The sequence below is a fragment of the Streptomyces sp. NPDC053750 genome (assembly GCF_044544295.1).
Classification (GTDB): Bacteria; Actinomycetota; Actinomycetes; order Streptomycetales; family Streptomycetaceae; genus Streptomyces.
Genome location: NZ_JBITXB010000006.1, coordinates 112,117 through 167,768 on the forward strand (window position 1 = coordinate 112,117; position 55,652 = coordinate 167,768).

Sequence of the window (55,652 nt, forward strand, 5' to 3'; positions counted from 1 at the left end):
CTGGGACCCCGACCAGCGGGCCATGCTCCTCACGAGCGACGAGATGCTGCGCACGGACGACGCCGGCACGCACCCGAAGCGCCCGTCGGCGTCCCCCTCGGCGACCGTGCAGCCCTCGGCACCCGTGTCCTCTCCGGCGTCCGTGTCTCCTTCGGCGACCACCCGATGAGGCTGGCCCTCCCCCGGTGGGCCGGCCCGCTCGCGGTGCGGGCGGCCGTCTTCATCACCGTGATGTGCTGCGCGCTCGCCGCGCTGCTCGGCGTCCTGGTGCACGTCTCGGTGACCAACCAGACCGTGGGTCAGGCCCGCGAGGTCGCTCTGACCCGGCTGCGGGACGCGACGGCGTCGTACGAGGCCGGGGACCCGCTGCGGCGCGGCGCCGGGATCGATCCCCCGGGCCTGCCCCGGGCGCTGCGGGAGCTTGCCGTCTCGGGGCGGCGCGGCACGATGGTCGCCGAGCACGACGGGCACCCCACGATGTGGGCGGCGGGCCCCGCCGACGGTGGCCGGGCGCTGGCGGTGCAGGTCGACCACTCCCAGGGCGAGCGCACCATCGACGGCCTCGACAGCGCGATCGTGTGGTCCTCGGCCCTGGCGATCGGGGCGACGCTGCTGGTGGGCGCGTTCGCCGTGACGCGGGTGACGCGCCGGCTGCACACCACGGCGCGCGTGGCGCGGCGGATCAGCGCGGGCGACCTGGACGCGCGGGTCGACGATCCCCGGGCGCAGGACCCGACGCGCCCGCAGGACGAGGTGGCCTCGGTGGCCGCCGCGCTGGACTCCATGGCGGCGTCGCTGCAGGGCAAGCTGCTCGCCGAGCAGCGGTTCACCGCGGACGTGGCGCACGAGCTGCGCACTCCGCTGACCGGTCTGCACGCGGCGGCGGAGCTGCTGCCGCCGGGCCGCCCGACCGAGCTGGTGCGGGACCGGGTGGCCGCCCTGCGCACGCTCACCGAGGACCTGCTGGAGATCTCCCGGCTGGACAGCGGGCGGGAGCGGCTGGAGACGGAGCCGGAGGCGCTGGGCGCGGTGGCCGCGCGGGTGGTGCGGGGTTCCGGCGCCGACACGCGGGTGGAGGTCGTACGGGACGCGCGGGTGGAGACCGACCGGCGGCGGCTGGAGCGGGTGCTCGGCAACCTGGTCGCGAACGCGCACCGGCACGGGCGGGCGCCGGTGGTACTGACCGTGGACGGCCCGGTGATCACCGTACGGGACCACGGGGACGGCTATCCGGAGTACCTCCTCGTGCACGGGCCGCAGCGCTTTCGCACCGAGGGGGGAGCGAAGGGGCACGGCCTCGGGCTGACGATCGCACTGGGGCAGGCGGAGGTGCTCGGCGCGCGGCTGGAGTTCGCGAACCCGCCGGACGGCGGGGCACTGGCGACGCTGACGCTGCCTCAGCAGCCCTGAGCCGCACCGGCCCCGAACCCGGGATTGATCCGGGTCACGGCCCCTTCCCCGATGGCGCAGTGCGACGGGCGGCCCCCATCCGCCGCTCCTAATGTGGCGGTTAGTCATGTTCGACCACATCCACGCCTGTTCCTCACAGGAGGTCTCCCATGTCTCTGCTGAAGCCGCGCTCCCCGTTGGCCCGCCGCGTCGCCATAACCGCCGCCGCAGGCGCGCTCGTCACCTCCGTCGCCGTGCCCGCCGTCGCGTTCGGCGAGTGGGACGGTGGGGGCACCGGCCTCGGCGCCCCCGGCAGCCCCTGGGGCGGAGACGTGGGCGCGAACACCGACCTCGGCGCTCCCGACAACCGCCTGGGCGCAGACGTCGGCGCGAACAACAACTTCGGCGCCCCCGACAACCGCCTGGGCGCAGACGTCGGCACGAACAACAACTTCGGCGCCCCCGACAACCACTGGGGCGGAGACATCGGCGCGAACAACAACTTCGGCGCCCCCGACAACCGCCGGGGCGCAGACGTCGGCGCGAACAACAACTTCGGCGGCCCCGACAACCACTGGGGCGGCGACATCGGCGCGAACAACAACTTCGGCGCCCCCGACAACCACTGGGGCGGAGACATCGGCGCGGACGCCGACTTCGGCGGCCCCGGCAACCGCCTGGGCGGAGAGGGCGGCAGGGACGGAGGAGGTGAGCGCGGCGATCCGAACGGGCCGGACGGCCGGCGGGACCAGGGCCGCTACCGGGGCGTCGTCACGGCCGACCGGCTCGCCCTGCTCTCCTCGCCGCGCCGCGACGGGGACGTCATCCGGTACGTCCGCCGGGGCGAGGTCGTCCAGATCCACTGCCAGACCCGCGGCACCGGCGTGAGGGGCGACTCACTGTGGTACCTCCTCACAGGCCACCGCACCTGGGCCTGGGGCCCGGCCCGGTACATCGACGCCATCGGCCGTACTCCGCGCTGGTGCTGATGCCGACACCTCGCACACCGCACCATTTGGGTAAGTTCCGGACATGACCAAGGGCGGAACCGGAACCGGAATCACCGTGGCAGAGGCGGACGCGCCCGCTCCCGTCGCGCGCCTTCCCCGGCGCCGCGGCGTCGAACTCGCGCTCATCGTCATGGCCGTACTGCTGTCGGTGTCCGGCTACTGCAACGTCGGTCTGGCCCAGCACGGTACGCTCCCGCCCGACGCCGCCGGTTACGGCGCCGGGCTCGGAGTGCTCGCGCTCCTCGCCCATCTGGCGGTACGGCTGCGCGCCCCCTGCGCGGATCCGCTCCTGCTGCCGATCGGCGTGCTGCTCAACGGCCTCGGACTGGTGCTGATCTACCGGCTCGACCTGGAGACGCCGGGCGACCGGGCGGCCCCCACCCAGCTGGTGTGGTCGACGCTGGGCGTGGCCCTGTTCATCGTGGTGGTCCTGCTGCTGCGCGACCACCGGGTGCTGCAGCGCTACGCCTACGTCTGCGTCGCCGCCGCGCTCGTCCTGCTCACGGTGCCGATCCTGTTCCCGGCCGTGAACGGCGCCCGCATCTGGATCCGGATCGAGGGCTTCTCCATCCAGCCCGGCGAGTTCGCGAAGGTGCTCCTCGCCGTGTTCTTCGCCGCCTACCTGGCCGCCAACCGCAGCGCGCTGGCGTACGCGGGCCGCCGGGTGTGGCGGCTCCAGCTGCCGACCGGGCGCGTCCTCGGTCCGATCGTGGCCGTGTGGCTGGTCAGCGTCGGCGTCCTGGTCCTGGAGCGCGATCTCGGGACCTCGCTGCTGTTCTTCGGTCTGTTCGTGGTCCTGCTCTACGTCGCCACCGGCCGCACCGGCTGGATCGCGGTCGGCCTGCTGCTGGCCTCGCTGGGCGCGGTCGCCGTGGGCTGGCTGGAGCCGCACGTGCACAGCAGGGTGGAGGACTGGCTGCACCCCTTCGCGTCGATCGAGGCCGGGCAGGGGCCCAACCAGCTGGCCCAGTCGCTGTTCGCCTTCGCGGCGGGCGGGGTGACCGGGACGGGGCTGGGCCTCGGGCACTCGGTGCTCATCGGGTTCGCCGTCAAGTCCGACTTCATCCTCGCGACGGCCGGGGAGGAGCTGGGCTTCCTCGGCCTGACCGCGCTCTTCCTGCTGTACGCGCTGCTGGTGGAGCGCGGCTTCCGGGCCGGGCTCGCCGCGCGCGACCCCTTCGGCCGGCTGCTCGCGGTCGGCCTCTCCTCGATCGTGGCGCTCCAGGTGTTCGTCATCGCGGGCGGGGTGACCGGGCTGATCCCGCTGACCGGCATGGCGATGCCGTTCCTGGCCCAGGGCGGCTCCTCGGTCGTCACCAACTGGGCGATCGTCGCCCTGCTGATCCGGGTCAGCCACGCCGCCCGCAGCCGGGCCGACGGGCGGGCGGCGCCGTGAGAGCCGGACAGCTCCGGTGACCCGGCACATCCGGCACGCCGCCGCCTTCTGCGCCCTGCTGCTGGTCGCGCTGCTGGTGAACGCCGCCCGCGTGCAGATCGTCCAGGCCCCCGCGTACGACGACAACCCGGCCAACCGCCGCCCGGACATCGCCCGGTACCAGCAGCCGCGCGGCGACATCGTGGTCGGCGGCGAGCCCGTCACCGGCTCCCGGGACACCGGCGAGCACCTGCGTTACGAACGTACGTACGCCGACGGGCCGCTGTACGCGCCGGTCACCGGCTTCGCCTCGCAGGCGTACGGCACGACCCTGCTGGAGCACGCCGAGGACGGCCTGCTGTCCGGCGCCGACCCGCTGCTCGCGCCGCTCCCGCTCTGGAACGACGTGACGGGCACCCACAACGCGGGCGGCAACGTGGTGACGACGATCAACGGGGCCGCGCAGCGGGCGGCGTTCGAGGGGCTCGGCCGGCGCACGGGGGCGGTGGCCGCGATCGAGCCGTCCACCGGCCGGATCCTGGCGCTGGTGTCCACCCCGTCGTACGACCCCCAGTCGCTGTCGGGGAACGACACGGGGGCCGCCCGGACCTGGCAGCGGCTCAACGGCGACCCGGACAGGCCGATGCTCAACCGGGCCGTGCGCCGGACCTATCCGCCGGGTTCCACCTTCAAGGTGGTCACCGCGGCGGCGGCCCTGGACGCGGGCCTGGTCCGGGATCTCGACGCGCCGACCCGCTCCCCCGAGCCGTACACCCTGCCCGGCACCCGGACCCGGCTCGCGAACGAGGCCGACGGCTGCCGGAACGCCTCGCTGCGGGAGGCGTTCGAGCGGTCCTGCAACACGGTGTTCGCCAAGCTCGGCGTGGACGTGGGCGTGAGCGGCATGGCGGCCACGGCGGAGGCCTTCGGCTTCAACGACGACGGGCTGCGGATCCCCTTCTCCGTCGCGCGGAGCACCTTCGACACCTCGGTGGACCGGGCGCAGCTGGGGCTGTCGTCGATCGGGCAGTACAACACGCGGGCGACGCCGCTGCAGATGGCGATGGTGGCGGCGGCCGTGGCGGGCGGCGGTCAGGTGCGCGCGCCGTACCTGGTGGAGCGGACCGTGCGGGCGGGCGGCAGCCTCGTGGCGACGGCCGGGTCACGGCCCTCGCGGGAGGCGATGCGGCCCTCGACGGCGGCGCGGCTGAAGGAGCTGATGACGGGCGTGGTGGAGAACGGCACCGGCGCGAACGCCGCGATCCGCGGCGCCACCGTCGGCGGCAAGACCGGCACCGCCCAGCACGGCGTCGGCAATTCGGGCACGCCGTACGCCTGGTTCGTCTCCTGGGCGCAGGGCGACCAGGACGTGGAGCCCAAGGTCGCGGTCGCGGTGGTCGTGGAGGGTTCGGCGGCGGACCGCGAGCGCATCAGCGGGAGCGGGCTGGCGGCGCCGATCGCGCGGGCGGTGATGGAGGCGGTGCTCGCCGGGTGAGCCGCCCGCTTGGTGAGACGGGGTCTACCGCGCTCCGGGACACCGACCTACCGTTCGGTCCATGACTGACGCCGCGTACGAACTCGCCCAGGTCAACATCGCCCGCCTCAAGGCCCCGCTGGACTCACCGCAGTTGAAGGACTTCGTGGACGGGCTCGACCCGGTGAACGCGGCGGCCGACGCCGCCGACGGGTTCGTCTGGCGGTTGCAGAGCGAGTCCGGCAACGCGACGGACGTACCGTTCTTCGGCGACGACTGGCTCATCGTCAACCTGACGATGTGGCGGGACATGGACGCCCTGAAGGCGTTCATGTACCAGGGCCGGCACCGGGAGATGATGGCCCGGCGCCGTGAGTGGTTCGAGCGGCTCGCGGAGGCGGTCACGACGCTGTGGTGGGTGCCGGCGGGGCACCGGCCCACGGTCGCGGAGGCGGAGTCGCGGCTGCTGCACCTGCGGACCCACGGCCCGACGCCGTACGCGTTCACCCTGCGCACGTCGTTCCCCGCGGGGGCGTCGGAACCGGTGGCGGAACCTGCCGCATCCTGAGTCGCGGTCGACAAGTCCCGCACGGGGGATTGACGAGCTTGCTGACGCGCAGTCTCATAAGACGAGCGAGTGACCGCGGGTAACACAGCGAGGTGGGACACCCATGACGACCCTGACGGAAGCCGACGCGCTCGATGGCCTGCGCGACGCGCTCGGCCTGCTCAAGGACCGCGAGCAGGTGGCCGAACGGCTGCTCGCCTCCTCCGCCAAGCACTCCTTCGACCCGGACAAGGAGCTCGACTGGGACGCGCCCTTCGAGGAGGGCAAGTGGTTCTGGCCGCCGGAGCTGGTCTCGCTGTACGACACCCCGATGTGGAAGCGGATGAGCGAGGAGCAGCGGATCCTGCTCTCCCAGCACGAGGCCGCGGCGCTCGCCTCGCTCGGCATCTGGTTCGAGCTGATCCTCATGCAGCTGCTGGTCCGGCACATCTACGACAAGTCCGCGACCAGCGCCCACGTGCGCTACGCGCTCACCGAGATCGAGGACGAGTGCCGGCACTCGAAGATGTTCGCCCGGCTGATATCCCGCGGGGAGACCCCCTGGTACCCGGTGAGCCCGGTCCACCAGCACCTGGGGCGCCTGTTCAAGACGATCTCCACCACGCCCGGCTCCTTCACCGCCACCCTGCTCGGAGAGGAGGTCCTGGACTGGATGCAGCGGCTGACCTTCCCCGACGAGCGGATCCAGCCGCTGATCCGGGGCGTCACGCGCATCCACGTCGTGGAGGAGGCCCGCCACGTGCGCTACGCCCGTGAGGAGCTGCGCCGCCAGATGGTGACGGCTCCGAAGTGGTCGCAGGAGTTCACCCGGATCACCTCCGGCGAGTTCGCCCGCGTCTTCTCGGTCGCCTTCGTCAACCCCGAGGTGTACACGAACGTCGGCCTGGACAGGCGCGAGGCGATGGCCCAGGTCAAGGCCAGCGCCCACCGCCGCGACATCATGCAGACCGGCGCGAGGCGCCTCACCGACTTCCTGGACGACATCGGCGTCCTGCGGGGCGTCGGCCGCCGCCTGTGGAGGTCCTCGGGACTGCTGGCGTAGTCGAACCGGTCCGGTCGGCCGGCACAGGTGGTCGCGGGGGTGTGCGGGTTACGCTGCGGTTCATGACCCCGCAGGCCCCCACCCCCGCCTACCGCCGCCTCAGCGTCGAGGAGCGCCGCGTCCAACTCCTCGGCGCCGCACTCGCCCTCTTCGCCCACCGGCCGCCGGAGGAGGTCTCCCTCGACGACGTGGCGGAGCGGGCCGGGGTCTCGCGCCCACTCGTGTACCGGTACTTCCCCGGCGGGAAACAGCAGCTCTACGAGGCCGCGCTCAGATCCGCCGCCGACGAGCTGCGCCTGTGCTTCGACGAGCCCCACGAGGGCCCGCTGCTGACCCGGCTGTCCCGGGCCCTGGACCGCTACCTCGCCTTCGTCGACCAGCACGACACCGGCTTCAGCGCCCTGCTGCAGGGCGGCAGCGTCGTCGAGACCTCACGGACCTCGTCCATCGTGGACGGCGTGCGCCGGGCCGCCGCCGAGCACATCATGAGCCACTTGGAGGTCACCGAGCCCGGCCCGCGGCTGCGGATGACCGTCCGGATGTGGATCACGGCGGTGGAGGCGTCCTCCCTGATCTGGCTGGACGAGGGCAAGCAGCCGCCCGTGGACGAGCTGCGGGACTGGCTCGTGGAGCAGTTCCTGGCCGTGCTGTCGGTGACCGCCCGCCGCGACCCGCAGACCGCGGCGCTGGTCGAGGCCCTGGCGGCGGACGCCTGAGACCGGTGCGCGGATCACCGACACTGGTGCCGTGAAGAGCGAAGACACCCCCTTCGAGGGCGGCCCCATGGACGGGCGCGTGCTGCCCGTGCTGGTCGGGATGACCGGACACCCGCCGAAGACGTACCGCATCCCCGTGCCGGACCCGGCCGGCGGACCCCCGGCCGTGCTCGTCTACCGCCGCGTCCCCCGTGAAGGGGGCAGCCGGGTCGGGTTCGCCCGCTGGAAGTACGCGTACGACCCCACGGGCGGGAAGGGTTCCGGCCGGAAGTGGCCCTGGTCGAGACCGGGCACCGGGCCCGACACCGATCCAGACGCCACGCCGGGTGGCAAGCCGGACGACGCCCACGGGTGATTCCGTTGCGCCGAACCGCGGACACGCTGCGCGACAAGCCGGAAATCACACCACATGCTCACGGTGCGGAGCGGACGAGCCGTCTCGCATCGGAGGTGATGACGTGTCAGGAAGGCTCCTGCGTCTGGTGTGCACGGCGGCGGTGGCGGCCGGGATCGTGCTGGCGCCCGGGCCCGCGGCGGCCGAACCGGAGCCCGGCGGGGCCGGCGGCGCCGGCGGCGACCGGTCCGTGGCCGGGCTGCTGACGGACCTTCAGCGGCTCTACCAGGAGGCGGAGAAGGCCACCGAGACCTACAACGGCACCGAGGAGCGGCTGAAGAAGCAGCGCGCCGAGGTGCTGCGGCTGGACGCCGAGCTGGCCCGGACCAGGCTGTCCCTGCACGACAGCCGCGGCGCGGCCGGCCGGCTCGCCCGGCAGCAGTACCGCAACAGCGGCGACCTCTCCCCGTATCTGCGACTGCTGCTCGCCCGTGACCCGCAGCACGCGCTCGACCAGGGGCATGTGATGGGGCGGCTGGCCCGGCAGCGGGCCGAGACGGTGGGCCGCCTGACCGGCGACGAGAAGAGGGCCGACGAGCTGGCCCGGCGGGCGCGCACCGCCCTGGACCGGCAACTCGCCCTGGCCCGGCGCCAGGAGAAGGACCGCGACGCCGTGCGCGACCGGCTGCACGCCGTTGAGGAACTGCTCGCCTCGCTCACCCCCGAGGAACTGGCCGCCCTGGCGGAGCTCGAGAAGAACGGGATCGTCGAGGCGCAGGAACGTTTCCTGGCGTCCGGCGCGCTCGGTGCCGACGCCAAGCCGTCCGCGGAGGGCGAGCGGGCGGTGCGCTTCGCGGTGGAGCAGCTCGGAAAGCCGTACGAGTGGGGCGCGGAGGGCCCGACGGCGTACGACTGCTCGGGCCTGACCTCCGTGGCCTGGCAGCGGGCCGGGACGCCGATCCCGCGGACCAGCCAGGAGCAGTGGGCGCGCCTCGCGCACGTCCCGCTCGACGAGCTGCGCCCCGGTGACCTGGTCGTCTACTTCCCCGAGGCCACCCATGTGGCGATGTACCTCGGCGACGGCATGGTCGTCCAGGCGCCGCGACCCGGCGCCGAGGTCAAGGTGTCGCCGATCGCGGCCAACCCGGTGCTGGGCGCCGTACGGCCCGACCCCGGCGGGGAGCCGCTGCGGCACTACACGCCACCGAGGCTCCCCGAGGGGGCGACGGACGGGTCCGACGAGGGGTACGCGGCCGCCTACGCGCCGGCCGCGCCCGAGACCTCGGCCAGGTAGCCCTCGGTCTTCGCCGGGTCGTAGAAGAAGTTCTCGAAGTCGGCCGGGTCGTTGAAGCCGTTGGCGAAGCGGTCGGCGACGGGCTGGAGCTGACCGGCGGCGCCGATCAGGTTGAGGACGTGCTCCGGCGGCGGGGCGAGCATGGCGTTGGTCCACTTGGTGACGTGCTGGGCCGTCTGCCAGTAGCGGTCGAAGGTCTGCTGCATCCAGGCCTCGTCGAACTCCTTCTCCCCCTGCTCCAGGATGGAGGCGAGGTAGGAGGCGGCGCACTTGGACGCGGAGTTGGAGCCCTGTCCGGTGATCGGGTCGTTGGCGACGACGACGTCGGCCACGCCGAGCACCAGGCCGCCGCCGGGGAGCCGGCCGATCGGGTTGCGGACGGTGGGGGCGTAGCGGCCGGCGAGGGTGCCGCCGGCGTCGGTCAGCTCGACCTTGGTGGCCCGCGCGTACTCCCAGGGGAGAAACTTCTCCATGAGTTCCAGGGTCAGGGAGAGGTGCTCCGCCGGGTCCTTGACGTCCTTGAAGGCGTCCAGCGGGCCGCCGGGTATGCCCTCCCAGAACAGGATGTCGGCGCGGCCGGACGTGGTGTAGGTCGGCATGATGAACATCTCGCCGACGCCCGGGACGAGGTTGCAGCGGACGGCCTCGGTGTCCGGGTGCTCCGGGCGCGGGCCCATGCCGTGGACGTAGGCCACCGCCAGCGCGCGCTGCGGCTCGCTGTACGGGGAGCGCGAGGCGTCCCGGCCGAACATCTGCACCAGCTCGCCCTTGCCGGCCGAGACCAGGACGAGGTCGTAGGCGCGGGAGAAGTAGTCCAGGTCGCCGACGGCCGCGCCGTGGATGACCAGCTGGCCGCCGCGCTGGGCGAAGGTCTCCATCCAGCCGGCCATCTTCACCCGCTGGTCGACCGACTGCGCGAAGCCGTCGAGCCGGCCCAGCCAGTCGATCGCCCGCTGCGACGGACCCGGGTCGAAGGAGCCGGGGGCCGCCACCGAGACGCCGAGTCCCTCGATCTTCGGGGCCTGGGACTCCCAGAAGTTCAGCTGGAGATCGCGCTCGTGCTGGAGTGCCGTGTGGAACATGCACTGCGTCGACATGACCCGGCCGGTGCGGATCTCGTCCGCGGTCCGGTTGGACATCAGGGTGACCTCGTAGCCGTGCGACTGGAGGCCGAGGGCGAGCTGGAGACCGGACTGGCCGGCTCCGACGACGAGTATCTTCCGCATGCGGGGTTCCGTCTCCTACTCGGGGGTTTCGTCGAGCGCGTGGCCCACGAGGGACAAGAGGGTCTCGATGGCCGAGATCCGGCGGCGCGCGTCCATGATCATGACAGGTATGTGCGCGGGGATCGTCAGCGCCTCCCGCACGTCCTCCGCCTCGAACCGCTGGCTGCCGTCGAAGTGGTTCACCGCGACGACGTACGGCAGTCCGCAGCTCTCGAAGTAGTCGAGGGCCGGGAAGCAGTCCTTCAGGCGGCGGGTGTCGGCCATCACGACCGCGCCGATCGCGCCGCGCACCAGGTCGTCCCACATGAACCAGAACCGCTGCTGGCCCGGCGTGCCGAACAGGTAGAGCACCAGGTCGTCGTCGAGCGTGATGCGGCCGAAGTCCATGGCCACGGTGGTGGTCAGCTTGTCCGGCGTGGCGGTGAGGTCGTCGGTCTCCTCGCTCGCCTCGGTCATCAGCGCCTCGGTCTGCAGGGGCGTGATCTCCGAGACGGCGGTGACCAGCGTGGTCTTGCCGACGCCGAAACCGCCCGCCACCACGATCTTCGTGGCTATGGGCGCGCGGGTGCGGTCCGTCTGCCAGGGCTGCACGGGCCCGTCGGTGTCGACGAGCGGGGGGACGCCGAACGCGGCGGCGTCAGAGACGACGGAGTCCACTGAGCACCCTTTCGAGCAGTGCGCGGTCCGGGCGGCCCGTGCCGTGGCCGGTCCCGGTGCCGTACACACGGATCTTTCCCTGGTCCGCGAGGTCGCTGAGGAGCACGCGGACCACGCCGAGCGGCATCTTCAGCAGCGCGGCGATCTCGGCCACCGTACGCATGCGGCGGCACAGTTCGACGATGGCCCGCATCTCCGGCATCACGCGGGAGGTGAGGCTGCCGTTCGTCAGTTCCTTGCGCTCCTCGGCGGCTTCCAGCGCGGCGGTGCCGGCCGTGGCGCCGACGAACGTCTCCACGAGCAGGACGTGGCCGAAGCGGGTCCGGCCGCCGGTGAGCGAGTAGGGGCGCACGCGGGCGGGCTTGCGGTCGGCGCCGCGCACGGGGAGGTTCTTCGGGGATTTCCTGGGGGTGTTGCTCATCGGGTACTCCCCGTCGAGGTCGACTCGGTCTCCAGGGATTTCCGCAGCTCACTGCGGAGTTCGGGGGTCAGGACGTGGCCGGCGCGGCCCACGAAGAGCGCCATGTGGTACGCGATGACGCTCATGTCGCAGTCCGCGGCACCGTGCACGCCGAGCAGCGAGCCGTCGCTGATCGACATCACGAACAGACTGCCCTCGTCCATGGCGACCATCGTGTGCTTCACGCCGCCGAAGTCCATCAGCCGGGCGGCGCCCACGGTGAGGCTGCCGACGCCGGAGACGACGGTGGCGAGGTCGGCTGCGGAGCCGCGCGGGCCGGTGCGGCGCACGGTCTGTGCCGCGCGGGCCGCGTCGTTCCGCTCCTGGTCGGAGGAGAGGAGCAGCAGGCCGTCGGAGGAGACCACCGCGACCGATTCGATGCCGGGAACCTCCTCGACGAGGTTGGTCAGCAGCCAGTGGAGATTACGGGCTTCGATGCTCAGTCCGAAGGTACTGGGAGCGGTCAACTGCTTGCCTCCTCGACAGTGCCCCCCGTGGCTTCTTCGGTTGTCCCTGCTGGGTCGGACGGTGCCTGGTGCCGCTCCGTCCGGTCGGCGATCTCCGCCTCGACGTCGCGGCGGCCGGCCTCCGCCCCCCGGCGGAACCCTCCCAGGCGGCGGCGGAGCGCCTCGGCGTCGACGGAACCCGCCGTGCGCGGCCGTGGGACCGCGGCGGCGGGAGTGGTGAGCTTCGGGGTCCGCTTGGGCAGACCCTTGTCGGTGACGGGTTCGGCCGGCTCGCTCGCCCCGCCGCGCGCCGCGCCCTCGTCCGGCGTGCGGTCGTGGGCGTCCGGTCCGATGGTGTAGGCGTCGGTCTCCGGCGTGCGGTCGTCCGGTCCGGGTCCCGGTGCGGGCGCGGGTGCCGGTGCGGGTGCCGGTGGCTGGGGCGGCAGCAGGAGGGCCATCGTGGTGTCGTCGGGGAGATCGCGACCGGAGGCGTTCCCGGCCTCGGGGGCCTGCGTCTCCTGGGCGGACTCCTGGGCAGGGGCCGGCGCCGAGGAGGGCTCCTGGGCCGGCTCCGGGCCGGCGTCCCGGTCCGTTTCCTGCGGCTGCTCCGTCTCCGGCTCGGAGTGCGGCTCCGTCTCCGGGGCCGGGGCCTGCGCCGATTCCGCGGCCCCCACTGCGTCGGCCGCATCCGCCGCGTCGGCCTCCGCCCGCCGTACGGCCTCCTCCGCCGAGGCCACCAGCGGGTCGGCGTCCCGCTGCCGGCCCTTCTCCGCGCGGCCGGGCAGGACGTTGGAGTTGGCCTCCGCGTCGGCGCCCGGCAGGGTGAAGGAGCCCGTGCCCTCGGACACCGGCACGGTCGGCGCGAGGGCGGCCGGCGGGGCCGCCGCGAGCAGCGTGCCCGGGAGGACCACGACGGCCGCGACCCCGCCCTGCTTCTGCTCCCGCAGCCGTACCCGCGCCCCGTGCCGGTGGGCGAGCCGGGCGACGACGTAGAGGCCGAGCCCGAGACCGTCCTCGCCCTCCTGGTCGTACGGCGCCTCCGGGTCGAAGTCGGTGAGACGGGCGTTGAGCCGCTGGAGCCGCTCGGTGGCCATGCCGATGCCCTCGTCCTGGACGGAGAGCATCACCTCGCCGTTCTCCAGCAGCCAGCCGGAGACCTCGACGGGCAGGTCCGGCGGCGAGAAGGAGGTGGCGTTCTCCATCAGCTCGGCCAGCAGGTGGGAGAGGTCGTCGGCGGCGAACCCGGCGACGTGCGCGTGCGGCGGCAGCGCGGCGATGCGCACCCGCTCGTACCGCTCGATCTCGCTGACCGCGGCCCGGACCACGTCGACCAGCGGCACCGGACCGGCGCTGTGCTGGACGTGCTCGGTGCCGGCGAGGACGAGCAGGTTCTCGCTGTGCCGGCGCATGACGGTGGCGAAGTGGTCGAGCTTGAACAGGGTGGCGAGGCGGTCCGGGTCCTGCTCGCGCTCCTCCAGGCTCTCGATGACGGCGAGTTGCCGCTCGACCAGGCCGAGGGTGCGCAGGGCGAGGTTGACGAACGTGCCACCGATGCTCTTGCGCACCACGTCCAGCTGGGCGGCGGACGCGGCGAGTTCGGCGCGCAGTTCCTCGCGGGCGTCGGCCATCTTCTGCCGCTGGCCGACGAGATGCTTGCGGTCGGCCTCCAGCGTGGCGACCCGCTCGGCGAGCGTGGCGGCGTGCGCGTGCAGGGCGTTGACGGAGCGGACGACCTGGGCGAACTCGTCGTTGCGGCCGGTGAAGGCCACCGGCTCCTCGGCCGTGGGGTCGTCCGCGCCGGCCAGCCGGGCCGAGCCGCGGCGCAGCACCGAGAGCGGGCGGGTGAGCGTGCGGGCCATGGCGGTGGCGATGCCGACGGCGAGCAGGAGCAGGGCGCCGAGGACGGCGATCCGGATCTCCAGCTCGGTGACGTCGTCGTCGCGCAGCTGCTCCAGGGCCTTGACGCGCTTCTCGTACAGGGCCGACTCCGCGCCGCGCATGGCGTCCACACGGGCGGAGAGGGCCGCGTCCAGCCGCTTGGTGCTGGTGCGCAGGTCGCGGTCGGAGAGCGTCGGCTCGTCCGTGAGGCCGGCGAGGTACTTCTCGGCGGAGTTGACCTCGGGGCCCGCGACCGTGGAGTCGAAGCTGTCCCGCGCCTCCTTGGGCGCACCCTCGCGGAAGTCGGCGAGGGCGGCGTCGGAGCGCACCCTGGCCTGCTGGGCGGCGGCGGCGAGCGCGTCGCGCTGCTCGGCGTCGGCGTCCGAGGAGGTGCTGGACTCGGTCGGCAGGCCCGTGACCGGGTCGATGACGGTCTCGGTGCTGCTCGGCACGCCGAGGGCCGCGAGCAGCAGGCCACGGGTGGCGGCGGCCTGCTGGACGGCGGTGTCCAGTTCGGCGAGGGCGTACGCGCCGGCGCCCGCCCGGGGTGGCATCCGCTCGGCCAGCTCCTCGGCCAGGGCGTGGAGTTCGGTGATCGCCTCCGAGTACGCCTGGTGCGCCTGGAGCGCGGTGCTCTTGCCGGTGAGGGCGGCGCGGCGCAGCGCTGCTACGGCGTCGAGGTCCTCGCGCAGGGAGGCGGGCGTGTCGGGGTCGGCGAGCAGCTCCTCCACCTGCCGGTCGACGCGGGCGCTGCGCTGCTCGGAGGGCGCCTTGGACTGGGGGCGGCCGGCGGCGATGTACGGGGTGACCTCGTCCCGCTCGTCGGCGAGGGAGTGGGCGAGGGTCAGCGCACCCTGGGTCTGCTCGGCGAGCGTCACCAGTTCCTGGGAGTCGTGCAGTTGCCCGGAGGCGGCCATGATCGAGGGCGCTCCCGCTCCGGCGATGGCGGCGGCCACGACCGCCACGGCAACGATCAGGCGGTTGCGTACGTGGGTGGGGCGGCCCTTGCCGACGGGAGGCGCCGACGGCACCGGGGTGGAGGTGTCGGGGGTCCGCGCCGCGTTCCCCGCGGGGGCCGTCTGCTTGCCTGTGCGACGAGGCCGCGTCTTCTGCACCGGTGCTCGCATTCCTGACTCGTGTACCCGTGGGCCCGGGTGGCGCTCCGTCAACTGGCCGGTCGGGGCATGCACCCTCCGCCACGCTCTGGGCTGCTCCCCGGCCGCCGACCGCGCATCGGGCGGGGAGGCCGCGTGAGCAGGGCAGGCCCCCGACCGGTTCCCGACCCTCCCAGTGCCGGTGGGCGGTGGGCACGCATCATCTGACCCGCCACCCGAAGGAGTGAACCCCGGACGGGAGTTGGTGGGCAAGTTCCGCGCGCTCGTGCGACACGCCTGCGCGGCGCGCCGGTTGGACGTCTGCGACGGGCGGTGGCACTATGTGCCGCCACGCGTTGCCGGAGTGCCGAATTCCACCCCAAATCCGGCGCCTGACCTGCACCGCCGCATCGATTCCGGGGGCGATGGGGGCCTTTTGCGGACGCCGTGAAGGGGTCGTGCAGACTGGCTGGATGCGCACGGAACTGGTCTCGGAACCCGGCCTCGCCGACCACCCCAACGAGGACTTCGCGAGCGTCGGACTACCGGCCTCGGGACAGGGTGGTTCGCTCGTCGTGCTGGACGGCGTGACGCCGCCCCGGAACGGGACGGGCTGTCTGCATTCGGTGCCCTGGTTCACGGCGCGCCTGGGCGGAGCCCTGACCGAACTGACCGTTTCACTCCCGGATGTTCCCCTCGTCGAAGCCCTGTCCCGCGCCATCGCGCGTACCGCGGCGGCACACGCGGAAACCTGTGACCTTTCTCACCCGCGTACACCTCAGGCAACCGTGGTCCTGGCGCGGTGGTCCCCCGCGACCGTCGAGTACCTGGTCCTGTCCGACTCCGCCCTGCTGGTCCAGGTCCCGGACGGCACGGTCTCGGCGGTCCTGGACGACCGGCTGGCGCGGCTGCCCCGCTCGGCCCTCGCCACGGACGCGCTGGTCGACGCCAACCTCCGCAACAAGGAGGGCGGTTTCTTCACGGCCGCGGCGGACCCGGCGGTGGCGGCGCGGGCGGTGACGGGGACGCTGCCGCGCGGCGAGGTGCGGACGCTGGCGGCGCTGACGGACGGGGCCGCGCGGTGGGTGGAGAAGTTCCGGGAGGGCGACTGGGCGGACTGCCTCGCCCTGGTGCGGAAGCAGGGCGCGCAGGCTCTGGTGGACCGGGTGCGGGAGCTGGAGCGCGCGGACGCGGCCGGGGCCCGGGAGTTCCTGGGCCGCAGCAAGACTCACGACGACGCGACGGTGGCCTACGCGGAGCTCTGAGCGCGGCGGGCTCCGGACCGCCCTACTTCTCCATCCCCCGGTTCAGCTCGTGCAGCAGCCGGGCGAGTTCGGTCACCTCACGCGGGTCCCAGTCGGCCAGCCGGCGGGCGTACCGGGCACGGCGGGCCTCCCGCACCCTGCCCACGCGTTGCTGGCCCTCCGGGGTCAGGGTGACCAGCCAGGCACGGCCGTCGGCGGGGTCGGGCTCGCGGGCGACGAGGCCGAGTTGCTCCAGGGCGCGCAGCTGGCGGGACATCGTCGCCTTGCCGACGCCGATGTAGGCGGCGAGCTCCGTGGCCCGCTGGCCGCCGCACTCGCCGAGCCGCACGAGAAGGCCGTACGCGGACGACTCGAGGTCGGGGTGGACCTCCCGGGCCATCTCGCCCTGGTTGGCGCGGGCCCGCCGGAGCAGAACCGTCAACTCCCGCTCCAGTGCCAGGAACTCCGGTTGGTTCACACCACCGCGGGACAGATCGGATTCAGCTCCGTGACCGCCGCCGTTCCCCTCTTCGTGCACGTCAGCCCCTGCCTTGATTCTGCCGTTCCTGAAAGTTTCCGCCACGGATCGCCATCACCGCAGCTCGGCAAGTATTTCGCAGGCTTAGACCAACGGAAGATTCCAGGCCCTCTTCCACCCGCCGTTCTACGTGCGTAGCGTCTTGCCCGGGCACGCCGGATGGCATGCCCACGCCACCACCGCAAGGCTCCCCACTCGCGCATCCCCCACCGAGCACCACCGAGCCATCGGAGGCACGTCATGCCCGTGCACAGATCCGGATCGGCCCGCGGACGGCGCTTCGCCGTCACCGGGATCCTGCTCGCCGCGTTCTCCCTCGTCCTCACCCTCCCCGCGGACGCGTCGTCGTCCGCCGACACCCCTCCCCGCGGCTCCGCCCACATGGGCATGGGCGTCGCGGAACACGACGGTGAACACGGCACCCCCGTCCCGGGCCGTGCCGTCCAGACCGAGGGCGTCGACGTCTCCAGCCACCAGGGCAACGTCGCCTGGTCGACCCTGTGGAACAGCGGCGTCAAGTGGGCCTACGTCAAGGCCACCGAGGGGACGTACTACACCAACCCCTACTTCGCCCAGCAGTACAACGGCTCGTACAACGTCGGCATGATCCGCGGGGCGTACCACTTCGCCACGCCGGACACGACGAGCGGCGCCGCCCAGGCCAACTACTTCGTCGACCACGGCGGCGGCTGGTCCCGCGACGGCAAGACGCTGCCGGGCGCGCTGGACATCGAGTGGAACCCGTACGGGGCCACCTGCTACGGCAAGACGCAGAGCCAGATGGTCTCCTGGATCCGCGACTTCCTGAACACCTACAAGGCGCGCACCGGCCGCGACGCCGTGATCTACACGGCCACCAGCTGGTGGACCCAGTGCACCGGCAACTACGGCGGCTTCGCGGCGAACAACCCGCTGTGGATCGCCCGCTACGCCTCGACGGTGGGCACCCTGCCGGCCGGCTGGGGCTACTACACGATGTGGCAGTACACCTCGTCCGGCCCGACGGTCGGGGACCACAACAAGTTCAACGGCGCCCTGGACCGCGTCCGGGCGCTCGCCAACGGCTGAGCTCACGCAGGGGCAGGGCCCGGATTCCCTGAAAGGGGAACCGGGCCCTGCGTCATCCGGCCGCGTCCTCCCCCAGTGCCTAAAGCCTGGGAGGTACCCCCATCGCCGCGACCGGAACCTCCGGCCGCGCACCGTTCGTCGCCGGTGCGAGCGCCAGTTCCAGCACCTGGCGGACGTCGGTGACGGCGTGGACGTCCAGCTTGTCCAGCACCTCCGCCGGGACGTCGTCCAGGTCGGGCTCGTTGCGCTTGGGGATGATCACCGTGGTGACGCCCGCCCGGTGCGCCGCGAGCAGCTTCTGCTTCACCCCGCCGATCGGCAGCACCCGGCCGGTCAGCGAGACCTCGCCGGTCATCGCCACGTCCGTGCGGACCAGCCGGCCGGAGAGCAGCGAGGCCAGCGCCGTGGTCATCGTGATGCCGGCGCTCGGGCCGTCCTTGGGGACCGCGCCCGCCGGGAAGTGGATGTGCACGCCCCGGTCCTTCAGGTCGGCCACCGGCAGCTCCAGCTCGGCGCCGCGGCTGCGCAGGAAGCTCAGCGCGATCTGCGCCGACTCCTTCATCACGTCGCCCAGCTGACCGGTCAGGGTCAGGCCCGCCGCGCCCGTCTCCGGGTCGGCCAGCGACGCCTCGACGTACAGGACGTCGCCGCCCGCTCCGGTGACCGCGAGACCGGTGGCCACGCCCGGCACCGAGGTGCGGCGCTCCGCCGGGTCCTGGGCGGACTCGGGCACGTGGTGCGGCCGGCCGATCAGCTCCCGCAGGTCGCCGTCCGTGATCGTGAACGGCAGCTCCCGCTCGCCCAGTTCGTGCTGGGCCGCGACCTTGCGGAGCAGCCGGGCGATCGACCGCTCCAGGGTGCGCACGCCCGCCTCGCGGGTGTACTCGCCGGCCAGCTTGCGCAGCGCGCCCTCGTCGACCGTGACCTCGTCCTCGCCGAGTCCGGCCCGCTCCAGCTGGCGCGGGAGCAGGTGGTCGCGGGCGATGACGACCTTCTCGTCCTCGGTGTAGCCGTCGAGGCGGACCAGCTCCATGCGGTCGAGCAGGGCGTCGGGGATGGCCTCCAGGACGTTGGCGGTGGCGAGGAAGACCACGTCGGACAGGTCGAGTTCGACCTCCAGGTAGTGGTCCCGGAAGGTGTGGTTCTGCGCCGGGTCGAGCACTTCGAGCAGGGCCGCGGCCGGGTCGCCCCGGAAGTCCGAGCCCACCTTGTCGATCTCGTCGAGGAGGACCACCGGGTTCATCGACCCGGCCTCCTTGATCGCGCGCACGATCCGGCCGGGCAGCGCGCCGACGTACGTACGACGGTGGCCGCGGATCTCGGCCTCGTCGCGGACGCCGCCGAGGGCGACGCGGACGAACGTGCGGCCCATCGCGTGGGCGACGGACTCGCCGAGCGAGGTCTTGCCGACGCCGGGCGGGCCGACCAGGGCCAGTACGGCGCCGCCGCGCCGGCCGCCGACCACGCCGAGGCCCCGGTCGCCGCGCCGCTTGCGCACGGCCAGGTACTCGGTGATGCGCTCCTTCACGTCCTCCAGGCCCGCGTGTTCGGCGTCGAGCACGGACCGGGCGCCCTGGATGTCGTAGGCGTCCTCCGTGCGCTCGTTCCACGGCATCTCCAGGACCGTGTCGAGCCAGGTGCGGATCCAGGAGCCCTCGGGCGACTGGTCGGAGGACCGCTCCAGCTTGTCGACCTCCTTGAGGGCGGCCTCGCGGACCTTCTCGGGCAGGTCGGCGGCCTCGACGCGGGCGCGGTAGTCGTCGGACTCCTCACCGTCCTGCTCGCCGTTGAGCTCGCGCAGCTCCTTGCGCACGGCTTCGAGCTGGCGGCGCAGCAGGAACTCCCGCTGCTGCTTGTCGACGCCCTCCTGGACGTCCTTGGCGATGGTCTCGGCGACGTCCTGCTCGGCGAGGTGGTCGCGCAGTTGCTGGGTGGCGAGCCTCAGGCGCACGACCGGGTCGGCGGTCTCCAGCAGCTCGACCTTCTGCTCGGTGGTGAGGAAGGGCGAGTAGCCGGAGTTGTCGGCGAGCGCGGAGACGTCGTCGATGGCCTGGACGCGGTCCACGACCTGCCAGGCGCCGCGCTTGCGCAGCCAGGCGGTGGCGAGCGCCTTGTACTCCTTCACCAGCTCGGCGACCTGACCGGGCAGGGGCTCGGGCACGGTCTCGTCGACCCGCGTGCCCTCCACCCACAGCGCCGCGCCGGGCCCGGTGGTGCCGGCGCCGATGCTCACCCGGTGCCGGCCGCGGATCAGGGCGCCCGGGTCGCCGTCGGCGAGGCGGCCGACCTGTTCGACGGTGCCGAGGACGCCGGTCCTGGCGTAGGTGCCGTCGACGCGCGGGACGAGCAGGACGCGGGGCTTGCCGGGCTCGGACCTGGCGGCGGCCTGGGCGGCCTCCACCGCGGCCCGTACCTCGGCGTCACTCAGGTCCAGGGGGACGACCATGCCGGGCAGGACCACTTCGTCGTCGAGCGGCAGCACGGGCAGGGTGAGCGGTGTGAAGGCGGCGGACTCAGCAGCCATGATCTCCCCTTCGGCAGTCAAGTTGAGTTACATCGACTCAATGAAAGGGAGTCCGTGATTGTTCCCCAAGGGGTGTTCGCTCTGAGCGATCATGCGCTCCATGCCACCCACCGGGACCTCTCGGGTTACTCGGGACAGCGCCGTCGGGCCGGCCCGCATTCCTTTGCCAGGATGGGCCGATGGCCATCACTTCCCACGACTCCCACGACATCCCCGAGGTGCTGGACCGTCGCGAGGGCCCGCACGGCGAGGTCGTCCTGCGCCGGCACGGGGCGCTGCTCCAGATCATCGCGAACGGCTGCTTCCTGATGGACACCTCCGACGGGCGCTCCGAGCGGCGGCTGGTCGACGCGGCGGCCGAGGCGCTCACCGCCTCCGGCGGGCGGGCCGCGCCGCACCTGCTCATCGGCGGGCTCGGCGTCGGCTTCTCGCTCGCACACGCGGCGGCCGACCCCCGCTGGGGCCGGATCGCGGTCGTCGAACGCGAGTCCGCCATCATCGACTGGCACCGCGACGGACCGCTGGCCGCACTCTCCGCCGAGGCGCTGGCCGACCCCCGCGCGGAGATCGTCCAAGCGGATCTGGTGCGTTACGTCAATGAGACTTCCGACACGTACGACGCGCTCTGCCTCGACATCGACAACGGCCCCGGCTGGACCGTCACCGAGGGCAACGACGGGCTGTACGCACCGGCCGGACTGGCAGGCTGCGCACGGGTGTTGAGGCCGGGCGGGGTGCTTGCCGTATGGTCCGCGCAGCCCTCTCCGGAATTCGAAGAAACCTTGCGTAATGCCGGGTTCCAGCAGGTGCGTACCGAAGAGATCCCCGTTGCCCGGGGCGTTCCCGACGTTGTCCACATCGGCGTCGGGCCTGGATAGCAAAGGCGCGGGGACTCCCCGTACGCTGCTGCCCTGACGCGGTCATTCAAGCGTCAATCGTAGTCATGCGCAGACGAGGAATCACCCCACTGATTCCGGTAAGCACACCTCAGGGGCGGGCGATGGAGCAGACACAGACCTCCCACAACGGCACGGCGACGGCCACCCAGGGCGCGCAGCGCCGGGTGCTGGTGGTCGAGGACGACCAGACGATCGTGGACGCCATCGCGACCCGCCTGCGCGCCGAGGGATTCCTGGTGCAAACGGCCGGTGACGGCCCGGCCGCGGTCGACACCGCCGAGGCCTGGCAGCCCGACCTGCTGATCCTCGACATCATGCTGCCCGGCTTCGACGGCCTGGAGGTCTGCCGTCGCGTACAGGCCCAGCGCCCGGTACCGGTGCTGATGCTCACGGCACGCGACGACGAGACGGACATGCTGGTCGGGCTCGGCGTGGGCGCCGACGACTACATGACCAAGCCCTTCTCGATGCGTGAGCTGGCCGCGCGCGTGCACGTGCTGCTGCGCAGGGTGGAGCGCGCCGTCGTGGCCGCCTCGACGCCGCGCAGCGGCATCCTGCGCCTCGGCGAACTGGAGATCGACCACGCGCAGCGCCGGGTGCGGGTGCGCAGCGAGGACGTGCACCTCACCCCCACCGAGTTCGACCTGCTGGTGTGCCTGGCGAACACCCCGCGCGCGGTGCTCTCCCGTGAGCAGCTGCTGGCCGAGGTGTGGGACTGGGCGGACGCCTCCGGCACCCGGACCGTCGACAGCCACATCAAGGCGCTGCGCCGGAAGATCGGCGCCGAGCGCATCCGCACGGTGCACGGCGTGGGCTACGCGCTGGAGACGCCGACGCCATGAGCCAGGGGCGGCAAGCCGCACGGAGAGGCCCCGGGAAGCCCTGGGGCGGCGTACGCCCGTTCTCGATCAAGACAAAGCTGGGCGCACTGGTCGTCACGTCGGTGCTGATCACCACCGGTCTTTCGGTGATCGCGGTGCACACCAAGACGGAGCTGCGCTTCATCACGGTCTTCTCGATGATCGCCACGCTGCTGATCACGCAGTTCGTGGCCCACTCGCTGACCGCGCCGCTGGACGAGATGAACGCCGTGGCCCGGTCCATCTCGCACGGCGACTACACGCGCCGGGTGCGCGAGAACCGCCGCGACGAGCTGGGCGACCTGGCCGTCACCATCAACCGCATGGCGGACGACCTGGAGGCCCAGGACCTCCAGCGCAAGGAGCTGGTGGCGAACGTCTCCCACGAGCTGCGCACCCCCATCGCGGGCCTGCGCGCGGTGCTGGAGAACATCGTCGACGGCGTCACCCAGGCCGACCCGGAGACCATGCGCACGGCGCTCGGGCAGACCGAGCGGCTCGGCCGGCTGGTGGAGACGCTGCTGGACCTCTCCCGCCTGGACAACGGCGTCATACCGCTGCGCAAGCGGCGCTTCGAGGTGTGGCCGTACCTCTCCGGCGTGCTGAAGGAGGCCAACATGGTCGCGTCGGCACGCGCAGGCATTGCTTCCGGCTCCGGCAGCCACACCCGCACCGACGTGCACCTGGCCCTCGACGTCTTCCCGGCGGACCTGACCGCGCACGCGGACCCCGAGCGCATCCACCAGGTGGTCGCCAACCTCATCGACAACGCGGTCAAGCACAGCCCGCCGCACGGCCGGGTGACGGTCCGGGCGCGCCGCGGGGAGCTGCCCGAGTCCCTCGAGCTGGAGGTTCTCGACGAGGGCCCCGGGATTCCGCGGTCGGAGTGGCGCCGGGTGTTCGAGCGGTTCAACCGGGGTTCGGTCTCCCGGCCGCACGGTCCGGGCAGCGACGGCGGCACCGGGCTCGGCCTGGCGATCGCACGCTGGGCGGTCGATCTGCACGGCGGCCGGATCGGTGTGGCCGAATCCGAGCGGGGCTGCCGCATTCTCATCACTCTTCCGGGCCTGCCACCGACGTCGAGTTGACGTAGGGTTCGAAGCGGAAGACCAAGATCCACGGGCATCCGCGGTGGCGGACACGTGTGATCAGGCACTGGCCCACCTCTGGCCCGCGTTTTCTTCGCGCCGGGTCCCGGTCTCCCCTTCCCCAGCGCAACAGAACCTCGCTTGTTTCCCGCCATTTCCAGCGCCGAAACACGGTCTGCAATGTGACTTACGCGACGATGAACGGGCCCAGTCTGACCTTCCGGGTCCGGGAGGCGTAGCCTTGATTCCCGCTGTCCACCATCTTGTGAAGCGGAAGAGGGCGGTTCTCGCCGTGTCGCCACAGTCCCCCAGTAACTCGAGCATCTCGACCGACACCGACCAAGCGGGCAACGCGGGCAAGAACCCCGCGGCCGCCTTCGGTGCCAATGAGTGGCTCGTCGACGAGATCTATCAGCAGTACCTCCAGGACCCGAACTCCGTGGACCGAGCCTGGTGGGACTTCTTCGCCGACTACAAGCCCGGGGCGCCCGCCGCCCAGGCCGCCTCCGGTGCCACGGGCACGGACACCGCCGGCGCCCCGCAGGCCGCCCCGGCGCCGCAGGCGCAGCCCGCCGCCCCGGCGCAGGCCCCCGCGGCCCCCCGGTCGGCCGCCCCCGCACAGCCGGCGGCACAGCCCGCGGCCGCCGCCCCGGCGGCTCCGGCCGCCCCGGCCGCGAAGCCCGCGCCGGCCAAGCCCGCCGCCAAGCCGCAGGCGAAGGCCGCCGCGCCCGCCAAGGACGCCACCGCCACCGAGAGCCCCGCGGGCCCCGAGCTGGTGACCCTGCGCGGCCCCGCCGCCGCGGTCGCGAAGAACATGAACGCCTCGCTGGAGCTGCCCACGGCCACGTCCGTGCGCGCGGTCCCGGTGAAGCTGCTGTTCGACAACCGCATCGTCATCAACAACCACCTCAAGCGCGCCCGGGGCGGGAAGATCTCCTTCACGCACCTGATCGGCTACGCGATGGTGCAGGCCATCAAGGCCATGCCGTCGATGAACTACTCGTTCGGCGAGAAGGACGGCAAGCCGACCCTCGTCAAGCCGGCACACGTCAACCTCGGCCTCGCCATCGACCTGGTCAAGCCCAACGGCGACCGCCAGCTGGTCGTCGCGGCGATCAAGAAGGCCGAGACGCTGAACTTCTTCGAGTTCTGGCAGGCCTACGAGGACATCGTCCGCCGCGCCCGCGACGGCAAGCTGACGATGGACGACTTCTCCGGCGTCACGGTCTCCCTGACCAACCCCGGCGGCCTCGGCACCGTCCACTCCGTGCCGCGCCTGATGCCCGGCCAGTCGGTCATCATGGGCGTCGGCTCCATGGACTACCCGGCGGAGTTCCAGGGCACCTCCCAGGACACCCTGAACAAGCTCGGCATCTCGAAGGTCATGACGCTCACGTCGACCTACGACCACCGGGTCATCCAGGGCGCCGCCTCCGGCGAGTTCCTGCGCCAGGTCGCCAACCTGCTGCTCGGCGAGAACGGCTTCTACGACGACATCTTCAAGGCGCTGCGCATCCCCTACGAGCCGGTCCGCTGGCTCAAGGACATCGACGCCTCGCACGACGACGACGTCACCAAGGCCGCCCGCGTCTTCGAGCTGATCCACTCCTACCGGGTCCGCGGCCACGTCATGGCCGACACCGACCCGCTGGAGTACCAGCAGCGCAAGCACCCCGACCTGGACATCACCGAGCACGGGCTCACCCTGTGGGACCTGGAGCGCGAGTTCGCGGTCGGCGGCTTCGCCGGCAAGTCCCTGATGAAGCTGCGCGACATCCTCGGCGTGCTGCGCGACTCGTACTGCCGCACCACCGGCGTCGAGTTCATGCACATCCAGGACCCGAAGCAGCGCAAGTGGATCCAGGACCGCATCGAGCGCTCGCACACCAAGCCGGAGCGCGAGGAGCAGCTGCGCATCCTGCGCCGGCTGAACGCCGCCGAGGCGTTCGAGACGTTCCTGCAGACCAAGTACGTCGGCCAGAAGCGCTTCTCCCTGGAGGGCGGCGAGTCCGTCATCCCGCTGCTGGACGCGGTCATCGACTCGGCGGCCGAGTCCCGCCTGGACGAGGTCGTCATCGGCATGGCCCACCGCGGCCGGCTGAACGTGCTGGCCAACGTGGTCGGCAAGTCGTACGCGCAGATCTTCCGCGAGTTCGAGGGCAACCTCGACCCGAAGTCGATGCACGGCTCCGGCGACGTGAAGTACCACCTGGGCGCCGAGGGCACCTTCACGGGCCTCGACGGCGAGCAGATCAAGGTCTCGCTGGTCGCCAACCCCTCGCACCTGGAGGCGGTCGACCCGGTCCTGGAGGGCGTCGCCCGCGCCAAGCAGGACATCATCGGCAAGGGCGGCACGGACTTCACCGTCCTGCCGGTGGCGATCCACGGCGACGCGGCCTTCGCGGGCCAGGGCGTGGTGGCCGAGACCCTGAACATGTCGCAGCTGCGCGGCTACCGCACCGGCGGCACCGTCCACGTCGTCATCAACAACCAGGTCGGCTTCACCGCCGCCCCGGAGTCCTCGCGCTCGTCGATGTACGCGACGGACGTGGCGCGGATGATCGAGGCCCCGATCTTCCACGTGAACGGCGACGACCCGGAGGCCGTGGTCCGCGTCGCGCGGCTCGCCTTCGAGTTCCGCCAGGCGTTCAACAAGGACGTGGTGATCGACCTCATCTGCTACCGCCGCCGCGGTCACAACGAGTCGGACAACCCGGCCTTCACCCAGCCGCTGATGTACGACCTGATCGACAAGAAGCGCTCGGTGCGCAAGCTCTACACCGAGTCCCTCATCGGTCGCGGCGACATCACCCTGGAAGAGGCCGAGCAGGCGCTCCAGGACTACCAGGGCCAGCTGGAGAAGGTCTTCACCGAGGTCCGCGAGGCCGTCTCCCAGCCGTCCGCCGCGGAGCCCTCGGACCCGCAGGCCGAGTTCCCGGTCGCCGTGAACACCGCGGTCAGCGCCGAGACCGTCAAGCGGATCGCCGAGTCCCAGGTCAACATCCCCGACCACGTCACCATCCACCCGCGCCTGCTGCCGCAGCTCCAGCGCCGGGCCGCGATGGTCGAGGACGGCACGATCGACTGGGGCATGGGCGAGACCCTCGCCGTCGGCTCCCTCCTCCTGGAGGGCGTCCCGGTCCGCCTCGCGGGCCAGGACTCGCAGCGCGGCACCTTCGGCCAGCGCCACGCGGTGGTCATCGACCGCGAGACGGGCGACGAGTTCACGCCGCTGCTGTACCTGTCCGAGGAGCAGGCCCGGTACAACGTCTACAACTCCCTGCTCTCCGAGTACGCGGCCATGGGCTTCGAGTACGGCTACTCGCTGGCCCGCCCGGACGCGCTGGTGATGTGGGAGGCGCAGTTCGGCGACTTCGTCAACGGCGCCCAGACGGTCGTGGACGAGTTCATCTCGTCGGCCGAGCAGAAGTGGAACCAGACCTCCGGCGTCACCCTCCTCCTGCCGCACGGCTACGAGGGCCAGGGACCGGACCACTCCTCGGCCCGCCCGGAGCGCTTCCTGCAGCTCTGCGCGCAGAACAACATGACGGTCGCGATGCCGACCCTGCCGTCGAACTACTTCCACCTCCTGCGGTGGCAGGTGCACAACCCGCACCACAAGCCGCTGGTCGTCTTCACCCCGAAGTCGATGCTGCGCCTGAAGGCCGCGGCCTCGAAGGCGGAGGAGTTCACGACGGGCCAGTTCCGCCCGGTCATCGGCGACGACTCGGTCGACCCGGCCGCCGTCAGGAAGGTCGTCTTCACCGCCGGCAAGGTCTACTACGACCTCGACGCCGAGCGGAAGAAGCGCGGCGTCACGGACACGGCCATCATCCGCATCGAGCGCCTGTACCCGCTGCCGGGTGCCGAGCTCCAGGCGGAGATCGCCAAGTACCCGAACGCCGAGAAGTACCTGTGGGCCCAGGAGGAGCCGGCGAACCAGGGTGCCTGGCCGTTCATCGCGCTCAACCTGATCGACCACCTGGACCTGGCGGTCGGCGCCGACGTCCCGCACGGCGAGCGCCTGCGCCGCATCTCGCGGCCGCACGGCTCGTCCCCGGCCGTCGGTTCCGCGAAGCGGCACCAGGCCGAGCAGGAGCAGCTGGTGCGTGAGGTGTTCGAGGCGTAGCCCCTCCGCGGCGCGACACCGCCGCGCAGCGCGTCCGGGCCGGGCCGCACCCCCTCTTCGGGGGTGCGGCCCGGCCCTTTTTCCTGCACTTATCCTTGACCGCATGTACTTCACCGACCGTGGCATCGAGGAACTGGAGAAGCGGCGCGGCGAGGAGGAGGTCACCTTCGAGTGGCTCGCCGAGCAGCTGCGGACCTTCGTCGACCTGAACCCGGACTTCGAGGTGCCGGTGGAGCGGCTGGCGACGTGGCTGGCGCGACTGGACGACGACGAGGACGACGAGTAGTCCCCGGGCGGGTGCAGACGGGTGTCTTGACTTTCCATGCCCGCGATATATCGTGAATAGCGGAGGACGCGATATGGCGCGTTCGGTGAGGAGGTCTGCACCATGTCCGAATGGTCTGTCGCGGAGCCCGAGAAGCTCACCTTCGACGAGCCCGTGCGCGAGCTCCACGTCCGCATCGTCAACGGCACGGTGAACGTGGTGGGGACGACCGAGGGCCCCGCCCGCCTCCAGGTCTCCGAGATCGAGGGCCCCCCGCTGATCGTGACCCACCAGGACGGCGTGCTCACGGTGGCCTACGAGGACCTTCCCTGGAAGGGCTTCCTCAAGTGGCTGGACCGCAGGGGCTGGCGCCGCAGCGCGGTCGTCTCCCTGGCCGTGCCCTCGCACACGCGGGTCGAGGTCGGCGTGGTGAGCGCCGCGGCCGTGATCTCCGGGCTCGAGGGACGCGCCGAGGTGAAGGGCGTCTCCGGGGACACCACCCTGGTGAGCCTCGCGGGGCCGGTCCGCGCGGACACCGTCTCGGGGAGCGTGGAGGCCCAGGCCCTCTCCGGCGACCTCCGCTTCAACTCCGTCTCCGGGGACCTGACCGTCGTGGAGGCGGGGTCCTCCGTCCGGGCCGACTCGGTGAGCGGTTCCATGATCGTCGACCTGGACTCGACCGGTGGGCCGACCGACGTCAGCGTGACCAGCGTCTCGGGCGAGATAGCCGTCCGGCTGCCCCAGCCGGCCGACGCGGAGGTGGAGGCGAACACGGCCAGCGGCACCGTCTCCAGCGCCTTCGAGGACCTCCGGGTGGCCGGCCAGTGGGGCGCCAAGCGGATCACCGGCCGGCTCGGCGCGGGCAACGGCAGGCTGAAGGCCACGACGGTCTCCGGCTCGATCGCCCTGCTGCGCCGTCCGGGGACGGAGGACTCGCCCTGGGAGCGGGAGCCCACGGACACCGGACCGGCGGGGGACGCGCAGAGCCGCTCGGGGGACCACTCCGCTTCCGGCCGGGACCACGGCGCCACCGACGCCCCGGCCGACGGCACGACCGACAAGAAGGTGCTCTGACATGCCCCCCGTCTTCGCCCACGGCCGTCTCCGCCTCTACCTCCTCAAGCTCCTGGACGAGGCCCCGCGCCATGGCTACGAGGTGATCCGGCTCCTCGAAGAGCGCTTCCAGGGGCTGTACGCGCCGTCGGCGGGCACGGTGTATCCCCGCCTGGCCAAGCTGGAGGCCGAAGGCCTGGTCACCCACACCACCGAGGGCGGCCGCAAGGTGTACGCCATCACCGACGCCGGCCGTGCCGAGCTGGCCGAGCGCAGTGGCGAGCTGGCCGACCTGGAGCTGGAGATCCGGGAGTCGGTCGCCGAGCTCGCCGCCGAGATCCGGGCCGACGTGCGCGGCGCGGCGGGTGATCTGCGGCGGGAGATGCGGGCCGCGGCCGGCGCGGCCCGCCGGGGCACCGGCTCCGGAGCCCCCGACGCGGGGAACGGGTCCGCCACCGACACCGCGGACGCCGACGAGAAGGAGGCCTGGCGCGCCGCCAAGGAGGAGATGCGGCGGGTCAAGCAGGAGTGGAAGGAGCAGGCCCGTCGCGCCAAGGACGAGAGCCGCCGCGCCCGCGAGGAGGCCCAGCGCGCCCGGCGCCAGGCCAAGGAGGCGCAGGAGCAGGCCCGGGTCCAGGCGCAGGAGGAGATGCAGCGCATCGCCCAGCGGGTCCAGGAGCAGATGCAGGACCACTTCTCGCGGGGCGACTGGCCGACGGGGCTGCGCGAGGGCCTGAGCGAACTGGCCAAGGAGGTCGGTGAGTTCGGGAAGGACTTCGGCAAGGAGTTCGGCAAGGACTGGGGCTTCGGCCGCACGGACACCACCGGCACGACCACCCACGGCCCGGAGCACCACCCCAAGACCCCCGAGCACTCCGCCGCGCCCGATGTCTCCACGACGCCCGCGTACTCCGCCACTCCCGAGGACTTCCCTGCCGGTTACGCTCCGGCCTGGGCCCACGAGGACGCCGCGGACTCCACCGGTGACCCGGCCCGCGACCTGGACCGGCTGCTCGACCGCTTCCGGGACGACATCCGCGACGCGGCACGGGACCACGGCGTCACTGCCGACCAGCTCCGCGACGCCCGCCGCCAGTTGTCGACGGCCGCGGCGCACATCGGGGTGATCCTGCGGGCCCCGAAGGCCTGAGCCCCGGCGCGGAGCGCCGTGCGTCTCAGGCGCAGGCCTCCCCCGTGCCGGCCTCCCCCGCGCCGCCGCCCAGCACCCTGGTCAGCGACTCATGGGTCACGCCGTGGTCGGCGAGCACCTCGGCCGGCACACCGGGACGGACGGTCAGGGCGAGGAGGATGTGCTCGTCCCCGATGCGCCGGTCACGTCGGGCGACGGCGACCCGCAGGGCCTTCTCCAGCACCTCCTTGGCGCCCCGGCTGAAGCTGCGGTGCCCGGGCCACCAGCGCTTGTCCTTACGGTCGCCGGACATCGCGCCGACGCCGTGCGCCTCCTCCACCCGGGCGACGATCTCGGACACGTCGATCCCCAGCCCGGCGAGGGCGTCGGTCTCGGCCTGCGACAGACCGGCACGGCGGCGCGCCTCCGCCAGGGACCGCCGTACGGACTCCTTTCGCTCGCCGGCTCCGAGCGCCGACAGCGCGAAGGAGGCACGACTGCCCTCGCGGTCCAGCAGGGCGAGCAGCAGGTGCTCGGCGTCGACGGTCTCCGCCTGCGCCGCTTCGGCGTACCCCACCGCCTCCTGCACCACGGCGCGGGCGTCCTTCGTGAACCGCTCGAACATCAATGCCTCCCGTACTTCTTGTGCACGGCCTGCCTGCTGACTCCGAGTTCCGTGGCGATCTCCTGCCACGACCACCCCTGGTTGCGCGCGCCGCGCACCTGCACCGCCTCCAGCTGCTCCAGCAGCCTCCGCAGCGCGGCGACGGCCCGCAGCCCGACCCGGGGGTCGCGATCACCCGCACGTGCGGCGAGATCCGTTGCTTCGCTCATGCCGTCAACATTGGTTGACAAAATCCCGGCTGTCAACCCACATTGACAGCCGGGAGGCGACCGGCCCGGGAGACGGCCGGCCGGGAGAGACCAGGAGGGAGATCAGGAACCGCTGAGCACGATCTTGCCGAACTGCTCCCCGGAGGCCATCCGCTCGAAGCCCTCGCGGGCCCGGTCCATGGGAAGCACCTCATCGATGACGGGACGGACGCCGGTGGCGGCACAGAAGGAGAGCAGGTCCTCCAGCTCGTCCTTGGTGCCCATCGTGGAGCCGACGACCTTGAGTTCCAGGAAGAAGATCCGGGTCAGCTCGGCATGGGAGGGCCGGTCGCCGCTGGTGGCGCCGGAGATGACGAGCGTGCCGCCGGGCCGCAGCGACTTCACCGAGTGGGACCAGGTGGCGGCGCCCACGGTCTCGATGACGGCATCGACCCGCTGCGGCAGCCTCGCGCCCGTTTCGACGGCCTCCACCGCGCCCAGCTCAAGGGCTCGCTTTCGCTTCGCCTCGTCGCGGCTGGTCGCGAAGACCCGCAGCCCCGCTGCCTTGCCGAGCACGATCGCGGCCGTGGCGACCCCGCCGCCGGCGCCCTGCACCAGCACCGAGTCGCCGGGACGGACCCCGGCGTTGGTGAACAGCATCCGGTACGCCGTCAGCCAGGCGGTCGGCAGACAGGCGGCCTCCTCGAAGGAGAGCTCCTTGGGCTTGGGCAGGATGTTCCAGGTCGGCACGGCGACCTGCTCGGCGAAGGTCCCCGGGTAGCGCTCGGTGAGGATGGAACGGGGCTCCTTGGGGCCGACCCCGTGACCGGACTGACCGATCACGGAGTGCAGGACGACCTCGTTGCCGTCCTCGTCGACACCGGCGGCGTCGCAGCCGAGGATCATGGGCAGCCGGTCCTCGGGGAGGCCGACGCCGCGCAGGGACCACAGGTCGTGGTGGTTGAGGGAGGCGGCCCTGACATCGACGACACTCCAGCCGGCACGGGCCTCGGGAGCCGGGCGCTCCCCCAACTCCAGGCCGTTCAGCGGCTGGTCGCGGTCGATTCGGGCGGCGTAGACAGCGAACATGACCTTGACGATAGGTTCCCCACCCGCCATCGGAAACCACCCGACCATGTGACACACACCCTCTTGCACCACCGCAGCTGCGGGCAGTCGTGCCTCCCCCGGTGCCTGAACGGCCTGGGAGGCACCCCGCACCGCCGGGCTGCGGAACCCACCCACCCCACCGCAGCGCCGCCCGCCCTACGAGAGACGGCATACGAGAACGGCCCCGTCCACCCGGACAGGGCCGTTCACAGAACCGCGCGTCACACCGTCACCGACGCGCAACCCCCTCCGCCCGAGCCGCCGCAGCCACCGCCGCCGTAACCGCCGGCGCAACCCGCTCGTCGAACGGCGACGGAATGACGTAGTCCGCCGCGAGGTCGTCACCGACGACCGACGCCAGCGCCTCGGCCGCCGCGAGCTTCATGCCCTCGGTGATCCGCGACGCCCGCACCTGCAGCGCTCCCGCGAAGATGCCCGGGAACGCCAGCACGTTGTTGATCTGGTTCGGGAAGTCGGACCGCCCCGTCGCGACGACCGCCGCGTACTTGTGGGCGACCTCCGGGTGGACCTCCGGGTTCGGGTTGGCCATCGCGAACACGAACGCGCCCTTGGCCATCGAAGCCACCGCCGGCTCCGGCACCGTACCGCCGGAGACGCCGATGAAGACGTCCGCGCCGGACAGCGCGGCCTCCAGCGAGCCGGACAGCCCCGCCTTGTTGGTGAAGGAGGCCAGCTCCCGCTTGACCGGGGTCAGGTCGTCCCGGTCCGCCGAGACGACGCCCTTGCGGTCGGCGACCGCGACGTCCCCGATCCCGGCCTCCACCAGCATCTTGGCGATGGCGACCCCGGCCGCGCCCGCGCCCGAGATCACCGCCCGAAGCTCACCCAGCGTCCGCCCGCTCAGCCGCGCCGCGTTCCGCAGCGCCGCCAGCGTCACGACCGCCGTGCCGTGCTGGTCGTCGTGGAAGACCGGGATGTCGAGGCGCTCCTGGAGCTTGCGCTCGATCTCGAAGCACCGCGGCGCCGAGATGTCCTCCAGGTTCACGCCGCCGAAGGACGGCGCGAGCCGCACCACCGTCTCGACGATCTCGTCGGCGTCCGTGCAGTCGAGCGCGATCGGGACCGCGTCCACGCCGCCGAACTGCTTGAACAGAATCGCCTTGCCTTCCATCACCGGAAGGGAGGCCTCGGGGCCGATGTCCCCGAGTCCCAGCACCGCCGTACCGTCCGTCACGACCGCCACGACCGACGACTTCCAGGTGTAGTCGTGGACGAGGTCGGGCTGCTCGGCGATCGCGCTGCACACTTTCGCGACGCCGGGCGTGTACGCCAGGGACAGGTCGTCCTTGTCGCGGACCGGCACGGTGGCCTGCACGGCCATCTTGCCGCCGCGGTGCAGCGCGAACGCGGGGTCGAAGCTGTCGAGGGGCTCCGCCCCTGCCTCCTGCTCCGCACTGGCGTCGCTGTCGCTGCGAGGATTGACGATCTCCGCTGCCACTTTGTCTTACCCCTTAAGAGTTCATGGATTGAGGGTTTGTCCACTCCTGGTGAGGAATGGGCGGGCACCGCGCAGAGAGATGGCCGCCTAGGCCACATGGGCCCCTGCGCGACGGACGCGCCGCACACGCGCCCTGAGCCCCTGATGAGGGGTGTAAAGAACCTTCTTACCCGACGGACGCCCCCCGCGACGAGTCCGATAAGTGCAAGCTCACATGTCGGACCTCGCACACCGCATGCCGGTGACATGGCTCATAGCGAGGGATCCGGACAACTTTCCGATACCCCTTGACAGGCCTGGGGAACAGACTTTCTACGACCGTGCACACCACCGAACCAGGTGGGCATTTCAAGAAATGCCGAAGATCTTCCGGCCGGAAGGGTCGATTCCCGCAAAGGTTCGGTCGTGATGTACCGACCTGGTCCGGTTCGGGGGGGCACCCGTTATCCGATTTTGACATGACGGCCCCCCTGAACGACCGAGTCCGAATGGCAAGATGCCGTAATCACACGAGGTCGCGACACTCGAAGGCGTGTGCTCTCGTCGACCCACGGCGCCTGTCGGTCCCCCGGCCGGCGTCCCGTCCCATCGGCAACTCCATCTCCCGCCGGAGGAACCACCATGACCGCAAGCTTCACCCGTCGTACGACCGCCGCGCACTCCCGGACAGCAGTGGTCGGTGCGATCGCGGTCGCAGGCGCTCTGCTGCTCACCGGATGCGGCGACCAGACCGAGAACAGCGACTCCGGCAGCGACACGCAGTCGGCCGCGGGTGCCCCGCTGGCCGATAAGCTCCCCCAGGCGATTCGCGACAAGGGCGTCATCAAGGTCGGTTCGGACATCGCCTACGCTCCGGTCGAGTTCAAGGACGACTCCGGAAAGACCGTCGGTATCGACCCCGACCTCGCGGACGCCATGGGCAAGCAGCTCGGCGTGAAGTTCGAGTTCGAGAACGGCACCTTCGACACCCTGATCACCGGTCTGCGCTCCAAGCGCTACGACATCGCGATGTCCGCGATGACCGACACCAAGGACCGCCAGGAGGGCATCGACTCCGAGACCGGCAAGAAGGTCGGCCAGGGCGTCGACTTCGTGGACTACTTCACCGCCGGTGTCTCGATCTACACCAAGAAGGGCGACGACCAGGGCATCAAGACCTGGGCCGACCTGTGCGGCAAGAAGCTCGTGGTGCAGCGCGGCACGGTCTCCGAGGACCTCGCCAAGGCCGAGAACGAGAAGTGCCCGGCCGGCAAGAAGATCTCCATGCAGCCCTTCGACAACGACCAGCAGGCCCAGACCCGCCTGCGCGCGGGCGGCGCCAACGCCGGCTCGTCCGACTTCCCGGTCGCGGCGTACGCGGTGAAGACGTCCGGCGGCGGCAACGACTTCCAGCTCGTCGGCGAGCAGGTCGAGGCGGCGCCGTACGGCATCGCGGTCGGCAAGGACAACACCCAGCTGCGCGACGCGCTGAAGGCGGCGCTCGACGCGGTCATCGCGAACGGCGAGTACAAGAAGATCCTCGACAAGTGGGGCGTGGCGGAAGGCGCCGTCACGGCGGCCACCATCAACGGCGGCAAGTGACCGCGCGGCGGGCACTGAAAGGCAACTTCCGTGACTGTTGACATCGACAAGAGGGCGGGCGGCCCGGGCGACACCCCGCCCGCCGGACCGGAGGCCATCAAGGCCATCCCGGTCCGCCACTACGGGCGGTACGTCTCCGCGGTCGTCGCGATCGCGCTGCTGGCCGCGGTCGTCTACGCGTTCTCCCAGGGCAAGATCAACTGGGACGCGATCCCGGACTACTTCTTCGACGACCGCGTCCTGACCGGCGTGGGCAAGACGCTCCTGATCACGATCCTCGCGATGCTGATCGGCATCTTCGGCGGCATCCTGCTCGCCGTGATGCGGCTGTCGAAGAACCCGGTGACCTCGACCCTCGCGTGGTTCTACATCTGGTTCTTCCGCGGCACGCCGGTCCTGGTGCAGCTGGTCGTCTGGTTCAACCTGGGCCTGGTCTTCGAGTACGTCAACCTGGGCCCGGTCTACCGCGACGAGTGGTCGGACTTCATGACGCCGTTCCTGACGGCGCTGCTCGGCCTCGGTCTCAACGAGGCCGCGTACATGGCGGAGATCTGCCGCGCCGGTCTGCTCGCGGTCGACGAGGGCCAGACCGAGGCGGCGCACGCGCTCGGCATGAGCCACACCAAGACGCTGCGCCGGATCGTGGTGCCGCAGGCGATGCGCGTGATCGTGCCGCCGACCGGCAACGAGGTCATCAACATGCTGAAGACGACCTCCCTGGTGTCGGTCGTCCAGTACGCCGAGTTGTTCCGGGTCGCCCAGGACATCGGCCAGACCTCCGGTGCCCCGGCCGAGATGCTGTTCCTGGCCGCGGCCTGGTACCTGCTGCTGACGTCGGTCTTCAGCGTCGGCCAGTACTACCTGGAGCGTTACTACGCCCGCGGCTCCAGCCGCAGCCTGCCGCCGACCCCGATGCAGAAGATCAGGGCGAACCTGTTCTCCCTGTCGAACCGCTCCAGCACGACGGGAGGTGCGGCATGACCGCCATGGTCAAGGCCGAGGGCGTCCACAAGTCCTTCGGCCTCGTCGAGGTCCTCAAGGGCATCGACCTGGAGGTGAAGTCCGGCGAGGTGTTCTGCCTCATCGGCCCCTCCGGCTCCGGCAAGTCCACCTTCCTCAGGTGTATCAACCACCTCGAGAAGATCAACGCCGGGCGTCTTTACGTCGACGGCGAGCTGGTCGGCTACCGCCAGAAGGGCGACAAGCTCTACGAGCTGAAGGACAGCGAGGTCGCCGTCAAGCGCCGGGACATCGGCATGGTCTTCCAGCGCTTCAACCTGTTCCCGCACATGACGGCCGTCGAGAACGTCATGGAGGCTCCGGTACAGGTCAAGGGCGTGACCAAGGGGCAGGCCAGGGAGCGCGCGATGCAGCTCCTGGACCGCGTGGGACTGGCCGACAAGGCCGGCAACTACCCCTCGCAGCTCTCCGGCGGTCAGCAGCAGCGCGTCGCCATCGCGCGGGCCCTGGCGATGGACCCGAAGCTGATGCTGTTCGACGAGCCGACCTCGGCCCTGGACCCGGAGCTGGTCGGTGACGTCCTCGACGTCATGCGCGACCTGGCCGAGTCCGGCATGACGATGGTCGTCGTCACCCACGAGATGGGCTTCGCCCGCGAGGTGGGCGACAGCCTGGTCTTCATGGACAACGGCGTGGTGGTCGAGTCGGGCAACCCGCGCGACGTCCTGACGGACCCCCAGCACGAGCGGACGAAGGCGTTCCTGTCCAAGGTCCTCTGAGTCCACCCCCGAAGGGGCGGTACGGGTCTCCCGTGCCGCCCCTCGGCGTGTGGTCCTACTTGAGCGCCAGCAGCAGCGTGTCCGACGGCGAGCACCACACCGGCCGCACCTCGCCGAAGCCCTTCTCGCGCAGCACGCGCGCGTGCCACGCCGCCGAGGGCATCTCGCCGTCGGCGTGCTCACCGTAGATCTCGAAGCGCCGCGCCGTGGGTCCGGCGAGGACCGGGTCCTTCGCGGCGAGCTGCCACCACTCGGCCCAGTCGAGGGCGCCCGCGCCCTTGGCGGCGTCCATCCGCGCGTGCCGCTGGGCGCGCTCGGCCGCGTTGATCCGGGGCGTCGTGTCGTCGATCATGTGGTCCGCGTTCATGAAGACACCACCGTCGCGGACCACCTCCGCGACCCGGCCGTAGAGATCCGCGAGGGGTTCGGCGTGGAACCAGTGCAGGGCCGTCGCGGTCAGGACGGCGTCGTAGGAGTCGTGCGGCAGCTTCGCCGTCCAGTCGGGGTCCTTGAGGTCGGCGGCGACGAAGGAGACCCGGCCGTCGCCCGCGAAGGTGCCCTCGGCGATGGCGAGGAGCGCGGGGTCGAGGTCCACGCCGGTGCTGGTGGCCTCGGGGAACCGGGCGAGCAGCCGGGCCGTGATGGTGCCGGTGCCGCAGGCGAGGTCGAGCACGCGCGGCGCGGGGCCGACGAGCGCCTCGACCATGTCGAGCATGATCCGGAACCGCTCCTCCCGGTCCGGCATGTACCACTCCTGCTGCCGGTCCCAGCTCTCCTGCCAGGCCTGCCAGTCGGCACCCGTCGTGGCGATGTCCGCGTCCGTCATCGTGCCCCTCCCTCACTCCTACACGTAATACCCTGGAAGCACGATCAGCTGTTACCTGACCGCAGGCACGACCATAGAGCCCCTTCGTAAGGACTACAAGTGGAACTGGCCTATTACTCGGATTACGCCGTACGTCTCGTCAACACCGAGGAACCGGTCCGGGGGCAGGACTCCCTGACCTCGGTCGAGGCCGTCCGCGAGCTCTTCGGCGCCAACCAGTCGGCCGCCCGCCGCGCCACGGACGCGGACGTGACCCGCTTCCGGTCGGTCCGGGGACGGCTGCGCGCGGTCTTCGAGGCGGCCGACTGCGGCGACGAGACGCTCGCCGTGGACCTGCTGAACTCACTGCTCCTGGAGTTCCCGGTGAGCCCGCAGATCTCCGGCCACGACCACCGCGACGACGACGGCAGCCCGCTGTGGCACATGCACCTGGCGGACCACCCGTCCAACGCGACCGCCGGTTTCGCCGCCATCGCGGCGATGGGCCTGGCCTTCCACCTCACGGAGTACGGCGTGGACCGGCTGGGCCTGTGCGAGGCGTCCCCCTGCCGCAACGCCTACCTGGACACCTCCACCAACCGCTCCCGGCGCTACTGCTCCGACCGCTGCGCCACCCGCGCCAACGTGGCGGCCTACCGCGCCCGCAAACGCCTCGAGGCGGACCGGTCGGTCAGCACCGGCCTGAGCGACGACAGCGCCCAGCGCGCCACGGCGAACGGCGAACGCTGACCCGGTCGCCGCGGCCGGTACCGCAGCCGCGCCCTGCCGAGCACGAGTTCCTCGGGGACGACCCCGTAGTCGGTGCTGTCACCGCCGGCGAACGCGTTGTCCCCGAGCACCCACCAGCCGGCCCCGCGCCGCTCGACGGCCCGCTTCACCACGAGCAGATCCTGCTGGAAGGGGTGCCGCAGCACGACGACGTCGCCCGGCCGGACCCGCGCCCCCCAGTGCACGAGCAGCACGTCCCCGTGGTGCAACGTGGGCACCATCGACGGCCCGGTCACCTCGGCCGGCCCGAACGGCAGGGCCCCTCTCGCGCGCTCGGTCTCCTGCGACAGCTGCTCCGGCATCACCCGGCACCTCCCCGGTTCTTCCTCCACCAGTCTCAGTCTCACCCCGGACTTTTGTCCTAAGCCCACGGGGGCACTCGCGAAATCGGGTCTCCCAGGGAGTAATGTCCCCCCTGAGAAGACGATCACGAGGAAGGAACGCTTCATGCTTTCCCGCCTGTTTGCCCCCAAGGTCACGGTCAGCGCCCACTGCGACCTGCCCTGCGGCGTGTACGACCCTGCCCAGGCCCGCATTGAGGCGGAGTCGGTGAAGGCCGTCCAGGAGAAGATGGCCGGCAACGACGACCCGCACTTCCAGACGCGCGCCACGGTCATCAAGGAGCAGCGCGCCGAGCTCGCGAAGCACCACGTCTCCGTGCTGTGGAGCGACTACTTCAAGCCCCCGCACTTCGAGAAGTACCCGGAGCTGCACCAGCTGGTCAACGACACCCTGAAGGCCCTGTCGGCCGCCAAGGCGTCGAAGGACCCGGCGACCGGCCAGAAGGCCCTGGACTACATCGCCCAGATCGACAAGATCTTCTGGGAGACCAAGAAGGCCTGACCCCTTCCGGCCCGCACCCGGCCCGCACGACGCCGAACACGGCGCCGATGACGGTCCGGGTGCGGTCTGTTTCCGGGCGACGCACTCGGCCGTCGCCTCGGTTCAGGAGTTCTCCGTGACGGTTTCCCGTGAGGGCTCGGCTTCTCGCGAAGGCTCGGCGGTCCGCGGCCGCGCCTCGGTTTCCCTGCCCTGGGCGCTCTGCTCGGGACCCGCCTCACACCTGGGGTTGCGGCACGGGCCGGGCGCCCACACCGGGACCCACGCGCCCAGCGTCTTGTGCCGCCGGACGACCGTTTCGACTGGCTGTCCGCAAACGGGACAGGCGTGCTTGTCGCTGTCCATGCCTCCAGCGTAGAACGGGCGACCGCTCAGCGCTTCCTGTCGTACGTCCGCACCACGACGCCGTTGCCGAACGACCGTACCGACTGCGGCACGAACTCGGAGACCGCGAAGCCGGAGCCGAACATGGGCATACCGGTGCCCAGCACGACGGGGTACGTCTTGATGACCAGCTCGTCGACCTCGTCGATCAGCTCGCCGGCGACGGCGGCTCCGCCGCACAGGTAGATGTCGAGACCGCTGTCCTCCGCCTTCAGCTCCCGGACCCTGCCGACCAGGTCCGTCGAGATGATCTCCACGTTCGGGTCGGGCGACCGGGTGAGCGTGCGCGAGGCGACGTACTCCCGCAGATGGGCGTAGGGGCTGGTGATCCCCTCCTTCAGGGCCAGGTCGTAGCTGGCACGGCCCTGGACGATCGTGTCGAACCGCTTGTTCGGCAGGTCGTCGACGCCGAGGGCCCGGCGGCCCTGCGTCGGCACCGTCTCCGGATACTCCGCCGTCAGGAAGCCGAAGAACTCCTCGTCGACGAACGGGACCATGAAGGACGCGTCGCCGTCCGGACCGCCGATGAAGCCGTCGATCGAGCAGGCGATGAAGTACGTGAGCTTGCGCAAAACGGCCTCTTTTCGTCAGGGCGGGTCACCTTCTCGGTCAACCACCCAGTCAACCACTCCGGGTATAGTACTTCGAACGTAGTGGTTGTAAACCGATTCCGGTCCGGGGATCGGGCGGTGAGGCAAGTGAGAGAGAGGACTCCGCATGGTCAGCAACCCGGAGCGGCGTGCCGCCCTGGTCGACGCAGGGGTCGAGGTACTCGCCCGCGAGGGCGCGCGCGGGCTGACGTTCCGCGCGGTCGACACGGAGGCGGGCGTCCCCGTGGGTACCGCGTCCAACTACTTCACGGGGCGCGAGGAGCTGCTCCGGCAGATGGACGCCCGCCTGCACCAACGGCTCGCACCCGACCCCGACGTGGTGGCCGCTCTGATGACCCGGCCGAAGGACCGCGCGCTGGTCGGCGCCTTCATGCGCGACCTGATGGACCGGGCGACGCGTGACCGCACCGGCTATCTGGCGCTGCTGGAGATGCGCCTGGAAGCCACCCGGCGCCCGGAGCTGCGCGCCTCGTACACCGAATCGCTGCGCGGTGACCTGGCGGAGGGCATGCAGTTCCACCGCGAGGCCGGGTTGCCCGGCGGCGACGGGACCGTTGTCGTGCTCTATCTGGCCATGCTCGGACTGATCCTGGAGCACCTCACCATGCCGGACGTCCTGTCCGGCGCCCTGCCCGGGGCGGACGTCCCGGACGACCTGGTGGAGCTGATCGTGTCGACGGTCGTACCACAGGAGCGACCGGAGCCGTGACGGCGGGAGGCTGGGCGCCGCGGATCAGACGCTCGCCGGCGCCCGCGGCTCCCGCCACATCGGCCACATCCGGGGACCGTCCGGCAGATCCAGCCCTCTGCCGGTGAATTCGAAGCCGAGGCGTTCGTACCGCCCCCGGCTGCGGGCGCCGCTCGCCTCCAGGTACGCGGCAGCCCCTCGCGGTCACAGCGGCCGAGGACCGACGCGATGAGCGCGGTGCCCAGCCCCTCGCCCTGCCGCCCTGGGGGCCACGGCGATCATCCACAGGTACGCGTGAGCACGGCCGGAGGGGTGGGTGCCGTCCGTCAGCCTGGCGATCAGCTCGACGCGTTCGTTGTCCGGGTCGACCTCCTCGCGCACCTGGGCGGGCCCGTCGTCGTCGCCGGTCTCCTCGCCGGTGTGCCCGTCCGCCGGCACCGACAGCCACAGCGCGCAGGCCGCACCGTCCTCGCTGAGGTCGGTGCGCCCGTCGGCGAGCACGGCGTCGGTGAAGGCGGCCATGAGCCGGTGGTGGGTCCGGCGGCGGTACGCCTCACCGGGGAAGACCCAGTTGCTCACGGGATCGTCCTGAAAGGCCTCGTCCAGCAGCCGGACCACCGGCTCCCGGTCGTCCGCCCCCGCCGCCCGGATCACCACACCCGTGCCCCGTCCGCCCTTCGGCTCTACTACGACCGCGCGTACGGCCGTTGAGCCCAGCCGTTGCCCGACGGCGGCAGGCGGGCGATGCTCCCGGCCCTCCGCCGGGGAGCGGGCCCCGCACACCGTGGGGAAGTGCGGGACCCGCCTGACCGGAGCCCTCGGCGGTGCGGCCGTACGTCGGTCAGGTGCCGTACGGCCCTGTACGGGCTCCGGGGTCTTGCGCCGGCCGTCAGGTGGTGCGCCGGGTCACGAACTCGGCCAGCGCGAGCAGGCCGCCCGCCGACTCCGGGTCGGGCACCGCGCGGGCCAGTTCCTGCATGGCCGTCGCCATCCGGTCGGCCGCCTGGGTCTGCGCCCAGTCCCGGCCACCCGCCCGCTCCACGGCCAGCGCTGTGCGCTCCAGCTCCTCCCTGTCCTCGTCGTACGGTGCCGCGTACAGCTCGGCGAGCTCGGCGGCGGCCGGAGTGCCGGAGGTGAGCGCGGCGACCACCGGCAACGACTTCTTGCGGACGGCCAGGTCCGCGCCGGCCGGCTTGCCGGTGTGCCGCGGATCGCCCCATATGCCGATGACGTCGTCGATGAGCTGGAAGGCCAGCCCGGCCTCGCGGCCGAAGGCGTCCAGGGCCTCGATGTCCTCGTCGGCGGCACCGGCGTACAGCGCGCCGACAGCACAGGCGCATCCCAGCAGGGCGCCCGTCTTCGCCTCGGCCATGACGAGCGTCTCGGCGAGAGTGATCTCGTCCGGGGCGCGCCGCTCCATGGCCGTGTCCGCGTGCTGCCCCTCGCACAACTCCATGACGCAGTCGGCGAGCCGGGTGGCCGCAGCCGCGGACGCCGGATGCGGGTCCGCGGCGAGCAGCCGCAGGGCCAGGGCCTGCAGGGCGTCCCCGGCGAGGATCGCGTCGGCGGCGCCGAACACGGTCCACGCGGTCGGCCGATGGCGTCGCGTGGTGTCCCGGTCCATCACGTCGTCGTGCAACAGCGTGAAGTTGTGCACCAGTTCCACCGCCGCCGCGGCCCGCACCGCCGCCGCCCGGGCCTCGGCTCCGCCGAGCGCGGCGGCCGAGGTGAGGACGAGCGCGGGGCGGATCGCCTTGCCCGCGTTGCCCGCCGCGGGCGTGCCGTCCGCGTGCTGCCAGCCGAAGTGGTAGAGCGCGGTCCGGCGTATCGAAGAGGGCAGCGAGGCGATGGCGGACCGCAGTTCCGGGTCGACCGACGCCCGGGACTCCCGCAGGAGGGCCACCGCCTCCTGGCCCTCGGGCCCCGCTGTCTCCCGGCCGTCGGACTCCCCCGGTCCCTGCCCGTCGGACGACGGTTCCGGCCCCTCTTGCCGCTGCGTACCGATGGGCCCGTGCCTTTCCAGGATGCCGGTGGGATGCCGCGTCTCGGCGGCGCCCTGCCGAGCCTCCGTCATGGACTCACCTCCCCCATACGCCCGCCCTCGTACCCCCGGGGTGTACCCGCCCGGGAGGGCGGGAACACGGCGTTCGGGAGACAGGGTCACCGCCAGCGGCCGATCTCGACGTTCTCCAGAACGCCGAGCGCGTCCGGCACGAGGACCGCGGCCGAGTAGTAGGCCGTGACCAGGTACTTGATGATGGCCTGCTCATTGATGCCCATGAAGCGCACCGACAGACTCGGCTCGATCTCGTCCGGGATGCCGGTGGCCCGCAGGCCGATGACACCCTGGTCCTGCTCACCGGTGCGCATCGCGATGATCGAGGTCGTACGGGCCTCGGTGACCGGGATCTTGTTGCACGGGTAGATGGGCACCCCGCGCCAGGTGGGAATGCGGTTGCCGGCGATGTCGATCGTCTCGGGGACCAGCCCGCGCCTGTTGAGCTCGCGTCCGATGGCGGCGATCGCCCGCGGATGCGCCAGGAGCAGCTTGGTGCCGCGCCGACGGCTGAGCAGCTCGTCCAGGTCGTCGGGGCCGGGCACGCCGTCGTGCGGCTGGATCCGCTGGTCGTACTCGCAGTTGTGCAGCAGGCCGAACTCGCGGTTGTTGACGAGTTCGTGCTCCTGACGCTCCTTCAGCGCCTCGACCGTCAGCCGGATCTGCTGCTCGGTCTGGTTCATCGGCTGGTTGTAGAGGTCGGCCACGCGCGAGTGGATGCGCAGCACGGTCTGGGCGACACTCAGCTCGTACTCACGGGGCCGGGCCTCGTAGTCGACGAAGGTGTGCGGGATGTCCGGCTCGCCGCTGTGACCTGCGGAGAGGTCGATCGCCTTCTCACCGTGCTTGTTGGTGCGCTGCTCCGGGATCGAGCGCAGCCGCTGGAGGTGCTCGCGCAGGGAGTCCGCGCGCTCCGCGACCTGCTCCACCTGCTGGCGGGGCAGCACGAGCACCGTGCAGGCGGTGACCGTGCGGGCGGTGTACTCCCAGATGGCGTCCCCGTCGAGGAGCGCCTGCTCGCCGAAGTAGGAGCCGTCGGCGAGGACTCCGAGCACCGCGTCGTCGCCGTAGGGGCCGGTGCCGACCTTCTCCACCTTGCCGTGCGCCAGCAGGTAGACCTCGTCGGCCTGGCCGCCGAACGAGGCGATCACCTCGCCCGGGCCGAACTCCCGCTGCTCACAGCGTTGCGCGAGTTCCGAGAGCACGTCCTCGTCATCGTACGACCGCAGGGCCGGCAGTTCGCCCAGCTCCGCCGGGACGACCTCGACGCGGTCGCCGCTCTTCACGAACGTCACCCGGCCGTCTCCCACGGCGAAGGTCAGGCGCCGGTTCACCCGGTACGTACCGCCCTGGATGTCCACCCAGGGGAGCGAGCGCAGCAGCCAGCGCGAGCTGATCTCCTGCATCTGAGGAACGGACTTGGTCGTGGTGGCCAGGTTCCGCGCGGCCGCCGTGCCGAGGCTCTGCTGCGGCCTGGTCTGCTCGGTGCGGACCTCTTCGCCTACCGACATAAGGAATTGCCCTCCCGGTCATGCCGGACGGCTGCGCCCGGCATCGATGTGCGGGGACCAGCCTTCCTCACGGAGCGTGCCAGTGCTATTACACGAAAGAGCGGGAATGGATCACCGACGGCCGGGGCAGACATGGGAACTTGCCCGTGCGAGGTTGTCCGAATCGACTCGCACACCGGCCGAACGAGCAATAGCGAGCGCTCCGTTTCGGTACAAGCACCGGTACGAGGCGGTCGCGCCCGGCGGCCGTCGCGCAGCGGGAAGGAGCCGGCCATGGCCTCACCCATGTCCGCGAGCAGTTTCCTCAGGGCACTGAAGGCGGAAGGCCTCACCGTCGTCCAGGTCGGCGACTGGCGGGACCACAACCGCAACCACAAGGGGCCCTGGGGACCCGTGCACGGCGTGATGATCCACCACACGGTCACCAAGGGCAGCGCGCGGACCGTGGAGATCTGCCGCAAGGGCTACGAGGGTCTGCCGGGACCGCTGTGCCACGGGGTGATCACCAAGGACGGCAAGGTGCACCTGGTCGGGTACGGCCGGGCCAACCACGCCGGTCTCGGCGACGACGACGTCCTGCGCGCGGTCATCGCGGAGAGAGCGCTGCCGCGGGACAACGAGGCGAACACCGACGGCAACCGGCACTTCTACGGCTTCGAGTGCGAAAACCTGGGCGACGGCGACGATCCCTGGCCGGCGGCGCAGCTGGAGGCCATCGAGCGCGCCGCCGCCGCGGTCTGCCGCCACCACGGGTGGAACGAGCGGTCCGTCATCGGCCACCTCGAATGGCAGCCGGGGAAGGTGGACCCACGGGGTTTCACCATGTCGTCGATGCGCGCGCGGATCCGCGACCGGCTGACCTGACGTGTCCACCGCGCCCGGCGGCGTGACAATGACGGGGTGACCGGCACCGACACCTGCGACCTCGCCCCGCTGCACCCCCGTCTGCCCTCTCCCCTCCAGGAGATCACCGACGAGCGGTTCGAGCGGCACGGCGTCCGGTTGCTCCTGAAGCGGGACGACCTGATCCATCCCGAGCTGGTCGGCAACAAGTGGCGCAAACTCGCGCCGAATCTCGCCACGGCCCGCGGTCGCACCGTCGTCACCTTCGGCGGTGCCTACTCCAATCACCTGCGCGCCACGGCGGCCGCCGGCCGGCTGCTCGGTCTGACCACGGTGGGCGTGGTGCGCGGTCAGGAACTGGCCGACCGGCCGCTCAACCCGTCCCTGGCCCGGTGCGCGGCCGACGGCATGCGGCTGCACTTCGTCGACCGATCGACGTACCGCCACAAGGCCGAACCGGAGACCCTGGCGGCCCTGATGCGCGCGGCCGGGGCCGAGGGCGCGGTCGTCGTCCCCGAGGGCGGCAGCAATGCGGAGGCCGTCCGCGGCTGCCGGGCGCTCGGCGAGGAACTGGGCGAGCACGCCGACGTGGTCGCGCTCGCCTGCGGCACCGGCGGCACGCTCGCGGGGCTGGCCGCCGGCCTCCCCCCGGGGCGCCGGACGCTCGGGATACCGGTCCTCAAGGGCGGCTTCCTGGCCGACGACATACGGCGACTCCAGGAGCGTGCGTTCGGCGGGCTCCGCGGCGCCTGGAGCCTCGACGACCGCTTCAACGGCGGCGGCTACGCCCGCACCACCCCCGAGCTCGACTCCTTCGCCGACGACTTCGAACGCCGCCACGGCGTGCCCGTGGAGCGCGTCTACGTCGCCAAGATGCTCCACGCCCTGCTCGTCCTCACCCGGGAGGGCGCCTTCGCCCGCGGGACCACCCTGACGGCGGTCGTCACCGGCCGCCCCTTTCCCTGAGCCGACCCTCCCCAGGAGTACCGCGAGCCCCTGGCCGCGGCCGACCGCGCCCTACGTCGTCTCCCGGTACGCCGCCGCCTCCTCCAGGTCCAGGCGGCGCAGCAGCGTCCGCAGCATCTCGTCGTCGATGTAGCGGCCGTCGCGCAGCCGGACGAAGACCTCGCGCTCGGCGCCGATCATCGCGCGGGACAGGCGCCGGTAGGTGTCGTCGACGGTCTCGCCGGTGACGGCGTTGACCTGCCCGAGCCGTTCCCAGACGGCGTTGCGGCGGCGCTCCAGGACGGTGCGGAGGCGGTCGGCGAGCGGGGCCGGCAGCGCGTTGCGCTCGTCGGCGAGGAGCTCGTCGAGGCGTTCCTCGGCGACCCGGGAGGCCTGCGCCTGGGCGTTGGCCTCCGCCAGCGTCTCGGCCTGTACGTCGCGTGCGGGGAACTTGAGCAGGCGGATCAAGGGCGGCAGGGTGACGCCCTGGATCACGAGCGTGCCGATGACCGTGGTGAAGGTGAGGAACAGGATGAGGTTGCGCTCGGGGAAGGGCTTGCCGCCCTCCACGGTGAGCGGGATGGAGAAGGCGATGGCCAGCGAGACCACGCCCCGCATCCCGGCCCAGCCGATCACGAACGGCCCCTTCCAGGAGAGGTCGCCCTCGCGCGCGCGGACGCGTGCCGACAGCCTCGGCAGGAAGGTCGCCGGGTAGACCCACACGAACCGGGCCACGGCGACCACCAGGAAGACGGCGACCGCGTACCAGACGGCGTCGGCGCCTTCGTAGGCCCCGAGCCCCTTGAGGACGACGGGCAGCTGGAGTCCGATCAGGGCGAAGACCGCCGACTCCAGGACGAAGGCGACCATCTTCCACACCGCCTCCTCCTGGAGACGGGTGGCGAAATCGACCTCCCACGCGCGGTGGCCGAGATGGAGCGCGACGACCACCACCGCGAGCACGCCGGAGGCGTGCACCTGCTCGGCGACCGCGTAGGCGACGAACGGGATCAGCAGGGAGAGCGTGTTCTGGAGGAGCGCCTCCTTCAGGTGTGTGCGCAGCCAGTGGAGCGGCACCATCAGCACCAGCCCGACGCCGACGCCGCCCACGGCCGCGATCAGGAACTCGCCGATCCCGCCGGCCCAGGTGGCGCCCTCGCCCACGGCCGCAGCCAGCGCCACCTTGAAGGCGGTGATCGCGGTGGCGTCGTTCACCAGCGACTCGCCCTGGAGGATCGTCGTGATCCGGGAGGGCAGCCCCACCCGGCGCGCGACCGCCGTGGCCGCGACGGCGTCCGGCGGCGCCACCACCGCGCCGAGCACCAGGGCCGCGGTCAGGGGCAGGCCCGGCACGATCAGGTAGGCGGCGTACCCGACGACGAAGGTGGCGAAGAGGACGTAGCCCACCGACAGCAGTGCCACGGGCCGCACCTGGGCCCGCAGGTCGAGGTAGGAGCTGTCGGTGGCCGCCGTGTAGAGCAGCGGGGGCAGCAGCAGGGGCAGGACGATGTGCGGGTCGAGGGTGTAGTCGGGCACGCCGGGCAGGTAGCTCACCGCGAGACCGGCCGCGACCAGCAGCAGCGGTGCCGGTACCGGCACCCGCCGTCCCGCCGCGGCGACCGCGGCGCTGCCCGCCACCAGCAACAGCAGCGGCATCACGTCCATCGTCCTCGCCCGCCCTCTTTTTCCGCGCGGTCATCCGCACACCCGTCGTAACCTGGCAATCATGAAACAGTGCACGCACGCCGAGGCGCTGCCGCACCCGGAACCGGAGCCGCGCAGTGAGACCTGCCCGGAATGTCTGGCGGAGGGCACGGACCCGGTACAGCTGCGGCTGTGCCTGGACTGCGGCCACGTCGGCTGCTGCGACTCCTCGCCGAGGCGGCACGCGACGGCGCACCACCAGGAGACCGGGCACCCGGTGATGCGCAGCTTCGAGCCAGGTGAGAGCTGGCGCTGGTGCTTCGTCGACCACGTCCTCGTGTGACCTCGGCCGGGGAAGGTTCGACCGTCTGACGCCTGGGTACGTCAACCCGGCGCGCGCTCTTCCGATTTGAGCCCGCCGAACCCCTAGCCACTGTGCGTGTTCATGTGTTTACTATGAGTGACAGCAAGGGGTTGGGGTCTCGGGGACAGGAAAGTTCGGAGCGCGATAACGTCACCGCTGAACCACGTATCGCGTTACCCCGAGGTGACCCTCGGCCCTGTAACGCTTGTACCACCTTGGAGGTGAGGGTGTCCCAGATCGCAGGCGAGCCCGCGACCCAGGACTTCGTCGAAGTCCGGCTGCCGGCCGCGGGTGCCTACCTGTCGGTGCTGCGTACGGCGACGGCCGGCCTCGCAGCCCGCTTGGACTTCACCCTCGACGAGATCGAGGACCTGCGCATCGCAGTCGACGAGGCCTGCGCGATCCTGCTTCAGCAGGCCGTGCCCGGCTCGGTGCTCAGTTGTGTCTTCCGCCTCGTCGACGACTCGCTCGAGGTCACCGTCTCGGCGCCGACCACGGACGGCCACGCCCCCTCGCGGGACACCTTCGCCTGGACCGTCCTGTCCGCTCTCGCGGGCAAGGTCTCGTCCGCCGTGGACGAGGACAAAACCGTTTCGATCAGCCTCTACAAACAGCGCGGCGCGGGACCCGGGCCGACGTGAGGAACGGGGACGGGCCTGTGCGGGACGAAGAGCGCGGCACACGGGAGCTGCCGGCCGAGGGCACTCGTTCGGAGAGCGAGGTCCGAAGCGTGGCGGACGGCATCGACGGAATCCCCGAGCAGGCCCGGCCGCACCCGGAGGACGAGGCCTCCCCCGAGGCCGTCGTCCCGGGCGACGGGCAGCGGACCGGGGACACCTCCGCCCGGCCCGTCCGAGCGGAGGCGAGGGCTCGGGAAAGGGCAACGGGCGGGACGATGAGCGAGCACGAGCGACACTCCGAGCACGAGCGACACTCCGAGGACGACGCGCCCGGCGCACGGGGCACACAGCGCACGCGCCACGACCACCAGGACCGCAGCGGGGCCCGTGCCATGTTCGCCATGCTGCGGACGCTGGAGAAGGACAGTCCCGAGTACGCGGAGCTGCGCAACCAGCTGGTCCGCATGCACCTGCCGCTCGTCGAGCACCTCGCCCGCCGCTTCCGCAACCGCGGCGAGCCGCTGGACGACCTCACGCAGGTCGCCACCATCGGCCTGATCAAGTCGGTCGACCGCTTCGACCCGGACCGCGGGGTGGAGTTCTCCACGTACGCGACCCCGACGGTCGTCGGTGAGATCAAGCGGCACTTCCGGGACAAGGGCTGGGCGGTGCGCGTCCCGCGCCGGCTCCAGGAGCTGCGGCTGGCCCTGACGACGGCCACGGCGGAGCTCTCGCAGCTGCACGGCCGCTCCCCCACGGTGCACGAACTCGCCGAGAAGCTGTCGATCTCGGAGGAGGAGGTCCTGGAAGGGCTGGAGTCGGCCAACGCGTACTCCACGCTGTCCCTGGACGTCCCGGACACCGACGACGAGTCCCCGGCCGTCGCGGACACGCTCGGCGCCGAGGACGAGGCGCTGGAGGGCGTCGAGTACCGGGAGTCGCTCAAGCCGCTGCTGGAGGACCTGCCGCCGCGGGAGAAACGAATCCTGCTGCTGCGCTTCTTCGGCAACATGACCCAGTCGCAGATCGCGCAGGAGGTCGGTATCTCGCAGATGCACGTGTCGCGGCTGCTGGCGCGCACCCTGGCGCAGCTGCGGGAGAAGCTGCTGGTCGAGGAGTAGCGGCTACTTCTCGGCGCCGCCGGGTCCCCGGATGCCGAGGGCCTGGGTCGTCGTGGGGTTCACGAGCAGCACCAGCGCCGTGACGGCCACGACACCGAGCACGATCCCCGCAGGGATCGCCACACTGTCGGCGTGCAGCAGGTTGTAGGCCACGGGCAGCGCCAGGATCTGCGTGATGACGGCGGGCCCACGGCTCCAGCCCCGGCGGGCGAGCAGCCCCCGGGCGGCGAGCAGCGGCAGCAGGGCGAGGACGATCAGGGTGATGCCACCGGTGACGGCCGAGGTGCGGTCGTCGGGGTGGCCGGTGAGTCCCCCCACGAGCATCCAGGCGCCGCCGGCGACGAGCGCCAGCCCCTCCAGTGCGGCCGCCGCGGCCGCGGCGGTCAGCCGGCCGGGACGAGGGCCCGCCTCTTCGGCGGCTTCCGGGGTGGGGGTCTGCTCACTGCTCACCCCTGAAGGGTAGCTCCCGGCAGCAGGACGCCCGTGGGCGCGTCCGGCCCCTCCCGCCCGACCGTCTCGGACGTCGGACCGGGGTCTCGGGCTCGTACCTCGGGCTGGGCCGGGTACCGCCCAGTAGGTACCCTGCAGACCATGCGTGCACTTCTCGTGGTCAATCCGGCGGCAACCACCACGAGCGCGCGTACGCGCGACGTGCTGATCCACGCGCTCGCGAGCGAGATGAAGCTGGAGGCCGTCACCACCGAGTACCGCGGCCACGCACGCGACCTCGGCCGGCACGCGGCACAGAGCGACGACATCGAGCTGGTCGTGGCCCTCGGCGGCGACGGCACGGTGAACGAGGTCGTCAACGGTCTGCTGCACGCCGGCCCCGACCCCGATCACCTCCCCGGTCTCGCGGTGGTCCCCGGCGGCTCGACCAACGTCTTCGCCCGCGCCCTCGGCCTGCCCAACCACGCGGTGGAGGCCACCGGCGCCCTGCTGGACGCCCTGCGCGAGGGCAGCGAGCGGACCGTCGGACTGGGCCTGGCCTCGGGCACGCCGGGTTCCGAGGACGAAGCCGTCCCGGAGCGCTGGTTCACCTTCAACGCGGGTCTGGGCTTCGACGCCGGAGTGGTCGGCCGCGTCGAGCAGCACCGCGAGCGCGGCAAGAAGTCCACGCACGCCCTCTACGTCCGTCAGGTGGTGCGCCAGCTCATCGGCGAGCCGCACCGCCGCAGCGGGACGATCACCCTGGAGCGGGACGGCGAGGACCCGGTCGAGGACCTGGTGCTGTCCATAGTCTCGAACACGTCCCCCTGGACGTTCCTCGGCAACCGCCCGATCTACGCGTCGCCCGAGGCCTCGTTCGACACCGGGCTCGACGTGTTCGGTCTCAGTCGCCTCTCGACGGCCGCGGTTGCCCGCTATGGCACCCAGTTGCTCACTTCGTCCCCCGAGCGCGGACCCCGGGGTCGGCACGCTCTCTCCCTGCACGATCAGACCCGGTTCACCTTGCATTCGAAGGTGCCGCTCCCCCTCCAGATGGACGGTGACCACCTGGGGCTGCGGACCAGCGTGACGTTCACAGGCGTTCGCCGTGCACTGCGTGTGATTGTGTGAGCAGAAGGGGCGAAAGTCCTTTCACTCGAACGTTTAGACCAGGGTCCACCCCATGGAAGTACGGCTGTGACCTAGTCGACACCGAAGAATCAAAAAAAACTTTCCGGAAGGGGTTGTATCCGCCGCTGAGGTTTGCGAGTCTCTTCTTGGCGATCGGGACGGCCCGCAACACCGGCCTCCACAGATCACCAGAACCCCTCTTCAAACACAGGACCACGCCAGGGAACCTGGCGGTAGGCCCTTCCCTTGTTGAGGGATTCGTGAAAGCGTTCACATTCACAAGCACTTGCACAGTCATACCAAGGAGAGGTAGCAGCCATGGACTGGCGTCACCGCGCCGTTTGCCGCGAGGAAGACCCCGAGCTCTTCTTCCCCATCGGCAACACCGGTCCCGCGCTGCTGCAGATCGAGGAAGCCAAGGCCGTCTGCCGTCGCTGCCCTGTCATGGAGCAGTGCCTGCAGTGGGCGCTCGAGTCCGGCCAGGACTCCGGCGTCTGGGGTGGTCTCAGCGAGGACGAGCGCCGCGCAATGAAGCGCCGTGCCGCCCGCAACCGGGCCCGTCAGGCCTCCGCCTGACCATCCACCCCTGCTGACAGCCTGAGCTTGGCGGCGCGTACAGCGAGTACGCAACTCCCGCTCCCGAGCCGCAGCGCGCAGTACCCCCGATGCGCATCGGACGATACATCGCACGAGCACTGGCCTCGGACCTTCACCGGTCCGGGGCTTTTTGCTGCTTCCCCGTGGTGCTACTTCCCCGCGGGCACCGGGATGTCGAGGATCACCCGGGTGCCGCCCCCCGGGGCCGGGACCATGTCGAAGGTCCCGCCCAACTCGCCCTCCACCAGGGTGCGGACGATCTGCAAACCGAGGTTGCCGGAGCGGTGCGGGTCGAAGTCCTCGGGCAGGCCCACGCCGTCGTCCTGGACGGTGACCAGCAACCGGGCTTCCTTGGTCGTACCGCCACGGACCGCGGCGACCTCGACCGTGCCGGTGTCGCCCTCGCGGAAGCCGTGCTCCAGGGCGTTCTGCAGCACTTCGGTCAGCACCATCGACAGCGGGGTCGCGACCTCGGCGTCCAGGATGCCGAAGCGGCCGGTGCGCCGGCCGGTGACCTTGCCCGGCGAGATCTCCGCCACCATCGCCAGCACCCGGTCGGCGATCTCGTCGAACTCCACTCGCTCGTCCAGGTTCTGGGAGAGCGTCTCGTGCACGATCGCGATCGAGCCGACCCGGCGTACGGCCTCCTCGAGCGCCTCGCGGCCCCGGTCGGACTCGATGCGCCGGGCCTGGAGGCGCAGCAGGGCCGCCACCGTCTGGAGGTTGTTCTTCACCCGGTGGTGGATCTCCCGGATGGTGGCGTCCTTGGTGATCAACTCGCGCTCACGGCGGCGCAGTTCCGTGACGTCGCGAAGCAGCACCAGCGAGCCGATGCGCGTGCCCTTGGGCTTGAGCGGGATGGCCCGGAACTGGATCACCCCGTCGTGCGCCTCGATCTCGAACTCGCGTGGCGCCCACCCGCTGGCCACCTTGGCGAGCGCCTCGTCCACCGGGCCGCGGGACGGGGCGAGTTCGGCCGTGGTCCGGCCGAGGTGGTGGCCGACCAGATCGGCGGCGAGGCCCATGCGGTGGTAGGCCGACAGCGCGTTCGGGGAGGCGTACTGGACGATGCCGTCCGCGTCGACCCGGATCAGGCCGTCGCCGACGCGGGGCGAGGCGTCCATGTCGACCTGCTGGTTCTCGAACGGGAAGGCGCCGGCCGCGATCATCTGCGCCAGGTCGGAGGCGCTCTGCAGGTACGTGAGCTCCAGGCGGCTCGGGGTGCGCACGGTGAGCAGGTTGGTGTTGCGGGCGATGACGCCGAGGACGCGGCCCTGACGGCGTACGGGGATCGACTCGACGCGGACCGGGACCTCCTCGCGCCACTCCGGGTCGCCCTCGCGCACGATCCGGCCCTCGTCCAGGGCGGCGTCCAGCATGGGGCGGCGACCGCGTGGGACGAGGTGGCCGACCATGTCGTCCTGGTACGAGGTCGGGCCGGTGTTGGGCCGCATCTGGGCGACGGAGACGTACCGCGTGCCGTCGCGGGTGGGGACCCACAGGACCAGGTCGGCGAAGGAGAGGTCGGAGAGGAGCTGCCACTCCGAGACCAGCAGGTGGAGCCACTCGAGGTCGGAGTCGTCGAGCGCGGTGTGCTGGCGTACGAGTTCGTTCATGGAGGGCACGAGGCCGAGCGTACCTGGCGGTACGGACAGGGACGGAAACCAGCCAGATTCGGCCGCACTCCGACGGGTCCCCGGAAACACCCGCGGGCCGCGGCGCCTGAGAGGGACCCTCAACCCTCCCGGCACCGCAGCCCGGAGCAACATCGGCCGTGGGGTGTGCGGTCCCGGTCGGCCGAAGGATGAGGACCCGGGGCAGTCAGGGCAGAGAGCTCCGGTTCCTCGGTCCGCCCTCCTGTGCGGGGAAGGCGGAAGCCTGACGTTCACCTTGTGTGACTGTCACGGTAAGCGTCTCAGGGTCATTCTGGACTAGACCACTCACCATGTCCATGCGTTGAACGGTGTTTGCGCCCCGCCAAAGCCTAACCCTGTTGGACCACACGCGGGGCCGGACCGCCGAGGCAATTTCCGCGAGCGCTCCGGGCCCCACTCCGCCTGACCGTTTCGACGCGCCTGCGGGACCCGGCTCTGTTAGATTGGTCTAAACCACATGGCCAGTCCCGGACCCCGGGTGAGCCCTCTCTTCGAAACGGCAGGCAAGCGTGGAAGTTGTCATCGTTCCCGATGCCCAGGCGGGCGGCGAGCTCATTGCCGAGGCCATGGCGCAGCTGCTCCGGCGCAAGCCCGACGCCCTGCTCGGAGTGGCCACCGGCTCGACGCCGCTGCCGGTGTACGAGGCACTGGCGGCGAAGGTGCGCTCGGGCGCAGTGGACACCGCGCGGGCACGGATCGCCCAGCTCGACGAGTACGTGGGGCTTCCCGCGGACCACCCGGAGTCGTACCGCTCGGTGCTGCGGCGCGAGGTGCTCGAGCCGCTGGGGATCAGCATGGACGCGTTCATGGGTCCCGACGGCACCGCCGCGGACGTGCAGAGCGCGTGCGAGGCGTACGACAGGGCGCTGGGCGGGGCCGGCGGGGTCGACCTCCAGCTGCTGGGGATCGGGACCGACGGGCACATCGGGTTCAACGAGCCGTGTTCGTCGCTCGCCTCGCGGACCCGGATCAAGACGCTGACCGAGCAGACCCGCGTGGACAACGCACGGTTCTTCGACGGTGACATCGACCAGGTGCCGCACCACGTGATCACGCAGGGCATCGGCACCATCCTGGAGGCCCGGCACCTGGTGCTGCTCGCCACCGGCGAGGGCAAGGCGGACGCGGTCGCCGCGAGCGTCGAGGGGCCGGTCGCGGCCGTGTGCCCCGCCTCCGCGCTCCAGCTGCACCCGCACGCCACCGTCGTCGTCGACGAGGCCGCCGCGGGCAAGCTGAAGCTCGCCGACTACTTCCGGCACACCTACGCCCACAAGCCCGACTGGCAGGGGATCTGATCCCGCCCGGTCCCCGAGCATCGGCCGGCCTCACGCGCAAAGGCGCCGGACCCCCCACCGCGGGGTCCGGCGCCTTCGGCGTGTCGGCGGCCGGGGCCGCTACGTGCCCGTGACGGCCTCCGCCGCCGCCCGGCCGCAGACGCGGGCCGCGCCGTGGGTGGCCAGGTGGAGGGAGCCGCGGGGCTCGGCGCGCGGGACGCCCATCTCGACCACGATCGTGTCGGGGCGGGCCGCCAGCACGATGTTCAGGGCCGCGGCCATCCACGGATGGCGGTGCTCGTCGCGGACGACGGCCACGATGCGGCGGGAGCCTGCCGCGGCCAGCACCTCCTTCCCGGCGTCCGGTCCGGTGAAGCTGTCGGTCTCCGTGCCGGGAAGCAGCCGGGACAGCTCGGCGGCGATGCCCCAGGGGGTCTCGTCGCCGACCGCGATGTTCGCGACGGGCGTGAGCGCGGCGACGTACGGCGGCTCGGTGAGCGGGGTGAAGCCCTCGGCGCCGGTGATCCGCAGGGCGCGGCGTGCGGCGCGCAGGCCCACGTCGCCGTCGGCGCCGTCCCCGGCCCGGGCGGCGTCCGTCCGGTGCTCCGCGGTCCAGCGGGCGAGGGCGCGGACGCGCTGTGCCGCGTCGGCCAGGCGCTCCTCGGGCAGCTCGCCCGAGCGGACGGCCTCGACCAGGGCGTCGCGCAGCCGCCGTACGGTGTCCTCGTCGGACAGGCCGCCGCCCACGCAGATCGCGTCGGCGCCGGCGGCGATGGCCAGCACGCTGCCGCGTTCGATGCCGTACGTGCCGGCGATGGCCCGCATCTCCATGCCGTCGGTGACGATCAGGCCGTCGTAGCCGAGTTCGCCGCGGAGCAGGTCG

The 55,652-nt window shown here is 71.7% G+C and carries 54 protein-coding genes and 1 pseudogene (2 of these 55 only partly in view); 33 read left to right on the plus strand and 22 right to left on the minus strand.

Going from position 1 to position 55,652, the window contains the following annotated elements:
* The 10 genes from ACIGO6_RS18790 to ACIGO6_RS18835 form a co-directional block, all read left to right on the plus strand.
* Positions 1–169: the 3' end of a hypothetical protein gene (locus ACIGO6_RS18790; protein ID WP_399877292.1), read on the plus strand. 629 nt of this gene lie to the left of the window's left edge; 169 of the gene's 798 nt are visible here — the last part of the coding sequence; the start codon falls outside the window, past its left edge; it ends in the stop codon at positions 167–169.
* Complete coding sequence (locus ACIGO6_RS18795; RefSeq protein WP_399877294.1) at positions 166–1,410, plus strand: ATP-binding protein; 1,245 nt, start codon at positions 166–168, stop codon at positions 1,408–1,410. Before ACIGO6_RS18790 ends, ACIGO6_RS18795 begins: the two co-directional genes overlap by 4 nt.
* Before the next feature lie 149 nt (positions 1,411–1,559).
* Positions 1,560–2,378 carry a hypothetical protein gene (locus ACIGO6_RS18800; protein WP_399877296.1) on the plus strand — a complete coding sequence of 273 codons (819 nt, stop codon included), beginning with the start codon at positions 1,560–1,562 and terminating at the stop codon, positions 2,376–2,378.
* A 43-nt stretch (positions 2,379–2,421) separates the two neighbouring features.
* The gene (locus ACIGO6_RS18805) at positions 2,422–3,795 is read left to right on the plus strand and encodes an FtsW/RodA/SpoVE family cell cycle protein (RefSeq protein ID WP_399877298.1); all 1,374 of its coding nucleotides are present in this window, start codon (positions 2,422–2,424) and stop codon (positions 3,793–3,795) included.
* Positions 3,796–3,811: 16 nt separating this feature from the next.
* Positions 3,812–5,269 carry a penicillin-binding transpeptidase domain-containing protein gene (locus ACIGO6_RS18810; protein ID WP_399877300.1) on the plus strand — a complete coding sequence of 486 codons (1,458 nt, stop codon included), beginning with the start codon at positions 3,812–3,814 and terminating at the stop codon, positions 5,267–5,269.
* Between the two features lie 61 nt (positions 5,270–5,330).
* Positions 5,331–5,816 carry a DUF3291 domain-containing protein gene (locus ACIGO6_RS18815; protein WP_399877301.1) on the plus strand — a complete coding sequence of 162 codons (486 nt, stop codon included), beginning with the start codon at positions 5,331–5,333 and terminating at the stop codon, positions 5,814–5,816.
* 103 nt (positions 5,817–5,919) lie between these two features.
* Entirely contained in the window at positions 5,920–6,858 is a 939-nt protein-coding gene (locus tag ACIGO6_RS18820; RefSeq protein WP_399877304.1) for a diiron oxygenase, read from the plus strand.
* 62 nt (positions 6,859–6,920) lie between these two features.
* A complete protein-coding gene (locus ACIGO6_RS18825) occupies positions 6,921–7,574 on the plus strand; it encodes a TetR/AcrR family transcriptional regulator (protein WP_399877307.1) in 654 nt (217 codons plus the stop codon).
* Positions 7,575–7,605: 31 nt separating this feature from the next.
* Positions 7,606–7,929, plus strand: a complete 324-nt coding sequence (locus ACIGO6_RS18830; protein WP_399877310.1) for a hypothetical protein — start codon at positions 7,606–7,608, stop codon at positions 7,927–7,929.
* A gap of 103 nt (positions 7,930–8,032) precedes the next feature.
* Entirely contained in the window at positions 8,033–9,202 is a 1,170-nt protein-coding gene (locus ACIGO6_RS18835) for an NlpC/P60 family protein (RefSeq protein WP_399877312.1), read from the plus strand.
* Here ACIGO6_RS18835 and ACIGO6_RS18840 read toward each other — a convergent pair.
* From ACIGO6_RS18840 to ACIGO6_RS18860, 5 genes are read right to left on the minus strand one after another with little or no spacing between them, the layout of a single operon-like run.
* The gene (locus ACIGO6_RS18840) at positions 9,166–10,428 is read right to left on the minus strand and encodes a styrene monooxygenase/indole monooxygenase family protein (RefSeq protein ID WP_399877315.1); all 1,263 of its coding nucleotides are present in this window, start codon (positions 10,426–10,428) and stop codon (positions 9,166–9,168) included. The genes ACIGO6_RS18835 and ACIGO6_RS18840 overlap by 37 nt on opposite strands.
* Before the next feature lie 15 nt (positions 10,429–10,443).
* Positions 10,444–11,085: a GTP-binding protein gene (locus ACIGO6_RS18845; RefSeq protein WP_399877317.1), complete on the minus strand. Its 642-nt coding sequence runs from the start codon at positions 11,083–11,085 to the stop codon at positions 10,444–10,446.
* Positions 11,066–11,506 (minus strand): DUF742 domain-containing protein, encoded by a 441-nt coding sequence (locus ACIGO6_RS18850; RefSeq protein ID WP_399877319.1) that lies wholly within the window; start codon positions 11,504–11,506, stop codon positions 11,066–11,068. The genes ACIGO6_RS18845 and ACIGO6_RS18850 overlap by 20 nt, the downstream gene beginning before the upstream one ends.
* Entirely contained in the window at positions 11,503–12,012 is a 510-nt protein-coding gene (locus ACIGO6_RS18855) for a roadblock/LC7 domain-containing protein (RefSeq protein WP_399877321.1), read from the minus strand. The genes ACIGO6_RS18850 and ACIGO6_RS18855 overlap by 4 nt, the downstream gene beginning before the upstream one ends.
* Positions 12,009–14,996, minus strand: coding sequence for a nitrate- and nitrite sensing domain-containing protein (locus ACIGO6_RS18860; RefSeq protein ID WP_399877324.1), 2,988 nt, complete (start codon positions 14,994–14,996; stop codon positions 12,009–12,011). Before ACIGO6_RS18860 ends, ACIGO6_RS18855 begins: the two co-directional genes overlap by 4 nt.
* Positions 14,997–15,436: 440 nt before the next feature.
* Between ACIGO6_RS18860 and ACIGO6_RS18865 the strand changes: the two genes are divergently transcribed.
* Positions 15,437–16,228, plus strand: coding sequence for a protein phosphatase 2C domain-containing protein (locus ACIGO6_RS18865; RefSeq protein ID WP_399877326.1), 792 nt, complete (start codon positions 15,437–15,439; stop codon positions 16,226–16,228).
* A gap of 22 nt (positions 16,229–16,250) precedes the next feature.
* Here the strand turns inward: ACIGO6_RS18865 and ACIGO6_RS18870 are convergent, their stop codons facing one another.
* Positions 16,251–16,745 carry a MarR family winged helix-turn-helix transcriptional regulator gene (locus ACIGO6_RS18870; protein ID WP_399877328.1) on the minus strand — a complete coding sequence of 165 codons (495 nt, stop codon included), beginning with the start codon at positions 16,743–16,745 and terminating at the stop codon, positions 16,251–16,253.
* 240 nt (positions 16,746–16,985) lie between these two features.
* On the opposite strand from ACIGO6_RS18870, the gene ACIGO6_RS18875 reads away from it, so the two are divergent.
* Positions 16,986–17,813, plus strand: coding sequence for a lysozyme (locus tag ACIGO6_RS18875; RefSeq protein WP_399877331.1), 828 nt, complete (start codon positions 16,986–16,988; stop codon positions 17,811–17,813).
* A 79-nt stretch (positions 17,814–17,892) separates the two neighbouring features.
* Here the strand turns inward: ACIGO6_RS18875 and lon are convergent, their stop codons facing one another.
* Positions 17,893–20,337 (minus strand): endopeptidase La, encoded by a 2,445-nt coding sequence (gene lon, locus ACIGO6_RS18880; protein WP_399877333.1) that lies wholly within the window; start codon positions 20,335–20,337, stop codon positions 17,893–17,895.
* Between the two features lie 179 nt (positions 20,338–20,516).
* On the opposite strand from lon, the gene ACIGO6_RS18885 reads away from it, so the two are divergent.
* From ACIGO6_RS18885 to ACIGO6_RS18915, 7 genes are all read left to right on the plus strand, one after another.
* Complete coding sequence (locus ACIGO6_RS18885) at positions 20,517–21,215, plus strand: spermidine synthase (RefSeq protein ID WP_399877336.1); 699 nt, start codon at positions 20,517–20,519, stop codon at positions 21,213–21,215.
* 122 nt (positions 21,216–21,337) lie between these two features.
* A complete protein-coding gene (locus ACIGO6_RS18890; protein ID WP_043380000.1) occupies positions 21,338–22,078 on the plus strand; it encodes a response regulator transcription factor in 741 nt (246 codons plus the stop codon).
* Complete coding sequence (locus tag ACIGO6_RS18895; RefSeq protein ID WP_399877339.1) at positions 22,075–23,184, plus strand: sensor histidine kinase; 1,110 nt, start codon at positions 22,075–22,077, stop codon at positions 23,182–23,184. The genes ACIGO6_RS18890 and ACIGO6_RS18895 overlap by 4 nt, the downstream gene beginning before the upstream one ends.
* 292 nt (positions 23,185–23,476) lie before the next feature.
* Positions 23,477–27,313, plus strand: coding sequence for a multifunctional oxoglutarate decarboxylase/oxoglutarate dehydrogenase thiamine pyrophosphate-binding subunit/dihydrolipoyllysine-residue succinyltransferase subunit (locus ACIGO6_RS18900; RefSeq protein WP_399877340.1), 3,837 nt, complete (start codon positions 23,477–23,479; stop codon positions 27,311–27,313).
* On the plus strand, positions 27,294–27,599 hold the full coding sequence (locus ACIGO6_RS18905; RefSeq protein WP_399877343.1) for a DUF6104 family protein: 306 nt from the start codon (positions 27,294–27,296) through the stop codon (positions 27,597–27,599). The genes ACIGO6_RS18900 and ACIGO6_RS18905 overlap by 20 nt, the downstream gene beginning before the upstream one ends.
* Before the next feature lie 102 nt (positions 27,600–27,701).
* Positions 27,702–28,652 carry a DUF4097 family beta strand repeat-containing protein gene (locus tag ACIGO6_RS18910; RefSeq protein WP_399877345.1) on the plus strand — a complete coding sequence of 317 codons (951 nt, stop codon included), beginning with the start codon at positions 27,702–27,704 and terminating at the stop codon, positions 28,650–28,652.
* Between the two features lies 1 nt (position 28,653).
* Positions 28,654–29,781: a helix-turn-helix transcriptional regulator gene (locus tag ACIGO6_RS18915; RefSeq protein WP_399877348.1), complete on the plus strand. Its 1,128-nt coding sequence runs from the start codon at positions 28,654–28,656 to the stop codon at positions 29,779–29,781.
* 25 nt (positions 29,782–29,806) lie between these two features.
* Here ACIGO6_RS18915 and ACIGO6_RS18920 read toward each other — a convergent pair whose 3' ends face one another.
* The 4 genes from ACIGO6_RS18920 to ACIGO6_RS18935 all read right to left on the minus strand — a co-directional run bounded on the left by ACIGO6_RS18920 (position 29,807) and on the right by ACIGO6_RS18935 (position 33,142).
* Positions 29,807–30,385 carry a Clp protease N-terminal domain-containing protein gene (locus tag ACIGO6_RS18920; RefSeq protein ID WP_399877351.1) on the minus strand — a complete coding sequence of 193 codons (579 nt, stop codon included), beginning with the start codon at positions 30,383–30,385 and terminating at the stop codon, positions 29,807–29,809.
* Entirely contained in the window at positions 30,385–30,594 is a 210-nt protein-coding gene (locus ACIGO6_RS18925; RefSeq protein WP_043383227.1) for an HTH domain-containing protein, read from the minus strand. Before ACIGO6_RS18925 ends, ACIGO6_RS18920 begins: the two co-directional genes overlap by 1 nt.
* Before the next feature lie 102 nt (positions 30,595–30,696).
* Positions 30,697–31,662, minus strand: a complete 966-nt coding sequence (locus ACIGO6_RS18930) for a zinc-binding dehydrogenase (RefSeq protein WP_399877354.1) — start codon at positions 31,660–31,662, stop codon at positions 30,697–30,699.
* 250 nt (positions 31,663–31,912) lie between these two features.
* On the minus strand, positions 31,913–33,142 hold the full coding sequence (locus tag ACIGO6_RS18935; protein ID WP_399877356.1) for an NADP-dependent malic enzyme: 1,230 nt from the start codon (positions 33,140–33,142) through the stop codon (positions 31,913–31,915).
* A gap of 621 nt (positions 33,143–33,763) precedes the next feature.
* Between ACIGO6_RS18935 and ACIGO6_RS18940 the strand changes: the two genes are divergently transcribed.
* The 3 genes from ACIGO6_RS18940 to ACIGO6_RS18950 are packed head-to-tail and all read left to right on the plus strand — an operon-like array spanning position 33,764 to position 36,462.
* Positions 33,764–34,723, plus strand: coding sequence for an ABC transporter substrate-binding protein (locus tag ACIGO6_RS18940; RefSeq protein ID WP_399877358.1), 960 nt, complete (start codon positions 33,764–33,766; stop codon positions 34,721–34,723).
* A gap of 30 nt (positions 34,724–34,753) precedes the next feature.
* A complete protein-coding gene (locus ACIGO6_RS18945) occupies positions 34,754–35,704 on the plus strand; it encodes an amino acid ABC transporter permease (protein WP_399877361.1) in 951 nt (316 codons plus the stop codon).
* A complete protein-coding gene (locus tag ACIGO6_RS18950; RefSeq protein WP_399877363.1) occupies positions 35,701–36,462 on the plus strand; it encodes an amino acid ABC transporter ATP-binding protein in 762 nt (253 codons plus the stop codon). Before ACIGO6_RS18945 ends, ACIGO6_RS18950 begins: the two co-directional genes overlap by 4 nt.
* A 55-nt stretch (positions 36,463–36,517) precedes the next feature.
* On the opposite strand, the gene ACIGO6_RS18955 is transcribed toward ACIGO6_RS18950, so the two are convergent.
* Positions 36,518–37,288 (minus strand): class I SAM-dependent methyltransferase, encoded by a 771-nt coding sequence (locus tag ACIGO6_RS18955; protein ID WP_399877366.1) that lies wholly within the window; start codon positions 37,286–37,288, stop codon positions 36,518–36,520.
* Positions 37,289–37,387: 99 nt separating this feature from the next.
* Between ACIGO6_RS18955 and ACIGO6_RS18960 the strand changes: the two genes are divergently transcribed.
* The gene (locus ACIGO6_RS18960) at positions 37,388–38,017 is read left to right on the plus strand and encodes a CGNR zinc finger domain-containing protein (RefSeq protein WP_399877368.1); all 630 of its coding nucleotides are present in this window, start codon (positions 37,388–37,390) and stop codon (positions 38,015–38,017) included.
* On the opposite strand, the gene sodX is transcribed toward ACIGO6_RS18960, so the two are convergent.
* Entirely contained in the window at positions 37,921–38,358 is a 438-nt protein-coding gene (gene sodX, locus ACIGO6_RS18965; RefSeq protein WP_399877370.1) for a nickel-type superoxide dismutase maturation protease, read from the minus strand. The two genes, ACIGO6_RS18960 and sodX, sit on opposite strands and share 97 nt — an antisense overlap.
* Before the next feature lie 145 nt (positions 38,359–38,503).
* On the opposite strand from sodX, the gene sodN reads away from it, so the two are divergent.
* Entirely contained in the window at positions 38,504–38,899 is a 396-nt protein-coding gene (gene sodN / locus ACIGO6_RS18970; protein WP_019326937.1) for a superoxide dismutase, Ni, read from the plus strand.
* Between the two features lie 102 nt (positions 38,900–39,001).
* Here the strand turns inward: sodN and ACIGO6_RS18975 are convergent, their stop codons facing one another.
* Together ACIGO6_RS18975 and ACIGO6_RS18980 are read right to left on the minus strand one after the other, a co-directional pair.
* The gene (locus ACIGO6_RS18975) at positions 39,002–39,241 is read right to left on the minus strand and encodes a hypothetical protein (RefSeq protein ID WP_399877373.1); all 240 of its coding nucleotides are present in this window, start codon (positions 39,239–39,241) and stop codon (positions 39,002–39,004) included.
* Between the two features lie 26 nt (positions 39,242–39,267).
* Positions 39,268–39,852 (minus strand): dihydrofolate reductase family protein, encoded by a 585-nt coding sequence (locus tag ACIGO6_RS18980; RefSeq protein ID WP_399877375.1) that lies wholly within the window; start codon positions 39,850–39,852, stop codon positions 39,268–39,270.
* Between the two features lie 145 nt (positions 39,853–39,997).
* On the opposite strand from ACIGO6_RS18980, the gene ACIGO6_RS18985 reads away from it, so the two are divergent.
* A complete protein-coding gene (locus ACIGO6_RS18985; protein ID WP_399877378.1) occupies positions 39,998–40,600 on the plus strand; it encodes a TetR/AcrR family transcriptional regulator in 603 nt (200 codons plus the stop codon).
* A 24-nt stretch (positions 40,601–40,624) separates the two neighbouring features.
* Here ACIGO6_RS18985 and ACIGO6_RS18990 read toward each other — a convergent pair.
* The 3 genes and pseudogenes from ACIGO6_RS18990 to ACIGO6_RS19000 all read right to left on the minus strand — a co-directional run bounded on the left by ACIGO6_RS18990 (position 40,625) and on the right by ACIGO6_RS19000 (position 44,146).
* Positions 40,625–41,236: pseudogene (locus ACIGO6_RS18990) on the minus strand (GNAT family N-acetyltransferase).
* A gap of 232 nt (positions 41,237–41,468) precedes the next feature.
* The gene (locus ACIGO6_RS18995) at positions 41,469–42,653 is read right to left on the minus strand and encodes a family 2 encapsulin nanocompartment cargo protein polyprenyl transferase (protein ID WP_399877381.1); all 1,185 of its coding nucleotides are present in this window, start codon (positions 42,651–42,653) and stop codon (positions 41,469–41,471) included.
* 86 nt (positions 42,654–42,739) lie between these two features.
* Complete coding sequence (locus ACIGO6_RS19000) at positions 42,740–44,146, minus strand: family 2B encapsulin nanocompartment shell protein (RefSeq protein ID WP_399877383.1); 1,407 nt, start codon at positions 44,144–44,146, stop codon at positions 42,740–42,742.
* Positions 44,147–44,419: 273 nt separating this feature from the next.
* Between ACIGO6_RS19000 and ACIGO6_RS19005 the strand changes: the two genes are divergently transcribed.
* Together ACIGO6_RS19005 and ACIGO6_RS19010 are read left to right on the plus strand one after the other, a co-directional pair.
* The gene (locus ACIGO6_RS19005) at positions 44,420–45,010 is read left to right on the plus strand and encodes an N-acetylmuramoyl-L-alanine amidase (RefSeq protein WP_399877386.1); all 591 of its coding nucleotides are present in this window, start codon (positions 44,420–44,422) and stop codon (positions 45,008–45,010) included.
* A 36-nt stretch (positions 45,011–45,046) separates the two neighbouring features.
* Positions 45,047–45,955: a 1-aminocyclopropane-1-carboxylate deaminase/D-cysteine desulfhydrase gene (locus ACIGO6_RS19010; RefSeq protein ID WP_399877389.1), complete on the plus strand. Its 909-nt coding sequence runs from the start codon at positions 45,047–45,049 to the stop codon at positions 45,953–45,955.
* A gap of 51 nt (positions 45,956–46,006) precedes the next feature.
* Here ACIGO6_RS19010 and ACIGO6_RS19015 read toward each other — a convergent pair whose 3' ends face one another.
* The gene (locus ACIGO6_RS19015) at positions 46,007–47,599 is read right to left on the minus strand and encodes a Na+/H+ antiporter (RefSeq protein ID WP_399877392.1); all 1,593 of its coding nucleotides are present in this window, start codon (positions 47,597–47,599) and stop codon (positions 46,007–46,009) included.
* 61 nt (positions 47,600–47,660) lie between these two features.
* On the opposite strand from ACIGO6_RS19015, the gene ACIGO6_RS19020 reads away from it, so the two are divergent.
* The 3 genes from ACIGO6_RS19020 (at position 47,661) to ACIGO6_RS19030 (ending at position 49,683) form a co-directional block, all read left to right on the plus strand.
* Entirely contained in the window at positions 47,661–47,921 is a 261-nt protein-coding gene (locus ACIGO6_RS19020; protein ID WP_399877395.1) for a UBP-type zinc finger domain-containing protein, read from the plus strand.
* Positions 47,922–48,169: 248 nt separating this feature from the next.
* Entirely contained in the window at positions 48,170–48,583 is a 414-nt protein-coding gene (locus tag ACIGO6_RS19025; RefSeq protein WP_003973726.1) for an anti-sigma regulatory factor, read from the plus strand.
* Positions 48,584–48,600: 17 nt separating this feature from the next.
* Complete coding sequence (locus ACIGO6_RS19030; RefSeq protein WP_399877398.1) at positions 48,601–49,683, plus strand: RNA polymerase sigma factor SigF; 1,083 nt, start codon at positions 48,601–48,603, stop codon at positions 49,681–49,683.
* A gap of 3 nt (positions 49,684–49,686) precedes the next feature.
* On the opposite strand, the gene ACIGO6_RS19035 is transcribed toward ACIGO6_RS19030, so the two are convergent.
* The gene (locus ACIGO6_RS19035; protein WP_399877401.1) at positions 49,687–50,133 is read right to left on the minus strand and encodes a hypothetical protein; all 447 of its coding nucleotides are present in this window, start codon (positions 50,131–50,133) and stop codon (positions 49,687–49,689) included.
* Positions 50,134–50,274: 141 nt separating this feature from the next.
* Between ACIGO6_RS19035 and ACIGO6_RS19040 the strand changes: the two genes are divergently transcribed.
* Both ACIGO6_RS19040 and ACIGO6_RS19045 read left to right on the plus strand, forming a co-directional pair.
* Positions 50,275–51,243: a diacylglycerol/lipid kinase family protein gene (locus ACIGO6_RS19040; protein WP_399877403.1), complete on the plus strand. Its 969-nt coding sequence runs from the start codon at positions 50,275–50,277 to the stop codon at positions 51,241–51,243.
* 318 nt (positions 51,244–51,561) lie between these two features.
* Positions 51,562–51,819, plus strand: coding sequence for a WhiB family transcriptional regulator (locus ACIGO6_RS19045; protein WP_003973730.1), 258 nt, complete (start codon positions 51,562–51,564; stop codon positions 51,817–51,819).
* Between the two features lie 170 nt (positions 51,820–51,989).
* Here the strand turns inward: ACIGO6_RS19045 and ACIGO6_RS19050 are convergent, their stop codons facing one another.
* On the minus strand, positions 51,990–53,465 hold the full coding sequence (locus ACIGO6_RS19050; RefSeq protein ID WP_399877405.1) for a sensor histidine kinase: 1,476 nt from the start codon (positions 53,463–53,465) through the stop codon (positions 51,990–51,992).
* Between the two features lie 539 nt (positions 53,466–54,004).
* Here ACIGO6_RS19050 and nagB point away from each other — a divergent pair.
* Positions 54,005–54,790 (plus strand): glucosamine-6-phosphate deaminase, encoded by a 786-nt coding sequence (gene nagB, locus ACIGO6_RS19055; RefSeq protein WP_399877408.1) that lies wholly within the window; start codon positions 54,005–54,007, stop codon positions 54,788–54,790.
* 99 nt (positions 54,791–54,889) lie between these two features.
* Here the strand turns inward: nagB and ACIGO6_RS19060 are convergent, their stop codons facing one another.
* Positions 54,890–55,652, minus strand: the 3' portion of a protein-coding gene (locus tag ACIGO6_RS19060; protein WP_399877410.1) for a glycoside hydrolase family 3 protein. Its footprint extends 731 nt past the window's final position; only the last 763 of its 1,494 coding nucleotides appear in the window; the start codon falls outside the window, past its right edge; the stop codon is at positions 54,890–54,892.

Excerpts from the sequence above, each read along its gene's own strand:
- ACIGO6_RS18815 (WP_399877301.1), top strand. The coding sequence starts at position 5,331 with ATGACTGACGCCGCGTACGAACTCGCCCAGGTCAACATCGCCCGCCTC.
- ACIGO6_RS18840 (WP_399877315.1), bottom strand. The coding sequence starts at position 10,428 with ATGCGGAAGATACTCGTCGTCGGAGCCGGCCAGTCCGGTCTCCAGCTC.
- ACIGO6_RS18885 (WP_399877336.1), top strand. The coding sequence starts at position 20,517 with ATGGCCATCACTTCCCACGACTCCCACGACATCCCCGAGGTGCTGGAC.
- ACIGO6_RS19015 (WP_399877392.1), bottom strand. The coding sequence starts at position 47,599 with ATGGACGTGATGCCGCTGCTGTTGCTGGTGGCGGGCAGCGCCGCGGTC.
- ACIGO6_RS18920 (WP_399877351.1), bottom strand. The coding sequence starts at position 30,385 with ATGTTCGAGCGGTTCACGAAGGACGCCCGCGCCGTGGTGCAGGAGGCG.
- ACIGO6_RS18940 (WP_399877358.1), top strand. The coding sequence starts at position 33,764 with ATGACCGCAAGCTTCACCCGTCGTACGACCGCCGCGCACTCCCGGACA.
- ACIGO6_RS18850 (WP_399877319.1), bottom strand. The coding sequence starts at position 11,506 with ATGAGCAACACCCCCAGGAAATCCCCGAAGAACCTCCCCGTGCGCGGC.
- lon (WP_399877333.1), bottom strand. The coding sequence starts at position 20,337 with ATGGCTGCTGAGTCCGCCGCCTTCACACCGCTCACCCTGCCCGTGCTG.
- ACIGO6_RS18865 (WP_399877326.1), top strand. The coding sequence starts at position 15,437 with ATGCGCACGGAACTGGTCTCGGAACCCGGCCTCGCCGACCACCCCAAC.
- ACIGO6_RS18910 (WP_399877345.1), top strand. The coding sequence starts at position 27,702 with ATGTCCGAATGGTCTGTCGCGGAGCCCGAGAAGCTCACCTTCGACGAG.
- sodX (WP_399877370.1), bottom strand. The coding sequence starts at position 38,358 with ATGCCGGAGCAGCTGTCGCAGGAGACCGAGCGCGCGAGAGGGGCCCTG.
- ACIGO6_RS19045 (WP_003973730.1), top strand. The coding sequence starts at position 51,562 with ATGGACTGGCGTCACCGCGCCGTTTGCCGCGAGGAAGACCCCGAGCTC.
- ACIGO6_RS18895 (WP_399877339.1), top strand. The coding sequence starts at position 22,075 with ATGAGCCAGGGGCGGCAAGCCGCACGGAGAGGCCCCGGGAAGCCCTGG.
- ACIGO6_RS18890 (WP_043380000.1), top strand. The coding sequence starts at position 21,338 with ATGGAGCAGACACAGACCTCCCACAACGGCACGGCGACGGCCACCCAG.
- ACIGO6_RS19005 (WP_399877386.1), top strand. The coding sequence starts at position 44,420 with ATGGCCTCACCCATGTCCGCGAGCAGTTTCCTCAGGGCACTGAAGGCG.
- ACIGO6_RS18985 (WP_399877378.1), top strand. The coding sequence starts at position 39,998 with ATGGTCAGCAACCCGGAGCGGCGTGCCGCCCTGGTCGACGCAGGGGTC.
- ACIGO6_RS18795 (WP_399877294.1), top strand. The coding sequence starts at position 166 with ATGAGGCTGGCCCTCCCCCGGTGGGCCGGCCCGCTCGCGGTGCGGGCG.
- ACIGO6_RS18805 (WP_399877298.1), top strand. The coding sequence starts at position 2,422 with ATGACCAAGGGCGGAACCGGAACCGGAATCACCGTGGCAGAGGCGGAC.
- ACIGO6_RS19000 (WP_399877383.1), bottom strand. The coding sequence starts at position 44,146 with ATGTCGGTAGGCGAAGAGGTCCGCACCGAGCAGACCAGGCCGCAGCAG.
- ACIGO6_RS18975 (WP_399877373.1), bottom strand. The coding sequence starts at position 39,241 with ATGGACAGCGACAAGCACGCCTGTCCCGTTTGCGGACAGCCAGTCGAA.
- ACIGO6_RS19020 (WP_399877395.1), top strand. The coding sequence starts at position 47,661 with ATGAAACAGTGCACGCACGCCGAGGCGCTGCCGCACCCGGAACCGGAG.
- sodN (WP_019326937.1), top strand. The coding sequence starts at position 38,504 with ATGCTTTCCCGCCTGTTTGCCCCCAAGGTCACGGTCAGCGCCCACTGC.
- ACIGO6_RS18825 (WP_399877307.1), top strand. The coding sequence starts at position 6,921 with ATGACCCCGCAGGCCCCCACCCCCGCCTACCGCCGCCTCAGCGTCGAG.
- ACIGO6_RS18860 (WP_399877324.1), bottom strand. The coding sequence starts at position 14,996 with ATGCGAGCACCGGTGCAGAAGACGCGGCCTCGTCGCACAGGCAAGCAG.
- ACIGO6_RS18995 (WP_399877381.1), bottom strand. The coding sequence starts at position 42,653 with ATGACGGAGGCTCGGCAGGGCGCCGCCGAGACGCGGCATCCCACCGGC.
- ACIGO6_RS18925 (WP_043383227.1), bottom strand. The coding sequence starts at position 30,594 with ATGAGCGAAGCAACGGATCTCGCCGCACGTGCGGGTGATCGCGACCCC.
- ACIGO6_RS18950 (WP_399877363.1), top strand. The coding sequence starts at position 35,701 with ATGACCGCCATGGTCAAGGCCGAGGGCGTCCACAAGTCCTTCGGCCTC.
- ACIGO6_RS18915 (WP_399877348.1), top strand. The coding sequence starts at position 28,654 with ATGCCCCCCGTCTTCGCCCACGGCCGTCTCCGCCTCTACCTCCTCAAG.
- ACIGO6_RS18875 (WP_399877331.1), top strand. The coding sequence starts at position 16,986 with ATGCCCGTGCACAGATCCGGATCGGCCCGCGGACGGCGCTTCGCCGTC.
- ACIGO6_RS18820 (WP_399877304.1), top strand. The coding sequence starts at position 5,920 with ATGACGACCCTGACGGAAGCCGACGCGCTCGATGGCCTGCGCGACGCG.
- ACIGO6_RS19040 (WP_399877403.1), top strand. The coding sequence starts at position 50,275 with ATGCGTGCACTTCTCGTGGTCAATCCGGCGGCAACCACCACGAGCGCG.
- ACIGO6_RS18800 (WP_399877296.1), top strand. The coding sequence starts at position 1,560 with ATGTCTCTGCTGAAGCCGCGCTCCCCGTTGGCCCGCCGCGTCGCCATA.
- ACIGO6_RS18930 (WP_399877354.1), bottom strand. The coding sequence starts at position 31,662 with ATGTTCGCTGTCTACGCCGCCCGAATCGACCGCGACCAGCCGCTGAAC.
- ACIGO6_RS18955 (WP_399877366.1), bottom strand. The coding sequence starts at position 37,288 with ATGACGGACGCGGACATCGCCACGACGGGTGCCGACTGGCAGGCCTGG.